Below are 57,671 nucleotides of genomic sequence, written 5' to 3' on the forward strand. Positions count from 1 at the left end.
GCCCATTTCGGACATCACGGTACGGACGTCCGCGAAGTCAACGTTCATCAGGCCAGGACGGGTGATCAGCTCTGCGATACCCTGTACCGCGCCTTTCAGCACGTCGTTCGCCGCGCCAAATGCGTCGAGCAGGGAGATACCGCGACCCAGAACTTTCAGCAACTTGTCGTTCGGGATAGTGATCAGGGAGTCCACGTGCTTGGACAGTTCAGTGATTCCCTGCTCCGCAAATGCCATACGCTTCTTGCCTTCAAAGTTGAAAGGCTTGGTCACGACAGCAACGGTCAGGATACCTAAATCTTTAGCCACTTCAGCAACCACTGGCGCTGCACCGGTACCGGTACCGCCGCCCATGCCTGCTGCAATGAACACCATGTCTGCACCGTCTAACGCAGCGCGCAGTGCTTCACGGTCTTCATCAGCCGCGTTGCGACCGACTTCTGGGTTTGCCCCAGCGCCCAGACCTTTGGTAATACCACTACCGATCTGGATAGTCTGGCCAACCGCCGTTTTACGCAGTGCCTGCGCATCGGTGTTAACAGCAAAAAACTCAACACCTTCGATGCGTTCGCGCACCATGTGTTCAACGGCATTACCGCCGCCGCCACCGACGCCGATGACTTTAATCACCGCGTCGTTGGTCAGTTCCATAGGTTCAAACATAGTTTCTCTCCGTTTTGTGCCTGTCGCCCGAGACCCTGAATTGTGCATGGGTCTCTTTAAAAATTAAAACTCTTTGCGTAACCAGCTATTCAGTCGTTTGATCCACGATCCGACCGATGCGGTGACGCGCTTTTCTACCTCTGCTTCACCACTTAAGTGGGACTCTTTCCCGTAGTGCAGCAGGCCCACCGCCGTTGAATAATACGGCTCCTGGGCATAGTCCGTCAGACCAGTAATATTCAGCGGCGCACCGATACGAACCTGCGTATGGAACACTCGCTGTGCACAAGCCGCTAACCCTTCAATTTGCGCTGCGCCACCGGTCAATACAATCCCCGCCGCGAGATGGTGTTTGACACCCTGCTGACGAAGCTGTTCCTGTAACTGTAAAATCTCTTCATTGACGAGGTTCAGCAGCTCGGTATAACGCGGCTCAATAACCTCTGCCAATGTCTGGCGCTGCAGGCTACGCGGCGGACGACCGCCCACGCTTGGCACTTCAACGCTCTCATCTTTGCCCACAATGGAGCCCAGCGCGCAGCCATGGCGCACTTTAATGGCTTCAGCATCGCTCGGTGGCGTGCCGAAGGCATAGGCGATATCGCTGGTCACCACGTTCCCTGCATAAGGGATCACTTTAGTGTGACGCAGCGCGCCGCCGGTGTAGACCGCGATATCCATTGTACCGCCGCCGATGTCCACAACGCAGACACCCAGCTCACGTTCATCTTCCGTTAAAACGGAATAGCTGGAAGCCAGGCCGGCAAAAATCAGCTGATCCACCTTCAGGCCACAACGCTCAACCGCTTTGACGATATTTTTCGCCATGTCGTTGTGACAGGTAATCAGATGTACTTTTGCCTGCATACGCACACCGGATAAGCCTACCGGGTTTTTGATCCCTTCCTGATAATCAATCGCGTATTCTTGTGGAATAACGTGCAAAACACGATGTTCATCACGTACGCGAACGGATTTCGCCGTGTGAACGACGTTCTCCACGTCTTCCAGCGTGACCTCTTCTTCTGAGATAGGCACCATACCGATCTCATTTTGACAGCTAATGTGCTTACCGGAAAGCGCCAGATATACCGAAGAGATCTGGCAATCCGCCATTAGCTCCGCCTGGTCGATAGCGCGCTGTACGCATTTCACTACCGACTCAAGGTCGTTAACCCCGCCTTTATCCATACCACGGGACGGGCAACTGCCGACCCCTATGATATTAATCACTCCGTCGGGCAGAACTTCCCCTACTAAAGCGGCTACTTTTGCAGTGCCAATCTCCAGTCCAACTACCAGTTTTCTGTCCGTCGCCTTGATCATTGTTGTTCTGCCTGTGCCTGATTCTGTTGTTGATTAGTGTCCGCCGCAGGAGCAGGTTCCCAGCCTACTGCCGCCCCCGAGTCATAACGCAAATCAACATAGCTAATCCGATTACCGTCTGTTTGCGCCTGCTGCTGTAGAACCGGATACAGTTCTAAAAAACGTTCCAGCCGCTTCATCGTATCGCCCCGTCCCAGGTTCAGCTTGATGCCATTATCAAGCGTCAGCTGCCATGAACGGCGCGCGGTCATCGCCGCAACCTTCAACGTGAACTTCCCTTTCGCGAGCATCGCCCCCATGTCGTGATAGCCCTGCAATACTTCGCTTGCGCTGCCTTCAGGGCCATAGAGCATAGGTAGAGTTTGCTTGCTGGTACGATCCGCGGGCACGCTGAAGGCATTACCTTCGGCATCCACCATGTGCTGATCATTCCAACGTGCAATGGGCACATATTCAACCAGATGAATCTTCAATTCGTCCGGCCACTGCTTTCTGACGCTTGCCTGTTTAATCCACGGCAGGCGCTCAATCTGACTCTGGACGATATTCACGTCCTGAGTCATAAAGGTTCCCGGCGATCCCAGTGCCAGAATAGACTGCCGAATATCATCGTTACGCGTGTAATGACGATCGCCAGTCACTACCAGTTTTGAGATGGGCAATCGTTGCGCATCTTCCATCCAGCCCAGCACGACCCAGCCGCTAACGAACACGGTACACAACACCGCCAGCAGGAAAACAATACCCACCAGATGCGTTCCATTATTGCGCCGTGAAGCGGCATACTCCTCTTCTTCACGGTTCCGCGTATTCAGCGCAGCCTGCGACATATCACCCCGCCAGGTCCAGAATTCGTACTACCAGCTGCGAGAAGCTCATTCCCGCCTGACGCGCCGCCATCGGCACCAGACTATGGCTAGTCATCCCCGGAGACGTGTTCGCCTCCAGCAGATAATACTGACCATCGCTGTCCTGCATCACGTCAATGCGACCCCATCCACGGCAGCCTAAAACTTTCCAGGCTTTCAGTACTAAAGACTGCATTGCCGATTCCTGGGATGAATCTTCACAGCCAGGGCAGAAATATTTCGTCTCATCAGAGAGATACTTCGCTTCATAATCATAGAAGGTTCCGGCAGGTTGGATGCGAACTGTCGGTAAAATTTCTTCACCGAGCACCGCGACCGTAAATTCCGGCCCACTGAGCCATTTTTCTACCAGAACTTCGTCATCGTGTTGAAACGCCTGCGTTAACGCTTCGGCCAGATCACCACTCTCGGTGACTTTCGACATCCCAACGCTTGAACCTTCACGACTCGGCTTAACAATAAGCGGCAAGCCGAGCGCTGCAATCTGCGCCTGAACTTCACTGGAAAGCCCGGCATTAAAGGCTTCACGTTCAACGGCAACCCACGGAGCGACCGGTAAACCCGCGCCCTGCCACAGCAATTTACTGCGCAGTTTGTCCATTGAAATGGCCGATGCCATCACGCCGCTGCCGGTATAAGGCAGCTTCAGAAGCTCTAATAATCCCTGCAACGTGCCATCTTCACCGCCGCGACCATGCAGCGCAATAAACACTTTCTGAAAGCCCATATTTTTCAGTTGGGTAACATCAGTCTCTTTTGGGTCTATCGCATACGCATCAATACCCGCTTCGCGAAGACCGGCCAGCACCGCCGTGCCGGAATTTAACGACACGTCGCGTTCGGCTGAGGTTCCACCCAAAAGAACCGCGATCTTATCAGCCATGACGCGGTTCCTCCTGAGTTTGCGGCTTCAGTTTGATTTCAGCTAAGTTACGCGCGATTTTACCAATATTTCCCGCGCCTTGAATGAGAACGAGATCATTACCCGTCAGTACTGATGCCAGCATTTCCGGGACCTGAGCGCTGTCCGAAATCAGAATCGGGTCCACTTTCCCGCGACCACGAATGGTACGGCACAGTGAACGGCTATCGGCCCCTGGAATCGGTGCTTCGCCTGCCGGGTACACGTCCAGCATCAGCAGCGCATCGACCTGGGTCAGCACGTGAGCAAAATCATCGTACAGGTCACGCGTACGGGTATAGCGGTGCGGCTGGAATACCATCACCAGCTTTTTGTCCGGCCAGCCCGCACGAGCGGCTTTGATCGTTGCATCCACTTCCGTTGGGTGGTGACCGTAATCGTCCACCAGCAGCGCGGTGCCTTCTTTACCGTTTACTTCTTCCAGCGGGAACTCGCCCAGGAAGTCGAAACGACGCCCGGTACCCTGGAAACTTTCCAGCGCACGCAGAATCGCCTCGTCTTCAATGCCTTCTTCCGTCGCCACTGCAACCGCAGCAGCAGCATTCAGTGCGTTATGACGGCCCGGTGCATTCAGCGTCACGCGCAGGTCTTCTTTGTCCTGGCGCACCAGCGTGAAATGCCCCTGCGGGCCAATCTGCTGATAGTTTTCTACACGGACGTCTGCATCGTCGCTGAAGCCGTAGGTGGTGGTCTGACGACCAACGCGCGGCAGCAGCTCGCGAATAACCGGGTCATCAACGCACATCACCGCACGGCCATAAAACGGCAGGTTGTGCAGGAAGTTGATAAACGTCTGCTTTAAATTCTCGAAGTCGCCCTGGTAGGTATCCATATGGTCGGCTTCAATGTTGGTGACAATCGCCACCATCGGTTGCAGATGCAGGAACGACGCATCGCTCTCATCGGCTTCCGCTATCAGGTAGCGGCTATGGCCCAGACGCGCATGCACGCCCGCCGCCTTCACCAGGCCACCGTTGACGAAAGTCGGGTCCAGACCCGCTTCCGCATAAATGCTTGCGACCATCGCGGTGGTTGTGGTTTTACCGTGTGTCCCGGCAATGGCGATGCCATGACGAAAACGCATCAGCTCCGCCAGCATTTCCGCGCGGCGAATTACCGGGATACGTGCCTCATGCGCGGCAACGATTTCCGGGTTATCGGCAGAGATAGCCGTAGAGACCACCACCACGCTCGCATCACGAACGTTTTCCGGGCGGTGGTTGAAATAGATGGTGGCGCCCAACTTCGTCAACTGCTGCGTCACCGGGTTCGGTGCCAGATCGGAACCGCTGATCTGATACCCTTCGTTGGCCAGTACTTCAGCAATACCGCCCATACCGGCGCCGCCGATGCCAACAAAGTGAATGTGCCGGACGCGACGCATCTCGGGCACAATAGAACGCAGTTTCGCCAGTTGTTGTGTATTCATTCTCTAAACGCCATCACTTCTGAAATTCGGGCGACGCAAATGCGCCGCGATGATTAAGCCTTTGCAGCCAGGCTTACTGCTTTTGCTACCCGCTCGGTAGCGTCCGGGATGGCCGTCGCACGAGCACGCTCAGCCATCTCTAATAATGTGTTGCGATCCCAGCTTGCCAGCGTGTCAGCGACCGCTTGCGCCGTAAACTGCGGCTGCTCGAAGATCTTCGCCGCGCCAGCTTTTTCCAGCGGCAGCGCATTCCAGTACTGCTGACGGTCCTTATGCTGGAACGGTACGAAGATGGCAGGCAAACCCGCTGCCGCAATCTCACTGACCGTCAACGCACCGGAACGACAGACAACGACATCAGCCCACGCGTACGCTTCGGCCATGTCATCAATGAACTCGGTTACTTTATGCTGCGGTTGACCGACATCGGCATAAGCCTGCTCAACGGTCTGCTGACCGCCTTTGCCGCTCTGGTGCCAGATGGTCACCGCCTCGCCCAGACGTTGCGCGACCTGCGGCAGAGTCTGGTTGAGAATACGCGCACCCTGAGAGCCGCCAACGACCAGCACGCGAATCGGGCCATCGCGGCCCACCAGGCGCTGTTCCGGCAGCGGCAGCGCCAGCACGTCAACGCGTACCGGGTTGCCAACCACGTCAGCATTCGGGAACGCCCCCGGGAAAGCCTGCATCACTTTAGTGGCAATCTTCGCCAGCCATTTATTGGTCAGCCCCGCGATGCCGTTCTGCTCATGCAGAACAACAGGGATACCCAGTGACCACGCAGCCAGACCGCCCGGCCCGGAAACATAGCCTCCCATTCCCAACACCACGTCCGGCTTAAAGCGTTTCATGATCGCACGCGCCTGACGCCAGGCGTTAAAAATACGCATCGGTGCCAGCAACTGCGCCTTCAGGCCTTTGCCGCGTAGGCCGGAAATATGGATAAAATCAATCTCGATGCCATGTTTTGGCACCAGGTCTGCTTCCATACGATCCGCGGTTCCCAGCCAGCGCACTTGCCAGCCTTGATCCATTAAATGGTGCGCAACCGCCAGCCCCGGGAACACGTGTCCGCCGGTACCGCCCGCCATCACCATTAACCGCTTTGTTTGACCGCTCATCGAGAACCTCGGGTAAACGCCTGGGCTTTCTCCAGACGCGTTTCATAATCAATACGTAATAAGAACATGATGGCCGTCGACATAATCAGAAGACTGGAGCCACCGTAGCTTATCAACGGTAGGGTCAGACCTTTGGTCGGTAACATGCCGGCCGCTGCCCCTACGTTTACCAACGCCTGGAAGCTGAACCATACGCCAATTGCGCAAGCCAGGAAGCCAGAAAAACGTTGGTTGATCTCCAGCGCTTTGCGACCAATGGACATGGCGCGGAAAGCGACGAAGAATACCATTAAAAGTGCCAGTACCACACCGATATAACCCAATTCCTCGCCGATAATGGCGAAGATGAAGTCAGTATGTGCCTCAGGCAGATACTCCAGCTTCTGCACCGAGTTGCCTAAACCCTGGCCCCACATCTCACCGCGGCCGAAGGCCATTAGCGACTGCGTCAGCTGGTAACCGCTGCCGAACGGGTCTTCCCACGGGTTCCAGAAAGAGGTCACGCGGCGAATACGGTACGGCTCGGCAAGGATCAGCAGCACCACGGCTGAAATACCCATGCCGATGATGGCGATGAACTGCCACAGCTTGGCGCCTGCCAGGAATAGCATCGCCAGGGTGGTCACAAACAGCACCACAACGGTACCGAGGTCAGGCTGCGCCAGCAGTAAAATCGCCAGCACGAAAATCACGCCCATCGGCTTTAAGAAGCCGCGCAGGTTGTTACGCACCTCGTCGGCTTTACGCACCAGATAGTTGGCGATATAGCAAAACAGCGACAGCTTGGTCAGCTCGGCAGGCTGGATACGCAGCGGGCCGAAGGCAATCCAGCGCGATGCCCCGTTAACCGAGCTACCGACCACCAGTACAATCAGCAACATACCAATAGAAGCAATCAGCATGAACGTACTGTGCTTCTGCCAGAACGACATCGGCAGACGTAACGTCACCAGCGCGAGCACAAACGCCAGCAGAATATAAAGACCGTCACGCTTGGCAAACAGGAACGGATCGTTTGCCAGACGCTGCCCCACCGGCATCGACGCCGAGGTCACCATAATAAAACCAATCGCCGCCAGGCCAAGCGTCAGCCACAGCAGCGTACGGTCATACATAATCAGGCTATCGGTATCTTTCTCCCGAGAGCCCATCACCCAGCCCTTAAGCGCGGCAAACATCCAACCAAACAGCCATGCGAAAACGCGCATGCCCGGCAGACGCGGCAGCCTCAGTCGAGGCAGTCTCAGGCGCGGGAGCGATAAACGCATCAACCTAACTCCTTCGCCAGGCGAGCAAACATGTCGCCGCGCTGTTCAAAGCTTTTAAACTGATCGAGGCTAGCGCAGGCCGGAGACAGCAGCACCATATCGCCCGCGTTGACCAGCGGGGCAATCAGGCGCATTGCCTCTTCCATGGTTTCCGTTTGGGTGGCGATTTCCGGACGCAGCGCAGCCAGTTCACCGCCGTCGCGGCCAAAGCAGTAAAGGCGAATGTTATCGCCGGTCAGGTAGCGTCGCAGCGGTTCGAAGTCGGCCGATTTACCGTCGCCGCCCAGCAGCAGATACAGCGTGCCCGCTACGTGCAGGCCGTTTAAGGCCGCTTCGGTACTGCCGACGTTGGTCGCTTTTGAGTCGTTAATCCAGCGCACGCCACGGTGGTCGAGCACAATCTGGAAACGGTGAGCCAGCCCGGTAAAGGTGGTCAGCGCTTTCAGGCTGGTCGCGCGCGGCAGGCCGACGGCATCCGCCAGCGCCAGCGCCGCCAGGGCGTTGCTGTAGTTATGCTGCCCGGTGAGCGGCATCTCTTTAACGTTCAATACCTTTTCACCCTTCACGCGCAGCCAGGTTTCCCCTTGCTGGCGATTCAGGTGGTAGTCACCGACGTCCACGCCGAAGCTCACGCAGCGATCGTCCGCACCGCGCACCGGCATGGTCAGGCCGTCGTCAGCGTTCACCACGCAGACTTTGGCGTTCTCATAGATACGCAGCTTGGCCGCACGATACTGCTGCAGCCCCAGCGGATAGCGATCCATATGATCTTCAGTGACATTCAGAATGGTCGCGGCAGCGGCATGCAGGCTGGAGGTGGTTTCCAGCTGGAAGCTGGAAAGCTCAAGCACGTACAGCTCGCGGGCCGGATCCAGCAGCATCAGCGCTGGCAGACCAATGTTTCCGCCGACGCCGACATTTACGCCCGCCGCTTTAGCCATCTCGCCAATCAGCGTGGTGACGGTGCTTTTACCGTTCGAGCCGGTAATGGCCACAATCGGCGCCTGCGCTTCGCGGCAGAACAGTTCAATGTCGCCAACGATTTCAACACCCGCATCCGCCGCACGGCTCAGCGACGGGTTGGCCAGCGCCATGCCGGGGCTGGCAACGATCAGATCGGCCGCCATCAGCCAGTCTTCATTCAGCCCGCCGACGTAGCGCTCAACCGCTTCCGGCAGCTTATCCAGACCGGGTGGCGTCGCTCGGGTATCCATCACGCGTGGCGTAACGTTCTGCGCGAGGAAAAAATCCACGCAGGAGAGCCCGGTCAGTCCAAGACCAATGATGACGACGTTTTTACCCTGGTAATCTGCCATGATTAACGTACCTTCAGCGTTGCCAGGCCAATCAGCACCAGCATCAGCGAAATAATCCAGAAGCGCACGATAACGCGCGGTTCCGGCCAGCCTTTCAGTTCATAGTGGTGGTGAATCGGCGCCATACGGAAGATGCGCTGACCGCGCAGCTTGAAGGAACCTACCTGCAGAATCACCGACAGGGTTTCCACCACGAAGACGCCGCCCATGATCACCAGCAGGAATTCCTGACGCAGCAGCACGGCAATAATGCCCAGTGCGCCGCCCAGCGCCAGCGAACCGACGTCGCCCATAAAGACCTGCGCCGGATAGGTGTTGAACCACAGGAAGCCTAAACCCGCGCCGACAATCGCCGTGCAGACGATGACCAGTTCACCGGCGTGACGCAGGTAAGGAATGTGCAGATAGCTCGCGAAATTCATGTTACCGGTCGCCCACGCCACCAGCGCAAAGCCCGCCGCCACAAAGACGGTTGGCATAATAGCCAAGCCGTCGAGGCCATCAGTCAGGTTAACGGCGTTGCCGGTACCCACGATCACGAAATAGGCCAGCAGAATGTAGAGCAGGCCCAGCTGCGGCATGATGTCCTTGAAGAACGGCACCACCAGCTCGGTGGCTGGCGTATCTTTACCGGCAAGGTACAGCGCGAAGGCGACGCCCAGCGCAATCACCGACATCCAGAAGTATTTCCAGCGCGCGATAAGCCCTTTAGTGTCTTTGCGGACCACTTTGCGATAGTCATCAACGAAACCGATAATGCCGTAGCCAATCAGTACCGTCAGCACGCACCAGACGTACGGGTTTGACGGATAAGCCCACAGCAGCACGGAGACCGTAATCGCGGTCAGGATCATGATCCCACCCATCGTTGGGGTACCGCGTTTACTGAAGTGAGATTCAGGACCATCGTTACGAACAACCTGACCAAATGACATTTTTTGCAGACGGGCGATCATGCGCGGGCCCATCCACAAAGAGATGAACAGCGCGGTCAGCAGGCTGACGATGGCGCGAAACGTCAGATAGGAAAAGACGTTAAAGCCGGAATAATATTTGACCAGATGTTCGGCCAGCCACACTAACATGTCCCGTTCTCCTGTAATGCGCGTACAACCTCTTCCATGGCGGCACTGCGTGAACCTTTCACCAGAATGGTGATAGATTTGTGTTCGTTAATCAGCGTGTTAAGACGAGCAATTGCCGATGCTTTATCAGTGAAGTGCTCCCCTGCCCCGCTGGCAATGCTAATCGCCTGGCTTAAATTGCCGACGCTCAGCACACGATCAAGACCTGCCGCTTTCGCCGCTTCGCCAACCTGAATGTGGCAAGCTTCACTCTCTGCGCCAAGTTCGGCCATATCGCCGACCACCAGTACGCGGTAACCCGGCATTTCAGACAGCACCTGTACCGCCGCCGTCATCGAACCGACGTTGGCGTTATAGGAGTCGTCCAGCACCAGTTGGCTGTCCGTCAGGTGAATCGGGAACAGACGACCCGGTACCGCTTTCAGCTGCGCGAGACCCGCTTTCACCGCGCCTAAGTCTGCACCCACGGCGGTTGCCAGCGCGGTTGCGGCCAGCGCATTAGCGATGTTATGGCGACCCGGCAGCGGCAACAGCACATCAGTGCTGCCGTTCGGCGTATGCAGCGTAAATTCCGTACCCTGCGAGGTAATGCGCACGTCAGCGGCGCTGAAATCACTCCCCGCCGCGTTTGGTGAGAAACGCCAGACGGTACGATCGCCAATCACCTGCTGCCAGTTGGCCCAGTCATTGTTATCGGCGTTCAGAATCGCAATACCACTGTCTGGCAGGCCGGTGAAGATCTCACCCTTCGCTTTCGCAACGCCCGCCAACGAGCCAAAACCTTCCAGATGCGCCGCCGCCAGGTTGTTCACCAGCGCCGCTTCCGGACGAGTCAAACTCACGGTCCAGGCGATTTCGCCCTGGTGGTTTGCCCCCAGTTCAATAACCGCAAACTGATGCTCCGGCGTCAGGCGCAGTAATGTCATCGGCACGCCAATGTCATTGTTTAGATTGCCCGCGGTATAAAGCGTGTTGCCGCACTGCCCCAGAATCGCGGCGGTCATCTCTTTCACCGAGGTTTTACCGGAAGAACCGGTCAGGGCAACTACGCGAGCAGGCACCTGCTGACGTACCCAAGCCGCCAGCTCGCCGAAGGCGAGACGGGTATCGCTCACCACCAGCTGCGGCAGGTCGATGTCCAGCTTACGGCTGACCAGCAGCGCGCCTGCGCCGCCCTCTTTTGCCGTTTGCGCAAAATCATGCGCATCAAAACGTTCGCCCTTCAGCGCCACAAACAGACAGCCCGGCGTTAATTTCCGGGTATCGGTGGTCACATCTTCAATAAGGACATCGCTGCCACGAAGCTCGCCGTTCAGAACGTTGGCAAGCTGGCCAAGCGTTACGCCAATCATGCCACCACTCCCAGCAGACGCGCTGCGGTAATACGATCGGAGTAATCGAGACGACGGTTACCCACAATCTGATAATCTTCATGACCTTTGCCGGCCACCAGCACGACGTCATCCGCTTTTGCCTGCATGATGGCGTTGGTTACCGCTTCAGCGCGGCCTTCCATCACTTTCACGTGACCGGCATCAACCATACCCGCGAGGATATCGTTAATGATGTCGCGCGGCTCTTCGGTGCGTGGGTTATCGTCGGTCACCACCACCACATCGGAGAACTCTTCGGCAATCGCCCCCATCAGCGGACGTTTGCCTTTGTCACGGTCGCCGCCGCAGCCAAAGACGCACCACAGCTTGCCGGAGCAGTGCAGGCGTGCAGCCTGCAGCGCTTTTTCCAGCGCATCCGGGGTGTGGGCGTAATCGACCACCACCGTCGGTTTGCCCGGCGCGCTAAACACTTCCATACGCCCGCAAACCGGCTGTAAACGCGCTGCGGTTTTCAGCAGGCCAGCCAACGGATAGTCCAGCGCCAGCAGCGTTGCCAGCGCCAGCAGCAGATTGCTGACGTTAAATGCGCCCATCAATCGGCTTTCAATTTCGCCTTCACCCCAGGTGGAGTCGAAGCGGATGGTCGCGCCGCTATCGTGATAGTTCACCGTCACGGCTTTCAGCCAGCGGCCGTGGCAGTCTGGATTAATGTGACCGTCCATGGAGACCGCAACGGCATCCGGCAGACGACCTAACCAGCGACGGCCCACTTCATCGTCAGCGTTGACGATGGCCTGGCCGCAGTGGTGAGTGGAGTACAGCAGCCATTTTGCCGCTTCGTAGTGTTCCATATCACCATGGTAATCAAGATGATCGCGGCTTAGGTTAGTGAACACCGAGGCGGCAAACTTGAGCGCTGCCACGCGGTGCTGCACCAGGCCGTGAGAGGAAACCTCCATCGCGGCAACCGTCGCACCCTGCTCAACCAGACCGGCCAGCACGTGCTGTACGTCGACCGCCGAGCCGGTGGTGTTTTCCGTTGGGATCACTTTATCCAGCAGGCCGTTACCGACCGTGCCCATCACCGCGCTGGTTTCACCCAGCAGTTGGCACCATTGTGCAATCAGCTGCGTGGTGGTGGTTTTACCGTTGGTCCCGGTCACGCCAATCAGGCGTAGGCTGTCGGACGGCTCGTGGTAAAAACGCCCGGCCAGTGCCGATAAGCGCTCGTTTAACTGGCTGAGGTAGATAACCGGCACGCCGTGCATCTCGCGGATTTCACCGTCGGCGGCCTCATCTTTTGCCTCGGCTATAACAGCAGCGACACCTTGCGCAATTGCCTGCGGGATATACCGACGCCCGTCCGCCTGATGACCTACTACCGCTACGAACAGATCGCCCGATGCAGCCACACGGCTGTCGAGCGTCATCTCTCGCAGTACTCGCTCCGGCGCATTTGGCACCCACGGAGCGAGAAGGTCGCGCAAATTACGATCTGCCACCTGTACCCTCGCCTTGATTCGTCACTAATTCACTTTTATCGCCGCCCGTTGCCAGCGCATCCGGCTCAATGTTCATCGTGCGCAGTACGCCGCCCATGATGGCACCAAAGACCGGCGCGGAAACGGCGCCACCGTAGTATTTACCTGCCTGCGGGTCGTTGATCACCACCACCAGCGCAAAGCGCGGCTGGCTGGCTGGCGCAACGCCCGCGGTGTAAGCAATGTATTTGTTGATATAGCGTCCGTCCGGACCGACTTTTTTCGCCGTACCGGTTTTAATCGCGATACGGTAGCCTTTAATCGCCGCCTTCACGCCGCCGCCGCCAGGCAGCGCCACGCTTTCCATCATATGAACGACGGTACGGACGATAGATTCCGGGAAGATGCGCTCACCGGGAACCGGCGGGTCAACTTTGGTTATCGACAGCGGACGGTAGATCCCGTAGCTGCCAATCGTTGCGTAGACACGCGCTAACTGTAACGGCGTTACCATTAGCCCGTAGCCGAAAGAGAAGGTGGCCCTCTCTATGTCAGACCACCGTTGTTTTTGAGGATATAAGCCACTGCGTTCTCCGACCAACCCCAAATTGGTCGCTTTTCCCAGCCCAAAACGTGAGTAAGTATCTACTAACGCTGAGGACGGCATCGCTAACGCCAGCTTGGAAACACCGACGTTACTCGACTTCTGTAAAACCCCAGTCAGGGTCAATTCGCTGTAGCGTGCCACGTCTTTGATTTCGTGGCCGTTAATACGGTAAGGAATGGTGTTCAGTACGGTGTTTTCGCGGACCACGCCGCGCTGCAGCGCGGTCATCACCACCATCGGTTTCACCGTGGAGCCCGGTTCAAATACGTCAGTGATGGCCCGGTTACGCATGGTATCTTTGGCCGTGCCGGTAAAATTGTTCGGGTTGTAGGATGGGCTGTTGGCCATCGCCAGCACTTCACCCGTGCTCACGTCGACCAGCACGGCGCTGCCGGATTCCGCTTTGTTAAACGCCACGGCGTTGTTCAGTTCTCGGTACACCAGCGCCTGCAGGCGCTCGTCAATGCTCAGCGCCAGGTTGTGCGCAGCCTGGCTGTCAGTTGAGGAGATATCTTCAATTACCCGGCCATAGCGGTCTTTACGCACGATGCGTTCGCCCGGCTGGCCGGTGAGCCACTTGTCGAAGCTCTTCTCAACCCCTTCAATACCCTGACTGTCTACGTTGGTGAAGCCGATGAGGTGAGCGGTTACTTCTCCGGATGGATAGTAACGGCGAGACTCTTCGCGCAGATAAATCCCCGGCAGCTTGAGCTTTTTGATGTAGTCGGCCATATCAGGGTTCACCTGACGCGCCAGATAGATAAAGCGCATGCGCGGATTGGTGTTAATGCGGTTCGCCAGTTGGTCCAGCGGGATGTTCAGCGCATCCGCCAACGCTTTCCAGCGGTTGTTCAGCATCACGCCGCCCGCTTCATGCAGCTCTTTTGGGTCGGCCCAAATCGCTTTTACCGGCACGCTCACCGCCAGCGGGCGGCCGGAGCGGTCGGTTATCATACCGCGAGAGGTGGAAACCTGCTGAACGCGCAGGGAACGCATGTCACCCTCACGCACCAGTTTATCCGGGGCAATAATTTGTAGCCAGGCTGCACGCCCCAACAGGAACGCGAGCGCGAGAAAAATACAGCCGCAAAGCAACGCAAAACGCCAACTGATAAAGTTGGCCTGTTCTTCCTGACGTTTTGGCTTAAGCGTTTTTGCCGCTGGTTTCATGCGTTGCAATAATCCTTATTTCTGTACAACAATGTTTTCTTTTGATGGATCAACATGTTGCATCTGCAACTTTTCGGTAGCGATACGTTCAACGCGGCTATGATCGCCAAGAGCATTCTCTTCGAGGATCAGGTTTCGCCATTCAATGTCTAACGCGTCGCGCTCCAGCACCAACTGTTCTCGTTGGGCCGTTAACAAGCGGGTATGGTGGGCGGTCGTCACCACCGTTACCGCTGTGACAATGATGCAAATGAACAGACAGAGTGGCAGCTTCCCGAACTGCAAAAGGTCGTCGCGAATAACGCCAGGCAAGGCATGGCGCTCGCCGTTTCCTAACGACCCGGTTACTTTGCTTAGGGCTTCTGTCACTCTGCCGATCATGCGTTCGTCCTTTCTGCAATACGCAGTACTGAACTACGGGCACGCGGATTCTCAGCCACTTCATCTTCACCCGGCATCAACTTGCCTAGCGCTCGTAAATGACGGCCACCCAGCTTCCTGAGTTGCTCTTCGGTCATCGGGATCCCCGCTGGAACCTGTGGACCGCGGCTCTGTTCACGCATAAAGCGCTTCACGATGCGGTCTTCCAGCGAATGGAAGCTGATAATCGACAGCCGCCCACCCGGGGCCAGCACGCCAAGCGAGCTTTTTAGCGCTTGCTCTATCTCCTCCAGCTCACTATTCACCCAAATGCGCACCGCCTGGAAGGTACGGGTTGCGGGGTGTTTGAATTTGTCTTTCACCGGCATGGCCGCCGCGATAACTTCCGCCAACTCTTTAGTGCGGGTCATCGGCTGTTCGCGGTTACGCTCGACGATGGCGCGAGCAATACGCTTACCGAAACGTTCTTCACCGAAGGTTTTAATCACCCAGGCAATATCCGCTTCTTCTGCCGTTTGCAGCCATTCTGCTGCTGACTGACCGCGGGTTGGGTCCATGCGCATGTCCAGCGGGCCATCGCGCATAAAGGAAAAACCGCGTTCAGCGTCATCAAGCTGCGGTGAAGAAACGCCAAGATCGAGAAGGATACCGTCGATCTTGCCGACAAGGTCGCGCTCAGCAACGTAATCCGCCAGCGCAGAAAAAGGGCCATGCACGATGGAAAAGCGCGGATCATCGATGGTCTTAGCCACCGCGATCGCTTCTGGATCGCGATCGATCGCAATCAAACGCCCCTGCTCGCCAAGCTGCGACAGGATAAGGCGCGAGTGACCACCGCGACCAAAGGTGCCATCAATATAGATACCGTCAGGACGAATATTCAGGCCGTTAACGGCTTCATCCAGCAGTACCGTGGTGTGTTTAAAATTTTCCATCATATTTATAAGGACAAATCCTGCAATCGCTCCGACAGCGCCCCTGAAGCAGATTGCTCAGCGTCGATATCTTCCTTGACCTGTTGATACCAGGCCGTTTCATCCCACAGTTCAAACTTATTGAACTGCCCGACCAGCATCACTTCTTTGGTCAATCCGGCGTGTTGCCGTAAAACCGGCGCAATCAACAATCGCCCGGCATTATCCATCTGGCATTCGCTGGCATGCCCTAGCAGCAATCGCTGTACGCGACGCTCAACGGGATTCATGCTCGACAAACGCGAGAGTTTTTGCTCGATAATTTCCCATTCGGGCAGAGGATAAAGCAGCAGGCAGGGGTGATGGATGTCAATGGTACAAACCATTTGACCGGTAGCGATCTCGACAAGCTGGTCCCGATATCGGACAGGGACGGCTAAGCGCCCTTTGCTGTCGAGATTGACTAACGTTGCCCCCCGGAACATGCCAGCTTTACCCCCGTTTACCACTTTGCCCCACAAATTCCCACTTTAAGGAGTTTACGGAGCAGAGGAAAAGCTTGTCAAGCCAGCATGAATGCCAACAGAGTCCAAAAAACCACTATTTACGGCCGACAATAGCCCTGATTAATAATTATCCAACAGACGAGGCAAATTAACGCCATGAATACCCGTAAGAAAAATAGAGGTTGATTCACATGCCGTTAACGCGACTTAATATCATCGAAAGAATATATAAAGTGTCAGTTTGCGACGCGAGCGGCATTTTAGGACATTCTGTTGCTCGTTAACAGTCCTTCTGGCGCGCCCTTGCGAGGAATTCGGAGTAGAGAGATTGCTCATTCTGGTAGGCAAGCTGAGAAGTGTTTGTTATTTCGGCAATCCATCGCGAGAATGTAACAAAATAATACACAAATAATTTAATTTTACTTTGCGTTCACATTATTAAGCACTATTCCGCGATCTTAGCGGGGGAATTAAATAGAGAGCTAACCAAAATGTAGAATTATCTGAATTAAGAATTGAATGACTTTTTTGTTCAATGAAGGCCACTTAGCGTAGCCTTCATTAAGAGAGCTTATCGACGGCTCAGACTACCGCGACGATAAAGATTACGACGAATGCGGCTCAAACCAGGTTTCGGCTTACGCGGTTCATCGAGGCTTGCCAGCACAATCTCCAGCACGCGTTCAGCGACATCACGGTGGCGCTGGGCAACCGCAAGAACCGGACACTGCAGGAAGTCGAGCAGCTCGTTATCGCCAAAGGTCGCAATCGCCAGATCGGTCGGCAGCTTGCCTTCACGACGCAGCGTCACATCCATCACCCCTTGCAGCAAGGCAAATGACGTGGTGAACAACGCCTGCGGCATCGGGTGCGTTTCCAGCCATTTTTCAAACAGCTGCGCCGCAGCTTCACGCTCGTAGCTATTGGCATACAGGAAGTGCACGTCGCGCGGGTCATCTTTCCAGGCGGTACGGAAGCCCTGCTCGCGCAGGAAACTTACCGACAGCTCCGGCAACGCGCCGAGATAAAGAACGGTTTCTGCCGGGAAGGTACGCAGCTCTGCGGCAAGCATTTCCGCGTCGTCCTGATCGGCGCCCACGACGCTGGTGAAGTGTTCGCGATCGAGCGCACGGTCAAGCGCGACAATCGGAAACGAATCGTTCGCCCAACGCTGGTAGAAAGGGTGCTCCGGCGGCAGCGACGTTGACACGATGATCGCATCAACCTGGCGTTGCAGCAGGTGCTCGATACAGCGCATTTCGTTATCCGGCTGATCTTCAGAACAGGCAATCAGTAACTGATAGCCGCGCTGACGGGCCTGGCGCTCAAGATAGTTTGCGATGCGCGTGTAGCTGGTGTTCTCCAGGTCGGGAATAACCAGCCCAATAGAACGAGTGCGTCCTGCACGCAGACCGGCGGCGACCGCGTTAGGGTGGTAGTTATGCTCACGCACAACGGCCATCACTTTTTCGACAGTCTTGTCGCTGACGCGGTACTGCTTGGCTTTGCCGTTAATCACATAGCTGGCGGTGGTTCGGGAAACACCGGCAAGCCGGGCGATTTCATCCAGTTTCACAATTGCCCCTTGCTTTATAAGTATAATCCGTAACATCTAAACGCAGATTGATCTCATCGGCAATAGCTTTTCTTCGCACTTATTGCTGATTTCGCAAAAAAAAGCCCGACGTCAGGCCGGGCTACGATAAAGCGATGAGAGGTGATTAGCGCATAATCTTGTCGCCGCGCGACAAACCGACCACGCCGGAGCGCGCCACTTCAACAATTCTGGCGACATCGCGCAGCGAAGCGAGGAACGCATCCAGCTTGTCACTCGTCCCCGCCAGCTGCACGGTATAAAGCGATGGCGTGACGTCGATAATCTGCCCACGGAAGATTTCCGTGTTGCGTTTGACCTCATCACGGCCATAACCGCTGGCCTGGACCTTCACCAGCATGATTTCGCGTTCAACGTGGGCACCCTGCCCCAACTCGTTCACCCGCAGTACATCCACCAGCTTGTGCAGCTGCTTTTCGATCTGCTCGATGGTCTTTTCATCGCCGACCGTCTGGATAGTCATGCGGGATAGCGTCGGATCGTCGGTAGGTGCGACGGTCAGACTTTCAATGTTGTACCCACGCTGCGAAAAGAGGCCAATCACGCGCGACAGCGCGCCGGACTCGTTTTCCAGTAATACAGATAATATCCGGCGCATAATCAGGTTCTCTCCGTTTTGCTCAGCCACATCTCGTCCATTGCCCCGCCGCGAATCTGCATCGGGTAGACGTGCTCGCTGCCGTCGACGCAGACGTCGACAAATACCAGTCGGTTATTGCGCACCTGCTCCAGCGCCTCCGCAAGCTTACTCTCAAGCTCAGCGGGCTCGGTGATACGAATACCCACATGCCCGTAGGCTTCCGCCAGGCGGACAAAATCCGGTAGCGACTGCATATAGGACTGAGAGTGACGGCCAGAATAGATCATATCCTGCCACTGCTTCACCATGCCCAGATAGCCGTTATTCAGATTCAGTACCAGTACCGGCAGCTCGTACTGCAGCGCGGTTGAGAGCTCCTGAATGTTCATCTGAATACTGCCGTCGCCCGTCACGCAGACCACGGTCTCTTCCGGCAGCGCCATCTTCACGCCAAGCGCCGCCGGCAGGCCGAAGCCCATGGTACCGAGGCCGCCGGAATTGATCCAACGACGCGGTTTATCAAACGGGTAGTACAGCGCGGCGAACATCTGGTGCTGGCCCACATCTGAGGTGACGTAGGCCTCACCGTTAGTCAGCTTCCAGATGGCTTCCACCACCGCCTGCGGCTTAATCTGCCCGCTCTGGGTGTCGTATTTCAGGCACTGGCGCGCACGCCATTGCTCGATTTGCTGCCACCAGTCGCGGATCTCATCCAGCGGCTGCGCAGCGCTTTCCTGATCCAGCAGCTCCAGCATTTGATCCAGAACTTGCCCCGCATCGCCGACGATCGGAATATCCGCCGGTACCGTTTTAGAGATCGACGTGGGATCGATATCAATATGCAGCACCGTGGCATCCGGGCAGTACTTCGCCAGATTGTTGGTGGTGCGATCGTCAAAACGCACCCCGACGGCGAAAATCACGTCGGAGTGGTGCATCACCATATTGGCTTCATAGGTGCCGTGCATGCCCAGCATCCCCAGCGACTGACGATGCGTTGCCGGGAAACCGCCGAGCCCCATCAGCGAAGAGGCCACCGGCAGATTCAGTTTTTCAATCAGCGTTCGCAGTTGCGTGTGACATTCGGCATTCACCACGCCGCCGCCCACATATACCACCGGCTTTTTCGCCGCGATAAGCGTCTGCAGCGCACGTTTGATCTGGCCTTTATGGCCGGTCGTGGTCGGGTTGTAAGAGCGCATGCTAACCGCATCGGGCCAAACATACGGCAGCTTCTTAGCCGGGTTCATAATATCTTTTGGCAGATCAACCACCACCGGGCCAGGACGGCCGCTGGCTGCTAGCCAGAAGGCTTTCTTGAGCACGCCAGGAATATCTTCGGTCTGCTTCACCAGGAAGCTGTGCTTTACCACCGGGCGCGAGATCCCGACCATGTCGCACTCCTGGAAGGCATCATAGCCAATCAGCGACGTCGCCACCTGACCGGACAGTACCACCAGCGGAATCGAGTCCATATAGGCCGTGGCAATACCGGTGATGGCGTTTGTCGCCCCAGGGCCAGAGGTGACCAGCACCACGCCCACTTCCCCGGTGGCGCGCGCCAGACCATCGGCCATATGCACCGCCGCCTGTTCATGACGCACCAGCACGTGGTCAATCCCACCTACCGTATGCAGCGCATCATAAATATCGAGGACGGCGCCTCCAGGGTAGCCAAATACCTGCTTTACGCCCTGATCGATTAACGATCGGACGACCATCTCGGCTCCAGACAACATCTCCATGGTTTGCCTCCCGGCTTCTGTGCTTAATGACCCGAGAATTCATTTCTCTACGGCCATGTGCCGACGGTACGCGATACGTCCACCGGCGCTAAATTATCGGTAACGACCTAACATAACCGCTCGCCACAAGGCAGGCAATTCACACGTCTGGCGTAGAGGCAGTACTAAAAAGTGGAAAAATAAAGGGAAAGGGGAAAATGATGGAGGATTACTTCAATGCCAGGAAAAGAAGAGCGTAGATGCTCGGGCGAATGGAGCCATTACAGCAAAACGTGCATTTTTCACTTTATTGCCCCGGTTACTTGCGGGCGATAACAGCATAATATTTTTATTTATCACAAAAAAACAAAACAAACAGAATGCAAATGCACTCTGTTTGTCTCTGGGTCAATTATTGCTGACGACAGGCATTGATCAGCAACTCTTCCATCCACTGATGGCCTTTATCGCGACCGGCCGCTTCATGCCAGGAAAGATAGCAGGTACGACTGTTTAGATTCATTGGCAACGGTAATATCTGCAGGCCGAGCTGTTCAGAAAACTCTTCTGCCAGACGACGTGGCGCCACGGCGATCAGTTGAGTCTGGGAAACGACATTCAGTACGCTAATCAGCGCCATGCCTTGATAAGCAATACGACTTTGCTTATCAATGGTGTCATACCATGGCTCGCTAAACGACGCGAAACGATCGAGAGAAACAACGGCGTGCTCTTCACTATAAACATCCGCTTCCGTTATCAGAGCTTGCGCACGAGGATGCTTGTTGCTCGCCACCAGAACCATTTCATCATTGAATAGTGGAACACAGGCGAACTCAGGACGGCGGAACTCTTCATAGCCCAGCACAAATTCAATTTCCTGATAACGCAACTGATGTTCAGTGTTTTGATTTAATGATGATTTAAAGACCATATGAATATGTGGCGCCACCTCATTCACTTTATTGAGAATGATTGAGGTCAGATAATTATCCAGCGGGCTACAAACACAAATATTAAATACACGTTCACTGCTCAATGGTTCAAAACCAGAGCCCGGTAATTCATTTTGCACCAGTTGCAGCGCCTGACGAACAGAACCAAACAGTTGGAATGCACGTGCTGTCGGCTGAATACCGCGTCCATAGCGCACAAATAATTCATCATTGAACATGACTTTCAGACGAGCGACAGCGTTACTGACCGCAGGCTGCGACATCCCCAGCGTATGGGCGGCACGCGTAATGTTTTGTTCCTGCATCACCGCGTCAAATACGGTCAGCAAATTTAAATCAACCATCCGGAGTTGAGGTTTGTTTCCTTCACTACTTGATGTACGTTTCTGCCCCGGTGCATTAATTACGCTATCAGACTCCAATGTCATACAAAACTCCTTTTGCAAAATAGCAAAAATATATTGAGGCTATATGATTTACCATGCATATAAGATCCAAAAAAGAGAATTCAATAAAAATAGGAATATATAAAGAAGCTGAGTGAGATTATGGATGAGTGAAAATCGAACTCATCTATATCACTTAGCGAATGACACGTAGTTTACTCATAGATCGTACGAATAGACAACGATCCAAAATTGGAACAATAAATTAAGTTTTATTAAAATGTTTTATTATTCGCACTTTTAAAATTAACATTTTATATCAAAAATCGCTTTTTACGATTTACAAAGCAAGCATTATTTTACTATAAATACTTACTTATCATATGGATAGAGTTATACTTAAGAAATGTCAAACCCATGAGCATTTACGATGAATCATGTTCAGATGCGACAAAATATGTAAATCATGAATTAACAAAAGAAATTATCATCTATCAAGCACGACAATCTTCAGCACAATTAGCTAATTCAGCCGTTTCGTTTTTATGAGGAATTCCCCTTCATTTCACATGTCAGGGTTGACATCACAAACCATATCCAGTACCACTAAAAGCATATCGAATTCATCTGGAGAATGATGACATGTTCCGTACCACTCGCTTCAACGGCCTACTACTACTAAACGCCTCTTCTGTGCGCGGTAGGCTGGTGTGCGACGTTCAACGTTAAGTCATCATCAGTTAAACGAAAAACCCGCGCCGCTGCGCGGGTTTTTTTATGCTCGTAGCAAGGCGCCCCAAGTTAACCAAGGACCTAAACCATGAGCCAGCAAGTCATTATTTTTGATACGACCTTACGTGATGGTGAACAGGCATTACAGGCAAGCCTGAGCGTGAAAGAGAAACTGCAGATTGCCTTTGCCCTCGAGCGTATGGGCGTTGACGTGATGGAAGTCGGGTTTCCGGTCTCTTCTCCGGGCGATTTTGAATCAGTACAAACCATCGCGCGCAACATTAAAAACAGCCGCGTTTGTGCGCTGGCTCGCTGCGTAGAGGCGGACATTGACGTTGCCGCCGAGTCATTAAAAGTGGCCGAAGCGTTCCGTATTCATACGTTTATTGCCACCTCGCCAATGCATATCGCCACCAAGCTGCGCAGTACGCTGGATGAGGTCATCGAACGTGCGATCTATATGATTAAGCGGGCACGTAACTACACCGACGACGTTGAGTTCTCCTGCGAAGATGCCGGTCGTACTCCTATCGACCAGCTGGCGCGCGTGGTTGAAGCGGCAATTAACGCCGGTGCGACCACTATCAACATTCCAGACACCGTCGGCTACACCCTGCCGTTTGAGTTCTCCAACATTATTACCGGCCTGTACGAACGCGTGCCAAACATCGATAAAGCGATTATCTCCGTTCACACCCACGACGACCTGGGTATGGCGGTCGGCAACTCACTGGCAGCAGTCCACGCCGGCGCTCGTCAGGTTGAAGGCGCGATGAACGGCATCGGCGAGCGCGCGGGTAACTGCTCGCTGGAAGAAGTGATCATGGCGATTAAAGTGCGCAAAGACATTATGAACGTGCACACTGCCATCAACCATAACGAAATCTGGCGTACCAGCCAGACCGTTAGCCAGATCTGCAACATGCCGATCCCGGCCAACAAAGCTATCGTCGGTACCGGCGCGTTTGCTCACTCCTCCGGTATCCACCAGGACGGCGTGCTGAAAAACCGCGAAAACTACGAAATCATGACCCCTGAGTCCATCGGTCTGAACCAGGTCCAGTTGAACCTGACCTCCCGTTCTGGCCGTGCTGCCGTGAAACACCGCATGGAAGAGATGGGCTACAAAGATACCGACTACAACATGGACCACCTGTACGACGCGTTCCTGAAGCTGGCGGACAAAAAAGGTCAGGTCTTCGATTACGATCTGGAAGCGCTGGCGTTCATCAACAAACAGCAGGAAGAGCCAGAGCATTTCCGTCTGGATTACTTTAGCGTGCAGTCAGGCTCCAGCGACATCGCCACTGCGTCCGTGAAGCTGGCCTGCGGTGAAGAAACCAAAGCCGAAGCCGCGAACGGCAACGGCCCTGTTGATGCAATTTATCAGGCGATTAACCGTATTACCGGCTACGACGTTGAGTTGGTGAAATATGACCTGAACGCCAAAGGCCAGGGCAAAGACGCGCTGGGTCAGGTGGATATCGTCGTTAACTATAACGGTCGTCGCTTCCACGGCGTCGGCCTGGCAACGGATATCGTTGAATCCTCGGCTAAAGCAATGGTTCACGTGCTGAACAACATCTGGCGTGCCGCCGAAGTCGAAAAAGAGTTGCAACGCAAAGTTAAGAATAACGAGAACAACAAGGAAACCGTGTAATGTCGAAGAATTACCATATTGCTGTGTTACCAGGTGACGGTATTGGCCCGGAAGTCATGACACAGGCATTGAAAGTACTGGAAGCCGTGCGTCAACGTTTTGATATGCGTATCACCACCAGCCATTACGACGTGGGCGGCATCGCCATCGATCGTCATGGCGAACCGCTGCCGCAGGCGACCGTCGACGGTTGCGACCAGGCGGACGCCATTCTGTTTGGCTCCGTGGGCGGCCCAAAATGGGAAAATCTGCCGCCGAACCAGCAGCCAGAGCGCGGCGCGCTGCTGCCGCTGCGTAAGCACTTCAAGCTGTTCAGCAACCTGCGTCCCGCCAAGCTGTACCAGGGTCTGGAAGAGTTCTGCCCGCTGCGCGCCGATATCGCCGCTAACGGCTTCGACATCCTGTGCGTCCGTGAACTGACCGGCGGTATCTACTTCGGCCAGCCGAAGGGTCGCGAAGGCAGCGGCCAGCACGAGAAAGCGTTTGATACCGAGGTGTATCACCGTTTTGAGATTGAACGTATCGCCCGTATTGCGTTTGAATCTGCACGCAAACGTCGTCACAAAGTGACCTCTATCGATAAATCCAACGTGCTGCAGTCCTCCATTCTGTGGCGCGAAATCGTCAGCGAAATCAGCAAAGAGTACGCCGACGTTGAACTGGCGCATATGTACATCGACAACGCGACGATGCAGCTGATTAAAGATCCCTCGCAGTTTGACGTGGTGCTGTGCTCTAACCTGTTCGGCGACATTCTCTCCGACGAGTGCGCGATGATCACCGGTTCCATGGGTATGCTGCCGTCTGCCAGCCTGAATGAAGAAGGGTTTGGCCTGTATGAACCGGCCGGTGGCTCCGCGCCGGATATCGCGGGCAAAAATATCGCTAACCCGATTGCGCAGATCCTCTCTCTGGCGCTGCTGCTGCGCTACAGCCTGGACGCCAACGACGCGGCCACTGCCATTGAGAACGCCATTAACCGCGCGCTGGAAGAAGGCGTACGGACCAGTGATTTAGCTCGCGGCGCCGCGGCAGTCAGTACCGATGAAATGGGCGACATCATCGCCCGCTATGTTGCCGAAGGGGTGTAATCATGGCGAAGACCTTATACGAAAAGTTGTTTGATGCTCACGTGGTTTATGAAGCGCCAAACGAAACGCCGTTGCTGTACATCGACCGCCACCTGGTGCATGAAGTGACTTCACCGCAGGCGTTTGACGGCCTGCGCGCGCACAACCGTCCGGTGCGTCAACCGGGTAAAACCTTCGCCACGATGGATCACAACGTCTCTACCCAGACCAAAGACATCAACGCCTCCGGCGAGATGGCGCGCATCCAGATGCAGGAGCTGATTAAGAACTGCAACGAGTTCGGCGTTGAGCTGTATGACCTGAATCACCCGTATCAGGGCATCGTGCACGTGATGGGGCCTGAACAGGGCGTTACCCTGCCTGGCATGACTATCGTCTGCGGTGACTCTCATACCGCGACTCACGGCGCATTCGGCGCACTGGCGTTTGGTATCGGCACCTCCGAAGTGGAACACGTGCTGGCGACTCAGACCCTGAAGCAGGGTCGTGCCAAAACCATGAAGATTGAAGTGAACGGCAAAGCGGCAACTGGCATCACTGCCAAAGACATCGTGCTGGCGATTATCGGTAAAACCGGCAGCGCAGGCGGCACCGGCCACGTGGTTGAGTTCTGCGGTCAGGCCATCCGTGACCTGAGCATGGAAGGCCGTATGACGCTGTGCAACATGGCGATCGAACTGGGCGCGAAAGCGGGCCTGGTGGCACCGGATCAGACCACCTTCAACTACGTGGAAGGCCGTCTGCATGCGCCGAAAGGCAAAGATTTCGACGAGGCGGTCGCCTACTGGCAGACCCTGAAAACCGACGATGGTGCCACCTTCGACAGCGTAGTCACCCTGCAAGCGGAAGAAATTGCGCCGCAGGTGACCTGGGGCACCAACCCAGGCCAGGTGATCTCCGTGAATGACAATATTCCGGACCCTGCCTCCTTTAACGATCCGGTAGAGCGTGCCAGCGCCGAGAAAGCGCTGGCCTATATGGGCCTGAAGCCAGGTATCCCGCTGACCGACGTGGCTATTGATAAAGTGTTTATCGGCTCCTGCACCAACTCGCGTATTGAAGATTTACGCGCGGCGGCAGAAATCGCTAAAGGCCGTAAAGTCGCCCCAGGCGTACAGGCGCTGGTCGTGCCTGGCTCCGGCCCGGTGAAAGCGCAGGCGGAAGCGGAAGGTCTGGATAAGATCTTTATCGAAGCGGGCTTTGAATGGCGTCTGCCGGGCTGCTCTATGTGTCTGGCCATGAACAACGATCGTCTGAACCCAGGCGAACGCTGCGCCTCTACCAGCAACCGTAACTTTGAAGGCCGTCAGGGCCGTGGCGGTCGTACTCATCTGGTCAGCCCGGCGATGGCCGCAGCGGCCGCGGTAACCGGCCATTTCGCCGACATTCGTAGCTTGAAATAAGGAAACACCATCATGGCTGAGAAATTTACCCAACATACGGGACTGGTGGTGCCGCTGGATGCCGCGAACGTCGATACCGATGCCATCATTCCAAAGCAGTTTTTGCAGAAAGTGACCCGTACCGGCTTTGGCGCGCACCTGTTTAACGACTGGCGCTTCCTGGACGATAAAGGCGAGCAGCCAAACCCGGAGTTCGTGCTGAACTTCCCGGAGTTCAAGGGAGCCTCTATTCTGCTGGCGCGCGAAAACTTCGGCTGCGGTTCGTCTCGCGAACACGCACCGTGGGCGCTGACCGACTACGGTTTTAAAGTGGTGATTGCCCCAAGCTTCGCCGATATCTTTTACGGCAACAGCTTTAACAACCAGTTGCTGCCGGTCACCCTGAGCGATGCGCAGGTCGACGAAATGTTTGAATTGGTGAAAGCCAACCCGGGCATAACGTTTGAAGTGGATCTGGAAGCACAGGTGGTGAAGGCGGGGGAGAAATCCTACAGCTTTAAAATTGACGACTTCCGTCGCCACTGCATGTTGAACGGGCTGGATAGCATTGGCCTGACGCTGCAGCATGAAGATGCGATTTCTGCTTACGAAAACAAGCAGCCGGCGTTTATGCAGTAATCCGTAACATTGCTGCCTCCCCGGAGGCGGCGCGTTCGCGCCTTGTCCGGGCTACCGCTGTTAGTAGCCCGGCCGAGCGCAGCGACGCCGGGGCTGCACAAAACTAAACGTCCTTCACCCGCCCGGTCATCACCAGCGTCACCAGCGAAATCCCGGCTATCACCCAGTACACCGAGTAGTGACCAAAGCTCTGCGCCAGCGCCCCCTGAATAATCCCCGCCAGAATCACCCCGGTTGAAATGCTGTTGGTAAACAGCGTAGTCGCCGCTCCCGCACGACCCGGCATCAGGTCCTGGAACCACAGCATACCAATCCCGGCGACAATGCCGATAAACACCGCGTTAAACAGCTGGAGCACCAGCAACGACGTATGGCTATGGAAGAAGATCAGCCCGACGTAGAACAGCACCCCGGCGGCCACCGCCGTTACCATCATCCGCCGCTTACCGAAGCGCTTCACGTAGTATCCCGCGAGGATCATCGCTGGAATTTCCAGCCCTGCCGCCGTGCCCATCAGGATCCCCGCCAGGCTATCCGGCAGACCAAGATCGCTGCTGATCCACAGCGGCATATCGATGATATACATGGTGTTACAGGTCCACATCAGCGTCGAGGCGATAAACAGCATCCGCACGTTGCTGTCTTTCCAGCCGCTAATCTGGTTCTGCACCGCATCGGCAGGCTGTTCGACTCTGGCGACCGACGGTAACGTCAGGGCAATCAGCGTCAGGCTGATGGCAAAAATTCCCGCAGCAATGGAAAACATGGCGGTAAAGCCATAGTTAAGTGCCAGCATGAAAGCCAGCGGCGGGCCAATCACCCACGCCAGCGACAGCTGCGCACGCATTACCGAACTGAACATCACCACTTCACGCGCCGAGCTATCGGCATATTCACGCGCCAGCGCGAACAGTTGCGGCATCGCGGCGTTGGCGATCGAGGCCAGCAGCACGCCGCAGGTAATCAGCGTCAGATAGTGGCGGTTGAAGGCGAAAAGTAGCGCGTTGCCCACCGCCATCAGGCAGCAGAACATGATCAGCTTGCGCCGATCGCCCCGGTTATCAGATCGTTTTGCCAGCCCAAGGCTGACGACGATCCCGGCGATGGCGTTGACGGTATAGAACAACCCCACCCAGAACGGCTGCACACCGACTTCTCGGCTGAGATACAAACTCAGCGTCGGCGCCTGCAATGCCCCCGCTATGCCCATCATAAAGGCCACCAGCATAAAGGCGGCATACACACCGTTGAGACGTCGTCCCATCGTCATTAACCAGAGCATCAGAAATCCTTTCGCGAAAGAATAAAAAAAAGCCAGCAGATGATACCTGCTGGCAAATACTCAGTCACACATGATTAGGCGAATTAATACTCAGAGGTCGGGTTCGTAACTTCCCACTGCATCAGATAGTTCAGCACTTCAAGCCGCTGTGCGGTCGCCTGACGGGCCAGCCAGGAAACATTTTTGGTAGCAGAGAAATAACGCTGGTAGAACTGATACATGGTGACCTCCTCATTTCCCCTTCGCTTCATCGAAATCAATTATTGGCTTAATATAGGGATTAATAAATTGCTGAGTTTTTATCAGGAGTTCCCCTTTTATGCCTTCAGGTCGATTACAGCAGCAGTTCATCCGCTTATGGCAATGCTGCGAAGGAAAATCGCAGGAGACCACGCTCAACTCACTGGCCGAGCTGCTCAACTGCTCTCGCCGCCATATGCGTACGCTTTTGAACACCATGGAGGCGCGGGGATGGCTGACCTGGGAAGCGGAAGCCGGGCGCGGTAAGCGCTCTAAGCTGACTTTCCTCTATACCGGGTTAGCTCTTCAACAACAGCGCGCGGAAGATTTGCTCGAGCAGGATAGGATCGATCAACTGGTACAACTGGTCGGCGACAAGGCTGCGGTGCGACAGATGCTGGTATCGCATCTGGGCCGCAGCTTCCGTCAGGGGCGACATATTCTGCGAGTGCTTTACTACCGTCCGATGCGCAATTTACTGCCGGGAACGGCGCTTCGGCGCTCGGAAACCCATATTGCGCGGCAAATCTTCAGTGCGCTGACCCGGGTAAATGAGGTAAATGGGGAACTGGAAGCGGATATTGCGCACCATTGGCAGGCCATATCCCCATTACACTGGCGTTTTTATTTGCGTCCCGGCATCCATTTTCATCACGGTCGTGAACTGGAGATGGAGGATGTCATCAGTTCGCTGCATCGCAGCATGACGCTGTCGCTCTTTTCCAACATCACGCGCATTCATTCCCCAACCGCCTGGACGCTCGATGTCCATCTGAGCGAACCCGACCGCTGGCTGCCGTGGCTGCTGGGCCAGGTATCGGCGATGATCCTGCCCCGCGAATGGCAATCGCTCAGCGACTTCCCGCGCATGCCGGTAGGTACCGGACCGTATGCCGTCGCCCGTAACAACCAGAACCAACTGAAGATCCACGCGTTTGATGACTATTTCGGTTTCCGGGCGCTGATTGACGAGGTGAACGTCTGGGTGCTACCGGAAATCAGCGATGAGCCGAACGGTGGCCTGACGCTCCAGGGCACTACCCAGAGCGAAAAAGCGGTAGAAAGCCGCCTCGAAGAGGGCTGCTACTATCTGCTGTTTGATGCGCGCAGTTCGCGCGGCAACAACCCGGCGGTGCGCCAGTGGCTGAGCCACATTTTCCACCCGAACAACCTGCTATATCACGCAGGCGAGCAGCACCAGAGCCACTGGTTCCCGGCCTACGGCCTGCTGCCGCGCTGGCACCATGCCCGTAGCCACGCCTGTGAAAAACCGGCAGGTCTTGAGTCGGTCACCCTCACCTACTACCGCGATCACGTAGAACACCGGACGATCGGTCAGATCATGGAGGCGCTGCTGGCGGCGCACCAGGTCAAACTGGTTATTCAGGAAGTGGACTACGACGAATGGCACCGTGGCGAAGTGGTCAGCGATATCTGGCTGAATAGCGCCAACTTTACGTTGCCGCTCGACTTCTCGATTTTTGCCTACCTTTATGAAGTGCCGCTGATCCGCCACTGTATTCCCATCGACTGGGAGGAGGACGCACAGCGCTGGCGCGAAGGAGAACTTTCACTGCCCGACTGGTGCCAAAGTCTGCTGGCAAATCAGTCCATTGTACCGCTGATCCACCACTGGCTGATGCTGCAAGGTCAGCGCAGTATGCGCGGCGTTCGCATGAACACCCTGGGCTGGTTCGACTTTAAATCCGCCTGGTTTGCACCGCCGGATCCTTAAGGCTTTTGATTTATTCACGTAATCATTACAATGTGCCGTTCTCAACGGGGTGCTGCGCCGAGTGCGCGGGCTGAGAGATACCCGTCGAACCTGATCCGGATAATCCCGGCGAAGGGATTTGAGGCTAACTCAAAATCCTTTGCCACCATTTTATAAAGGTGCAAAGTGCTCAAAAAATTACTCCCCCTGCTGGTGCTGGTTGCCGCTCCGGCCCTCGCCAAGCCTGTACTGACCGTCTATACCTACGACTCCTTTGCTGCCGATTGGGGCCCGGGCCCGGCGGTGAAAAAAGCGTTTGAAGCCGACTGCAACTGCGAGCTGAAGTACGTGGCGCTGGAAGACGGCGTTTCGTTGCTCAACCGCCTACGCATGGAAGGCAAAAATAGCAAAGCCGACGTGGTGCTGGGGCTGGATAACAACCTGCTGCAGGCGGCAACCGACACCAAACTGTTTGCCAAAAGCAACGTTTCTACCACCGCCGTTACCGTACCGGGCGGCTGGAACAACGACACCTTCGTGCCGTTCGACTACGGCTACTTCGCCTTCGTCTATGATAAAAACAAGCTGAAAAATCCGCCGAAAAGCCTGAAGGAACTGGTTGAGAGCGACCAGAAATGGCGCGTGATTTATGAAGACCCGCGCACCAGCACGCCGGGCCTTGGCCTGCTGCTGTGGATGCAAAAAGTCTACGGCGACAAAGCGCCGGAAGCCTGGCAGAAGCTGGCGGCGAAAACGGTCACCGTCACCAAAGGCTGGAGCGAAGCCTACGGCCTGTTCCTGAAAGGGGAAAGCGATCTGGTGCTGAGCTACACCACCTCTCCGGCGTACCACATCATTGACGAGAAGAAAGATAACTACGCGGCGGCAAACTTTAGCGAAGGCCACTATCTGCAGGTGGAAGTGGCGGCGAAAACCGCGGCCAGCAAACAGCAGAAGCTGGCAGATGAGTTCCTGAAGTTTATGGTCTCTCCGGCCTTCCAGAACACCATCCCAACCGGCAACTGGATGTACCCGGTGACCAACGTCACCCTGCCAGAAGGCTTTAATGGTCTGGTGAAACCGCAAACCGCGCTGGAGTTTACCCCGCAGCAGGTGGCTTCCGAACGTCAAAACTGGATTAACGCATGGCTTCGCGCAGCCAGCCGCTAATCCCTCGCTGGCTGTATCCAGGGCTGACGGCAACCACGCTGATGGTTGCCGTCGCGCTGGCGGCGTTTCTGGCGCTGTGGCTGAACGCACCGGAAACGTCCTGGTCAACGCTGCTCGGCGATAGCTACCTGTGGCACGTGGTGCGCTTCTCCTTCTGGCAGGCGTTCCTCTCAGCGCTGCTGTCGGTCGTGCCGGCCATTTTCCTCGCCCGCGCGCTCTACCGCCGACGTTTTCCCGGCCGCACGCTGCTGCTGCGGCTGTGCGCCATGACGTTGATTCTTCCGGTACTGGTTGCCGTCTTCGGTATTCTGAGCGTTTACGGGCGTCAGGGCTGGCTGGCCCAGCTTTTTGCCTGGCTTGGCTGGCAGTGGCGCTTCTCGCCCTACGGCCTACAGGGTATTCTGCTGGCGCATGTTTTCTTTAATATGCCAATGGCGACTCGCCTGCTATTACAGGCGCTGGAGCAGATCCCCGGCGAGCAGCGTCAGCTTGCAGCCCAACTGGGAATGCGCGGCTACCCGTTCTTCCGTCTGGTGGAATGGCCGTGGATGCGCCGACAAATTCTGCCCATCGCCACGCTGATTTTCATGCTCTGCTTCGCCAGCTTTGCCACCGTGCTATCGCTCGGCGGCGGGCCGTCCGCGACGACCATCGAGCTGGCTATCTACCAGTCGCTGAATTTTGATTACGACCCGGCGCGCGCTGCCATGCTGGCACTGATTCAGATGGGCTGCTGTCTGATGCTGGTATTACTGAGCCAACGGCTTAGTCGGGCTATCGCCGTGGGCAACAGCCACATTCACGGATGGCGTGACCCGGACGACCGCTGGCACAGCCGGATAGTCGACACCCTGCTGATTCTTCTCACGTTACTGCTGCTGCTCCCCCCGCTGCTGGCAGTGGTGATTGACGGGGTCAATCCGTCGATGTTGCAGGTCTTTACCCAGCCGGTACTCTGGAAGGCGCTCGGTACCTCGTTGCGCATCGCCATTGCCGCCGGGGTAATCTGCGTAGTGCTGACCATGATGCTGTTGTGGAGCAGCCGCGAGCTGCGCGCCCGCAACCAGCCACTGGCCGGGCAGGCGATGGAGCTGAGCGGCATGCTGATCCTCGCCATGCCGGGTATCGTACTGGCGACCGGCTTCTTCCTGCTACTCAACAATACCGTTGGCCTGCCCGACTCCGCCGACGGCATTGTGATTTTCACCAACGCCCTGATGGCGGTGCCTTATGCCCTCAAGGTACTGGAAACGCCAATGCGCGATATTACCGCCCGCTACAGCATCCTGTGCGAATCGCTGGGGCTTTCTGGCTTTAATCGCCTGAAGGTGGTTGAACTGCGCGCCCTGAAACGCCCGTTGGCGCAGGCGCTGGCCTTTGCCTGTGTGCTGTCGATTGGTGATTTCGGGGTGGTCGCGCTGTTCGGCAATGAGAATTTCCGTACGCTGCCGTTTTATCTCTATCAGCAAATCGGCGCCTACCGCAGCCAGGACGGCGCGGTCACCGCGCTGATTTTGCTGCTGCTCTGCTTCCTGTTGTTCACCGTTATTGAAAAGTTACCCGGACGCCATGCTAAAACTGAATGATGTCACCTGGCTTTACCAGCACCTGCCGATGCGCTTTAGCACATCGATTGCCCAAGGCGAAAAAGTGGCTATCCTCGGCCCCAGCGGCGCGGGGAAATCGACGCTGCTCAACCTGATAGCCGGCTTTCTGACGCCCGCCAGCGGTACGTTAATGCTCGAAGGCCGGGTGCATACCCATACGCCACCGTCACAGCGTCCAGTGTCGATGCTGTTCCAGGAAAACAATCTTTTCAGCCACCTGACCGTGCGCCAGAACATTGGGCTGGGCATGAGTCCACGTCTCTCACTCACCGCGGAGCAGCAGCGAAAATTACAGGTGATTGCCGGGCAGATGGGCATTGAATCGATGCTGGACAGGCTGCCCGGAGAGCTCTCCGGCGGGCAACGTCAACGTGCCGCGCTGGCGCGCTGCCTGGTGCGTGAACAGCCGATCTTACTGCTGGACGAACCGTTTTCGGCACTCGACCCAGCGCTGCGTCAGGAGATGCTACAGCTGGTTGATGAGGTGTGTCAGCGGCAGAACTTAACGCTGCTGATGGTTTCGCACAGCGTGGAAGACGCGGCCAGGATTGCACCGCGCGCGATGGTGGTCGCGGAAGGGCGTATCGCCTGGGATGGCGATACGCAGGCGTTATTAAGCGGGAAAGCTAGCGCGTCCGCGCTGCTCGGCATTCGTGCGTGATGCTTTGCCGGATGGCGGCTGCGCCTTATCCGGCACACTACAGCCCCACTACCTTACGCAAAATCTCGATATACACCGGCATCAGCGGGTGACGAATCACGCTCACCAGCGCCACCACGCCGACGCCCAGCACCAGCGGTGCCAGCAACAGCAGGCGCTGGCGCGTTAACAGCGCGCTCAGGCGATCGTGATTCTCTTTTGCGCTGCGCCATAAACGCCAGCACAGCCACGCCGCCAGCCATAACAACAGCGCCGCCGCCAGCAGCAGCCATTTAAAGCTCGCGCTGTGCTCATCTGCAGGAATGTCGATTGCCGCCCCGGCCAGAATGCCCGGCAGGAAGTAGAGCGGCGGCCAGAGCAGGCAGCCAATAATATTGGGGGTGATAAATTTTGCTACCGGCAGGTCAAGCATACCGGCCACCATCGGCACCAGCGGCCGCGTCGGGCCGACAAAACGCCCCACCAGAATGGTGAACATGCTGTGCTGATGCAGCGCATGCTCGGTTTTATCCAGCAGCGCCTTGTTTTTCTTCATAAATGACCAGCGATGCAGCGGCTTTTTAAAGCGCCAGCCAAGCCAGAAAGAGATCCAATCGCCCAACAGGCACCCGATAATCCCCGCCAACCATGCTTGCCAGAAATTCACCTCGCCGCTGCCGATAAGCGCGCCCAAACCGGCCATCATCACGGTCCCCGGCAATATCAGCCCTACCAGCGCCAGAGATTCCAGAAACGCGACCAGCGCCACCGCAATCAGCGAATAGGTCGTGGACTGAGTAATAAAGTGTTCCAGCAGTGCTTGCATAGTGTGCCCGGTTTGAAAACGAAGCAGGGATTCTCCAGAGCGTCTCCCCCATCGTCAAGCCTTCAATTGTCTTTAGAGTTTACTGGCAAAGACAAAAACCAACACACCGCATTTCCTTTTCTTTACTTTTTATTCACACCCTGCACGGAATTCGCTGGGGCTCGCGCCGGTGCATTTTTTAAATACACGGGAGAAATAGAGCTGATCCTCAAAACCGACGTTGCGCCCTACCGTGGCGATAGGCATGCGCGTGGTGCTCAGCAGCAGCTTCGCCTGGCTGATGCGCTGATCCTCGCGCCAGCTCAGTACGCTCACGCCAAGCTGCTGGCGGAACAGGTGCGATAGGCGCGACGGCGACAGGCATACATGCTGCGCCACGCTGGCGATATCAAAATGGCTGTCGGCAAGGTGGTCACTGATGTACTGGCAGGCATCGCGCACGCGGTTGTCCATCGGCGGATGCAGCGATTCATTGATGGCTTCCATGCGGCGCAGCAGCAGTTGCTCCAGCAGGTTAATCGCCAGATGCTCAGAATAGCGCCCGATGCCCTGCCCGGCGTCGATAATCTTGCCAAACAGCTCAGAGATTTCCACCTGATGCGCTTCATCCGGGCGATAAAAACCGGTCTGCGCGACGATGGCCGGCCAGTTGAGCCACTCGTGCCAGTAGGCGCGCGGACGGAAGTAGACCCATTGGTGATACCACTCAGTGGCATCAGGGTGGCGGCCATAGTGGTGAATCTCACCCGGCGGGAACAGCAGCATATCACCCTGGCGACAGACAAACTGCTTGCCCTGGTTTTCAATCACCCCCTCACCGCGCACCGTCAGGTTGAGGATAAACCCCTTCATGCCCAGCGGACGGTCAATAAAGAAATCCAGATAGCCACCGGCTTCAATCGGCGTTAAGCCCGCGACCAGATGGGCGTTAAATGAATAGCCCGGTAGCAGGGGATCGTTTTGCATTTCAGCCATATCTGCTCGCTCTCGCTTATCTCGGAAGAAACCAATTATCCATATTCGGCTTTTTAGCGTTATCCCCTGCATGCTTTAGGCACAATGTAGACCTTGCTTCAGGCGCCCCTTGATGAACAAGGCATTCAGAGAGCAAACCCGCGAACCAGCCCCCTTCAGGGTAACAACTAAAGTGTCTATAAAGACGGCAGAAAAGTCCACATTGAATATTTGCACGGCGTCACACTTTGACTGCTCATAGCAAGATAATCCATAAGATTAGCGGTTCCAGCCTGACGGTTTTTAGCGGGGATATCTACTGTTTCACTATCACGTATTCTTTGAGATGGAGTAACACGATGGCAATCGCAATTGGCCTCGATTTTGGTAGTGACTCAGTCCGCGCCCTGGCGGTAGATTGCGCAACGGGTGAAGAGATCGCGACCAGCGTCGAATGGTATCCACGCTGGCAGGAAGGGCGTTTCTGCGACGCGCCAAATAACCGTTTTCGCCACCACCCGCGCGACTATATTGAATCGATGGAAGCGGCGCTGAAAGGCGTGCTGGCCGAACTCTCTAGCACACAACGTGCCGATGTGGTCGGTATTGGCGTCGACAGCACCGGCTCAACCCCTGCACCTATTGATGCCGACGGCAACGTGTTGGCCCTCAAAGAGGAGTTTGCCAACAACCCGAACGCCATGTTCGTGCTGTGGAAAGACCACACGGCGGTGGAAGAAGCGGAAGCCATCACCCGCCTGTGCCACCAGCCTGGTAAAGAAGACTACTCCCGCTATATTGGCGGCATCTATTCCAGCGAATGGTTCTGGGCCAAAATCCTGCACGTCACCCGCGAAGATAGTGCCGTTGCGCAGGCCGCCGCCTCGTGGATTGAGCTGTGCGACTGGGTTCCAGCGCTGCTCTCCGGCACCACTCGCCCGCAGGATATTCGCCGCGGTCGCTGCAGCGCCGGGCATAAATCGCTGTGGCATGAAAGCTGGGGCGGCCTGCCGCCGGCAGCATTCTTCGATGAGCTCGACCCGATTCTGAATCAGCACCTGCCGTGCCCAATGTTTAGCGAAACCTGGACGGCTGATGTTCCGGTCGGCAACCTGACCGCTGACTGGGCCGAACGTCTGGGGCTTTCCACCAAAGTGGCTATCTCCGGCGGCGCGTTCGATTGCCATATGGGTGCCGTTGGCGCAGGGGCACAGCCCAATGCACTGGTGAAAGTTATCGGCACCTCAACCTGCGACATCTTAATTGCCGACAAAAACAGCGTCGGCAGCCGTACGGTAAAAGGCATCTGCGGCCAGGTAGACGGCAGCGTGGTACCAAACTTTATCGGCATGGAAGCAGGCCAGTCCGCCTTCGGCGATATCTACGCCTGGTTTGGCCGCGTGCTCGGCTGGCCGCTGGAACAGCTTGCTGCGCAGCACCCCGAACTGAAAGCGCAGATCAAAGCCAGCCAGAAACAGCTACTGCCTGCCCTGACCGAAGCCTGGGCTAACAACCCGTCGCTCGACCATCTCCCCGTCGTTCTCGACTGGTTTAATGGCCGCCGTACCCCGAACGCCAACCAGCGTTTGAAAGGGGTGATCACCGACTTGAACCTCGCCACCGACGCCCCGGCGCTGTTCGGTGGGCTGATTGCCGCCACCGCTTTTGGTGCACGCGCCATTATGGAGTGCTTCACCGAGCAGGGTATTCCGGTCAACAACGTGATGGCATTAGGCGGCATCGCCCGTAAAAACCGCGTCATCATGCAGGCCTGCTGCGACGTTCTGAACCGTCCGCTGCAAATTGTGGCCTCTGACCAATGCTGTGCGCTGGGCGCGGCCATTTTTGCCGCCGTTGCCGCACGCGTACATACCGATATTCCGGCGGCTCAGCAACAAATGGCAAGCCGTGTCGAACACACCTTACAGCCGCGACCACAGCAGGCTCAGCGCTTTGAAGAGCTTTATCAGCGCTATCTGCAGTGGGCCGTGAGCGCCGAACAACACTATCTCCCTGCTGCATCCTCGGAAAAATCCGCGGCCTCTCAGGCAGCCCTGACTCATTAAAGGATACGACTATGACCGTTTTTGATAATTATGAAGTGTGGTTTGTCATTGGTAGCCAACACCTGTACGGGGCGGAAACGCTGCGCCAGGTGACGCAAAACGCGGAGCAGGTCGTCAAAGCCTTAAACACCGAAGCTAAGCTGCCGTGCAAACTGGTGCTGAAACCGCTGGGTACGCGCCCGGATGAGATCACCGCGATCTGCCGCGATGCAAACTACGATGAGAAGTGCGCGGGGATGATCGTCTGGCTGCACACCTTCTCTCCGGCGAAGATGTGGATCAACGGCCTGACCATCCTCAACAAACCGCTGCTGCAGTTCCATACCCAGTTCAACGCATCTTTGCCGTGGGACAGCATTGATATGGACTTTATGAACCTGAACCAGACCGCGCACGGCGGCCGCGAGTTCGGCTTCATTGGCGCACGCATGCGTCAGCAGCACAGCGTGGTGACCGGCCACTGGCAGGATAAACGTGCCCACGAGCGTATCGGCTCCTGGATGCGCCAGGCGGTATCTAAACAGGATACCCGTCAGCTGAAAGTGTGCCGCTTTGGCGACAACATGCGTGAAGTGGCGGTAACCGACGGCGATAAAGTGGCGGCGCAGATTAAGTTCGGTTTCTCCGTCAATACCTGGGCGGTGGGCGACCTGGTGCAGGTGGTTAACGCCGTGACCGACGGTGAAATCAGCGCGCTTGTCGACGAATACGAAAGCAGCTACCGCTTCACCGCAGCCACCCAAGTCCACGGCGACAAACGCCAGAACGTGCTGGACGCCGCGCGTATCGAACTGGGGATGAAACGCTTCCTGGAAGAAGGCGGTTTCCACGCCTTCACCACCACCTTTGAAGATTTGCACGGCCTGAAGCAACTCCCTGGTCTCGCCGTGCAGCGCCTGATGCAGCAAGGTTACGGCTTTGCGGGCGAGGGCGACTGGAAAACTGCCGCCCTGCTTCGCATTATGAAAGTGATGTCGACCGGTCTACAGGGCGGCACCTCATTTATGGAAGACTACACCTACCACTTCAACGGCGGTAACGACCTGGTGCTCGGTTCGCACATGCTGGAAGTATGCCCGTCCATCGCCGTGGCGGAAAAACCGCTGCTTGATGTACAGCATCTGGGCATCGGCGGTAAAGCGGACCCTGCGCGTCTTATCTTCAACACCCAGACCGGCCCGGCCGTTGTCGCCAGCCTGATTGACCTCGGCGACCGCTATCGCCTGCTGGTTAACACCATCGAAACGGTGAAAACCCCGCACGACCTGCCGAAACTGCCGGTGGCCAACGCGCTGTGGAAAGCCCATCCGAATCTGGAAACCGCCTCAGAAGCGTGGATCCTGGCGGGTGGCGCGCACCACACCGTGTTCAGCCACGCGCTGACGCTGGACGATATGCGCCAGTTCGCTGAACTGCACGATATCGAAATTGCCGTCATCGACAACGATACCCACCTGCCAGCGTTCAAAGACGCGCTGCGCTGGAACGAAGTGTATTACGGGTTCAAACGTTAAGCCGATTTTCCCCTCACCCTCTCCCCAAGGGGAGAGGGCCGGGGTGAGGGAAATTCAGACTCGGAGCAAAGCATGCTAGAAGATCTCAAACGCCAGGTGCTGGAAGCCAACCTGGCGCTGCCAAAACACAATCTGGTCACCCTGACCTGGGGCAACGTCAGCGCCGTCGACCGCGAGCGCGGCGTACTGGTTATCAAACCCTCCGGCGTCGATTACAGCGTGATGACCGCCGAGGATATGGTGGTAGTGAGCCTGGCAACCGGTGAAGTGGTGGAAGGCAATAAAAAACCGTCCTCGGACACCCCGACTCATCGCCTGCTGTATCAGGCATTCCCCACGCTCGGCGGCATTGTCCATACCCACTCCCGTCACGCGACCATCTGGGCGCAGGCCGGGCAGCCAATCCCGGCAACCGGCACCACCCACGCGGACTATTTCTACGGCTCGGTGCCCTGCACGCGCCTGATGACCGATGCGGAGATCAACGGCGACTACGAATGGGAAACTGGCGCGGTGATCGTTGAAACCTTCCGCGAGAATGACATCGACCCGGCGCAAATGCCCGGCGTGCTGGTGCACTCCCACGGCCCGTTTGCCTGGGGAAAAAATGCCGAAGACGCGGTACATAACGCCATCGTGCTAGAAGAGATTGCCTATATGGGCATCTTCTGTCGTCAGCTCGCACCGCAGTTGCCGGATATGCAGCAAACGCTGCTGGATAAACACTATCTGCGCAAACATGGGGCAAAAGCCTATTACGGCCAGTAGCCCGGACGAGGCGCAGCCGACTCCGGGATCTCACCGGCAACCCCTGTATAAACCACCAGCACTCCCCCTTAAACCAGGCTATAATCAAGCCTGGTTTTTTTATGGATGAGTTCACGCGTGACCCAGCCCCAAGCAGGTTTTCTTCTTACCCGTCACTGGCGGGATACCCCGCAGGGTACCGAACTGGCTTTCTGGCTGGCGACCGATAACGGCCCGCTGCAGGTCACGCTACCGCCGCAGGAGTCAGTGGCCTTTATCCCCGAAGCCCAGCGCGCACAGGTGGAACGCCTGCTGCAGGGTGAAAACGGCCTGCGTCTGGCCCCGCTTACGCTCAAAGACTTTCACCGTCAGCCAGTATTCGGCCTCTACTGCCGCGCCCATCGCCAGTTGATGCGGCTGGAAAAACTGCTGCGAGAAAACGGCATTACCGTCTACGAAGCCGATATTCGCCCGCCAGAGCGTTATCTGATGGAGCGTTTTATTACCGCGCCGGTATGGGTGGAAGGCACGCCGCGCGGTGCGGCACTGACCCAGGCGCGCATGAAGCCCAACCCGGAGTACCGGCCGCCGTTGAAGTGGGTGTCGCTGGATATCGAAACCAGCCGCCACGGCGAGCTCTACTGCATTGGCCTGGAGGGCTGCGGGCAACGCACCGTCTATATGCTTGGAGCAGAGCCCGAGCAGCAGCCGCAGGTGGATTTTCATCTTGAATATGTCGCCAGCCGCCCGCTGCTGCTGGAAAAACTCAACACCTGGTTTGCTGAGCACGACCCGGACGTACTGATTGGCTGGAACGTGGTGCAGTTCGACCTGCGCGTGCTGCAAAAGAGCGCCGAACGCTACCGGGTGCCCCTGCTGCTTGGGCGCGGCAACAGCGAGCTGGAGTGGCGCGAGCACGGCTTTAAGAACGGCGTGTTCTTCGCACAAGCTGCCGGTCGCCTGATAATCGACGGCATCGACGCGCTGAAATCTGCTTTCTGGAGCTTTACCTCGTTTTCACTGGAGAACGTCGCCCGGGAACTGCTGGGCGAAGGCAAAGCCATCGATAACCCGTGGGACAGAATGGACGAAATTGACCGCCGTTTCGCCGAAGATAAGCCTGCGTTAGCGACCTATAACCTCAAAGACTGCGAGCTGGTCACGCGCATCTTCCACAAAACCGAGATCATGCCGTTTTTACTGGAACGTGCGACGGTCAACGGGCTGGCGGTTGACCGGCACGGCGGCTCGGTGGCAGCCTTCAGCCACCTCTATTTCCCCCGCATGCACCGCCTCGGCTACGTCGCGCCCAATCTCGGCGAAGTGCCGCCGCAGGCGAGCCCCGGCGGCTACGTGATGGACTCGCGCCCTGGCCTGTACGACTCCGTGCTGGTGCTGGACTACAAAAGCCTGTACCCGTCAATTATCCGCTCGTTTCTAATTGATCCGGTTGGGCTGATTGAAGGCATGGCACACCCGGATACGCAGCACAGCACCGAAGGTTTCCTCGATGCCTGGTTCTCCCGCGACAAGCACTGTCTGCCGGGGATCGTCAGCCAGATCTGGCACGCCCGCGATGAAGCCAAACTGCATAAGAACAAACCCCTGTCGCAGGCGCTGAAGATCATTATGAATGCCTTCTATGGCGTACTGGGCACCAGCGCCTGCCGCTTTTTCGATCCGCGGCTGGCGTCGTCGATCACCATGCGCGGCCACGCGATCATGCGCCAGACCAAAGCGTTAATTGAATCTCAGGGCTACGACGTGATTTACGGCGACACCGACTCCACCTTCGTCTGGCTAAAACGCGCACACGGTGAAGAAGAAGCTGGGGCCATTGGCCGATCGCTGGTCGATTTTGTTAACCAGTGGTGGGCCGACGAACTGCAGAAAAAAGGGCTGACCAGCGCGCTGGAGCTGGAGTTTGAAACCCACTTCTGCCGCTTCCTGATGCCGACCATCCGCGGCGCCGATACCGGCAGTAAAAAGCGCTATGCGGGGATGATTCAGGAAGGCAGCGAGCAGCGGATGCTGTACAAAGGGCTGGAAACGGTACGTACCGACTGGACGCCGCTGGCGCAGCAGTTCCAGCAGGCGCTTTACCTACGCATTTTCCGCAATGAGCCGTACCGGGACTTTATCCTTGAAACCATCGATAAGCTGATGGCGGGCGAGCTCGATGAACAGCTGGTCTACCGCAAGCAGCTGCGCCGCCCACTGGCGGAATATCAGAAAAATATTCCACCACACGTACGCGCCGCCCGCCTTGCCGATGAGCACAACGTGCGGTTAGGCCGCCCGCAGCAGTATCAACAGCGCGGCAGCATACGTTACGTCTGGACCATCAACGGCCCGGAACCCGTGGCCTACCAGCAATCGCCGCTTGATTACGACCACTACCTGACGAAACAATTAGCGCCGGTTGCCGAAGGAATTCTCCCCTTTGTCGACGATGATTTTGCTACAATAGTGACAGGGCAACTGGGTCTATTTTGACAGGTGACTAACGTCTCGCCATCCAGTACCATAGCGCCCTTTCCATTCCTGGACCAAATTCACTCGCCGCCTGCTTTCAAAGGTGGTGGATGAATATTGCCTGCAATTTATTAAAGATAGAGCCGAACGCATATGCCTTTTACACTTGGTCAACGCTGGATCAGCGATACAGAAAGCGAACTGGGACTTGGTACCGTTGTTGCAATGGATGCACGCACCGTCACCCTACTCTTTCCGGCAACCGGAGAGAATCGTCTGTATGCCCGTAGCGACTCCCCCGTGACCCGCGTAATGTTTAATCCCGGCGACACGATAACAAGCCATGAAGGCTGGCAGTTGCTCGTTGACGAAGTTATCGAAGAAAATGGCCTGCTGGCCTACATTGGCACCCGCCAGGACACCGAAGAGACCGGCGTCATGATGCGCGAAGTGCTGCTCGACAGCAAACTGGTGTTCAGCAAACCGCAGGACCGTCTCTTTGCCGGGCAGATCGACCGTATGGACCGCTTTGCTCTGCGCTACCGCGCGCGTAAATACCAGAGTGAACAGTACCGCATGCCGTGGAGCGGCCTGCGCGGCCAGCGCACCAGCCTGATCCCGCACCAGCTCAATATCGCCCATGACGTGGGCCGTCGCCATGCGCCGCGCGTCCTGCTGGCGGACGAAGTGGGTTTAGGTAAAACCATCGAAGCCGGGATGATCCTGCACCAACAGCTGCTGTCCGGTGCCGCCCAGCGCGTACTGATCATCGTCCCGGAAACCCTGCAGCATCAGTGGCTGGTTGAAATGCTCCGTCGCTTCAACCTGCGCTTTGCGCTGTTCGACGACGAACGCTATGCCGAAGCCCAGCACGATGCCTACAACCCGTTTGAAACCGAACAGCTGGTTATCTGCTCGCTGGATTTCGTGCGCCGCAACAAGCAGCGCCTGGAGAACCTGTGCGAAGCCGAGTGGGATATCATGGTGGTCGACGAAGCGCACCACCTGGTGTGGAGCGAAGAGGCGCCAAGCCGCGAATATCAAGCCATTGAACAGCTCGCCGAACGCGTGCCTGGTGTACTGCTGCTGACGGCGACCCCGGAACAGCTGGGGATGGAAAGCCACTTTGCGCGTCTGCGTCTGCTGGATCCAAACCGCTTCCACGATTTCGAGCAGTTTGTTGAAGAGCAGAAAAACTACCGCCCGGTAGCCGATGCCGTTGCCCTGCTGCTGGCGGGCAACAAGCTCAGCAACGATGAACTGAACATGCTGGGTGAGCTGATTGGCGAGCAGGATATCGAAGCCCTGCTGCAGACCGCTAACAGCGATCGCGACGGCGCAGAAGCCGCTCGTCAGGAACTGATCAGCATGCTGATGGACCGCCACGGCACCAGCCGCGTGCTGTTCCGTAACACCCGTAACGGCGTGAAAGGCTTCCCGAAACGCGAACTGCACACCATCAAGCTGCCGTTGCCGATGCAGTATCAGACGGCAATTAAAGTCTCCGGCATTATGGGCGCCCGTAAGAGTGCAGAAGAACGCGCCCGCGACATGCTCTACCCGGAGCAGATTTATCAGGAATTTGAAGGCGACACCGGCACCTGGTGGAACTTCGACCCGCGCGTGGAATGGCTGATGGGCTACCTGACCAGCCACCGCGCACAGAAAGTGCTGGTGATCTGCGCCAAGGCCGCCACCGCGCTGCAACTGGAGCAGGTTCTGCGCGAGCGTGAAGGCATCCGTGCCGCCGTATTCCACGAAGGCATGTCGATTATCGAACGTGACCGTGCCGCCGCCTGGTTCGGCGAAGAAGACAGCGGCGCACAGGTGCTGCTGTGCTCGGAAATCGGCTCTGAAGGCCGTAACTTCCAGTTCGCCAGCAACCTGGTGATGTTCGACCTGCCGTTCAACCCGGATCTGCTGGAGCAGCGTATCGGCCGTCTGGACCGTATCGGTCAGGCGCACGATATTCAGATTCACGTGCCGTACCTGGAAAAAACCGCCCAGTCGGTGCTGGTTCGCTGGTTCCACGAAGGTCTGGATGCCTTTGAACACACCTGCCCGACCGGCCGTACCATTTACGACAGCGTGCATGACCAACTGATCAACTACCTTGCGGCGCCGGAAAATAGCGACGGCTTCGACGATCTCATTAAGAGCTGCCGTGAACAGCACGAAGCGCTGAAAACGCAGCTGGAACAGGGCCGTGACCGTCTGCTGGAGATCCACTCCAACGGCGGTGAAAAAGCGCAGGCGCTGGCGGAAAGCATCGAAGAGCAGGATGACGACACCAACCTGATCGCCTTTGCGATGAACCTGTTTGATATCGTCGGTATTAACCAGGACGACCGCGGCGAACACCTGATCGTGCTGACTCCGTCCGACCATATGCTGGTGCCGGACTTCCCGGGCCTGCCGGAAGATGGTTGTACCGTCACCTTCGAGCGTGACGTGGCGCTGTCCCGCGAAGACGCGCAGTTCCTGACCTGGGAGCACCCGCTGATTCACAACGGCCTGGATCTGATCCTCTCCGGTGATACCGGCAGCAGCACTATTTCCCTATTGAAGAACAAAGCGCTGCCGGTGGGTACGCTGCTGGTCGAGCTGATTTACGTGGTTGAAGCGCAAGCGCCAAAACAGCTGCAGCTCAACCGCTTCCTGCCGCCAACGCCGGTGCGTATGCTGCTGGATAAGAACGGCACCAACCTCGCCGCCCAGGTTGAGTTTGAGACCTTCAACCGTCAGCTCAGCGCGGTGAATCGTCATACCGGCAGCAAGCTGGTGAATGCGGTACAGCAGGACGTACATACCATTCTGCAAAAAGGCGAAGCGCAGATTGAGCAAGCCGCTCAGGCGCTGATTACCGCCGCGCGCGAAGAGGCGGACGAGAAGCTCAGCGCGGAACTGTCGCGTCTGGAAGCGTTGAAAGCGGTGAACCCAAACATCCGCGACGACGAACTGTCCGCGATTGAAAGCAACCGCCAGCAGGTGATGGAAAGCCTGTCGCAGGCGGGATGGCGTCTGGACGCGCTGCGTCTTATCGTCGTCACTCACCAGTAATCGGAGCCGCTATGGGCATGGAAAACTACCATCCGCCACGGGATCCGTGGCTGGTGATCCTCTACCAGGACGAGCACATTATGGTGGTCAACAAGCCCAGCGGCCTGTTGTCCGTCCCGGGCCGCCAGGAAGAGCATAAAGACAGCGTCATGACCCGCGTACAGCGCGACTATCCGCAGGCGGAGTCCGTACACCGCCTCGATATGGCGACCAGCGGCGTGATCGTCGTCGCCCTGACCAAAGCGGCAGAAAGAGAACTGAAACGCCAATTCCGCGAGCGCGAGCCGAAAAAGCAGTACGTCGCGCGCGTGTGGGGTCACCCGCAGCCGCAGGAAGGTCTGGTGGATTTACCGCTGATTTGCGACTGGCCGAACCGGCCGAAGCAGAAGGTGTGTTATGAAACCGGCAAGGCCGCGCAGACGGAGTATGAAGTGCTGGAGTATGCGCCAGATAACACCGCACGGGTGAAGCTCAAGCCCATTACCGGGCGTTCACACCAGCTGCGCGTGCATATGCTGGCACTGGGTCACCCGATTCTGGGCGACCGCTTTTATGCGCACGACGAGGCGTTAGCGATGGCGCCGCGTTTGCAACTGCATGCGGAGACGTTAACCATTACCCATCCGCAGTTTGGCAACAGCATGACGTTTAAGGCACCGGTCGATTTTTAGATTGTGCCAGTGTTTTCCCGGGGTCGCTTGCGCTCACCCGGGCTACAAATGTGCACGAATGTAGCCCGGGCGAGCGCAAGCGACCCCGGGTTCATGCACCTTACTTAAATCCCTTCTGTTCTTTTATTAGCTCGTACGCTTTCTGAATTTCCTGCGCCTTCTGCTTGGCCATCTCCATCATCTCCGGCGGTAACCCTTTGGCCACCAGCTTATCCGGGTGATGTTCGCTCATCAGCTTACGATAGGCGCGTTTGATGGTGGTGGCATCGTCGCTCGGCTTCACGCCCAGCACGTTACACGCATCTTCAAGCGTTGGGCCGCGCTGCGCCTGCTGCCAGCCGCCGCCCTGACCGCCCTGAGACTGCTGATGGTAGCCGCCGCCAAACTGTGCGCCGCCCTGCATCATGCGCAGGAACTGGTCAAACTGAGCGTGGGAGATCCCCAACTCTTCGGCAATGACGTACAGCACGTCGCGTTCGTTCGGGTGCAGAGAACCGTCGGCAAAGGCCGCCTGGATCTGAATCTCCAGGAACATACGAATAAGATCAAAACGACCGAAGCAGACGCTACGGAACTGACGCATTTTTTCGCGCAGCGGATAGTTGTCGGCTTTACCAACGCGAAACGCCTGCTGCGCTGCGGTACGAGATTCACCGTGCAGATTCATCCGGTCCATAAACAGGCTGGCGACATGAATATCTGCTTCGGTGACGCGACCTTTCGATTTGGTCAGGTGGCCCATCACTTCAAAGGTGGTGGCAAAAAACAGCGACTGACGCTGCTGCTGATTGGCAAACCAGTTCATGCGACGGCTGCGCGCCTTATCAAACATGTGGCCCACGAGCAGCCCGAGGACAACGCCCCAGAACCCTCCGCCCATCATCAGAGCGACGGCCACACCAATCACTTTTCCCCAATACTGCATATACTCCCCAAATCGTCATGCCAGCGGCTAAAATATGCATTATCATACCTGTCATTCAATGCCGTGCATAACACCTCTGGCAAGAACGGGCAGGATAAACAAAACTAGCGTCATCACGATGAGTACGTTAGTCTCTGACCGTTTGCAAGCCGCAATGCTATAGATGACGGAACAACAAATACAACGTATGAAAAAACGTATTCCCACTCTCCTCGCGACTATGATCGCCAGCGCCTTGTACAGCCAGCAGGGAATGGCTGCAGATCTCGCATCTCAATGTATGCTTGGCGTACCCAGTTACGATCGCCCGTTAGTGAGTGGTAAACCTAACGACCAGCCGGTGACCATCACCGCCGATCACGCGAACGGTAACTACCCAGATAACGCCGTCTTTACCGGCAACGTCGATATAAATCAGGGAAATAGCCGTTTGCAGGCCGATGAAGTTCAGCTTCATCAAAAGCAGCCTGATGGGCAGCCTACACCGGTTCGTACCGTCGATGCACTCGGCAACGTTCACTACGATGATAATCAGGTTATTCTTAAAGGGCCGAAAGCCTGGTCAAACCTGAATACCAAAGATACTAACGTCTGGAAAGGTGACTACCAGATGGTCGGCCGTCAGGGCCGTGGTACCGCAGATGTCATGAAACAGCGCGGCGAAAACCGCTATACCATTCTGGAAAACGGTACCTTTACCTCCTGTCTCCCTGGTTCAAACACCTGGAGCGTGGTGGGTAGCGAAGTGATCCACGACCGCGAAGAGCAGGTTGCGGAAATCTGGAACGCCCGCTTCAAGCTTGGCCCGGTTCCGGTCTTCTATAGCCCGTATCTGCAGCTTCCTGTTGGTGACAAACGTCGCTCCGGCTTCCTGATACCGAACGCTAAATACGGCAGTACGAACCACTTTGAGTTCTCGTTACCGTATTACTGGAACATCGCGCCAAACATGGACGCCACGATTACGCCGCACTATATGGACAAGCGTAGTGGTGTCATGTGGGAAAACGAATTCCGCTATCTGACCAAGGCCGGTCAGGGCCTGTTTGAGCTCGACTACCTGCCTTCAGACAGCGTCTACTCCAGTGAGCATCCTAACGATGATAATAGCCGCCGCTGGCTATTCTACTGGCGTCATGCCGGAGTGATGGATCAGGTATGGCGATTCAACGTCGACTATACCAAAGTCAGCGATCCGGACTACTTCAACGACTTTGACTCGAAATACGGTTCGAGTACCGACGGCTACGCCACGCAAAAGCTGAGCGTAGGCTATGCGGTACAAAACTTCGATGCCACCGTGTCAACGAAACAGTTCCAGGTCTTCGATCGCAGCAACAGCAACTCCTATTCGGCTGAGCCGCAGTTGGATATCAACGCCTACCAGAACGACGTAGGTCCATTTGATACCCACCTCTATGCGCAGGCGGTGAAGTTCACCAACACCAACAGCAGCATGCCAGAAGCGACGCGTGTTCACCTGGAGCCAACCATCAGCCTGCCGCTGGGCAACCGTTGGGGTAGTCTCAATACCGAAGCGAAGCTGCTGGCGACGCACTACAACCAGAGCAATATCGACAACTACAACGACAACTCGAGCAACGTTAACAAGCTGGCCAGCTCGGTCAGCCGTACCATGCCGCAGCTGAAAGTTGACGGTAAGATGGTGTTTGAGCGCGATGTGACGTTGAGTCCTGGCTATACCCAGACGCTGGAACCGCGCATGCAGTATCTGTACGTGCCATACCGCGATCAGAGTAAAATCAATAACTACGACTCCACGTTCCTGCAGTCCGACTACTCGGGCCTGTTCCGCGACCGTAGCTACAGCGGCCTTGACCGCATCGCCTCCGCAAACCAGTTAACGACCGGCGTCACATCCCGTATTTATGATGACGCTGCCGTTGAACGTTTTAACGTTTCTGTTGGTCAAATCTACTATTTCACCGAATCTCGTACCGGTGATGACAACATTAACTGGGAGAAAGATGACAAAACGGGGTCGCTGGTTTGGGCAGGTGATACCTATTGGCGCATCAGCGACCAGTGGGGCTTACGCGGCGGTATTCAGTACGATACGCGTCTGAACAACATCTCCACCAGCAGTTCAGCCATTGAATGGCGTCGGGACGAAGAGCGTTTAGTTCAGTTGACTTATCGTTACGCCAGCCCGGAATATATTCAGGCAACGCTGCCTAGCTACTCCACGGCAGAACAGTATAAAAACGGGATTTCACAGGTTGGCGCAACGGCAAGCTGGCCAATCGTTGACCGTTGGTCCGTTGTGGGTGCTTATTACTTCGACACCAACACCCATAGCGCTGCCGACCAGATGCTTGGCGTGCAGTATAACTCCTGCTGCTACGCTATCCGCGTAGGCTACGAGCGTAAGCTCAACGGCTGGGACTACAACAGCACGACTGGCGGGCAGTCCAAATATGACAACTCCATCGGCTTCAGCATTGAGCTGCGTGGTCTGAGCTCTAACTACGGTCTGGGTACCCAGCAGATGCTGCGTTCCAACATCATGCCGTACCAGAGCTCACTGTAATGTCACTGGTTAGACACATCATCCGCATTGCGGTTAATTGAAATGGAAAAAGTATGAAGAACTGGAAAACGCTGCTTCTCGGTATCGCCTTAGTGGCGAATACCAGCTTCGCTGCTCCGCAGGTTGTCGATAAAGTAGCAGCCGTCGTGAACAACGGCGTCGTCCTTGAAAGTGATGTTGATGGTCTGATGCAGTCCGTCAAGATGAACTCCGGCCAGGCGGGTCAACAGCTGCCGGACGATGCGACCCTTCGCCACCAGATCCTGGAACGTCTGATCATGGATCAGATTATCCTGCAGATGGGGCAGAAAATGGGCGTGAAGATCTCTGACGAGCAGCTCGATCAGGCGATCGCCAACATCGCGAAGCAGAACAACATGACGATGGATCAGATGCGCAGCCGTCTGGCCTACGATGGGATGAACTACAACACCTACCGTAACCAGATCCGCAAAGAGATGCTGATCTCCGAAGTGCGTAACAACGAAGTGCGTCGCCGCATCACCGTGCTGCCGCAGGAAGTGGACGCGCTGGCAAGCCAGATTGGTAACCAGAACGATGCCAGCACCGAGCTGAACCTCAGCCACATCCTGGTTCCGCTGCCGGAAAACCCAACCTCCGATCAGGTCAACGAAGCGCAGAGTCAGGCGGAATCTATCGTTGAGCAAGCTCGCAACGGTGCCGATTTCGGCAAACTGGCGATCACCTACTCAGCAGACCAACAGGCACTGAAAGGCGGCCAGATGGGCTGGGGTCGTATACAGGAGCTGCCGGCTATCTTCGCGCAGGCACTGAGCACGGCGAAAAAAGGCGACGTCGTCGGTCCCATTCGTTCCGGTGTGGGCTTCCACATTCTGAAAATCAACGATATGCGCGGCCAGACGCAGAATATTTCTGTCACCGAAACCCATGCTCGCCACATCCTGCTGAAGCCGTCGCCAATTATGACCGACGACCAGGCTCGTGCGAAGCTGGAGCAGGTTGCCGCGGATATCCGCAGCGGCAAAACCACCTTTGAGAAAGCCGCTAAAGAGCTGTCTCAGGATCCAGGCTCTGCTAACCAGGGCGGTGATTTAGGTTGGGCAACGCCGGATATCTACGATCCATCATTCCGCGATGCGCTGATGAAGCTGAACAAAGGCCAGATGAGCGGCCCGGTTCACTCTTCCTTCGGCTGGCACCTGATTCAGTTACTCGATACGCGTAACGTTGACCGTACCGACGCGGCGCAGAAAGATCGTGCTTACCGCATGCTGATGAACCGTAAGTTCTCTGAAGAAGCAGCGACCTGGATGCAGGAACAGCGCGCCAGCGCCTACGTTAAAATTCTGAGCAACTAATGACGCAACACGCTCGTGTCGTTATCACTCCCGGCGAACCCGCCGGGATTGGTCCGGATCTCGTTATCCAACTGGCCCAGCGCGACTGGCCGCTTGAACTGGTCGTTTGCGCTGATGGCCGCCTGCTCACCGAGCGGGCAACGCTGCTCGGCCTCCCCCTCACGCTTTTGCCCTATTCTCCCGAAAAACCCGCTGCGCCGCAGCGCGCCGGCACGCTCACGCTGCTGCCTGTCGCACTGCATGCCGAGGTGATTCCGGGAACGCTGAACGTAGAGAACGGGGGTTACGTCGTTGAGACGCTGGCACGCGCCTGCGACGGTTGCCTGAGCGGTGAGTTTGCCGCGCTGGTCACCGGGCCGGTGCATAAAGGCATTATTAACGATGCTGGCGTCGCCTTTACCGGGCACACCGAGTTCTTCGAAGCGCGCGCTGGCGCACCGAAAGTGGTGATGATGCTGGCAACCGAGGAGCTGCGCGTGGCGCTGGCAACGACCCACCTGCCGCTGAAAGCGGTGAGCGATGCCATCACGCCGGACCTGCTGCGGGAGGTTATCACCATCCTGCACGACGACCTGCAGAACAAGTTTGGTCTTGCCGAACCGCACGTGCTGGTCTGCGGCCTGAACCCACACGCGGGCGAAGGTGGGCATATGGGTACGGAAGAGATAGACACCATTATTCCGGTGCTGGAAGAGATGCGGGCAAAGGGGATGAATCTAAGTGGGCCGCTGCCTGCCGATACCCTTTTCCAACCAAAGTATCTGGACCATGCCGATGCCGTGCTCGCAATGTACCACGATCAGGGCCTACCCGTGCTAAAATACCAGGGATTTGGTCGCGGCGTGAACATTACGCTCGGTCTACCCTTTATTCGCACCTCCGTTGACCATGGTACCGCCCTTGAACTGGCAGGCCAGGGGAAAGCGGATGTCGGCAGTTTTATTACGGCGCTTAACCTCGCCATCAAAATGATTGTTAACTCTAATGAATAATCGAGTCCATCAGGGCCACTTAGCCCGTAAACGCTTCGGGCAAAACTTTCTCAACGATCAATTCGTGATCGACAGTATTGTTGCGGCCATTAACCCGCAAAAAGGCCAGGCCATGGTTGAAATCGGCCCGGGTCTTGCCGCGCTGACCGAGCCGGTTGGCGAACGTCTTGACGAAATGACCGTTATCGAACTGGACCGCGACTTAGCCGCGCGTCTGCAAACGCACCCGTTCCTGGGGCCGAAGCTGACCATTTATCAGCAGGATGCCATGACCATGAACTTTGGCGAGCTGTCTGAGAAGCTCGGTCAGCCGCTGCGCGTGTTCGGTAACCTGCCGTACAACATCTCCACGCCGCTGATGTTCCACCTGTTTAGCTATACTAACGCTATTGCAGACATGCACTTCATGCTGCAAAAAGAGGTGGTTAACCGTCTGGTTGCTGGTCCAAATAGTAAAGCCTATGGTCGTCTGACCGTCATGGCGCAATACTACTGTAACGTGATCCCGGTACTTGAAGTGCCGCCAACCGCGTTCACTCCACCGCCAAAAGTGGATTCCGCCGTCGTTCGTCTGGTGCCGCATAGCACTAAACCATACCCGGTAAAAGATGTCCGCGTTCTGAGCCGTATTACGACCGAAGCCTTTAATCAGCGTCGTAAAACTATCCGCAACAGCCTGGGCAATCTGTTCAGCGTTGAGCTGTTGACGGAACTGGGTGTAGACCCGGCCATGCGCGCGGAAAATATCTCTGTTGCGCAGTACTGCCGGATGGCCAACTATCTGTCAGAGAATGCGCCCTCGAAGGAGAGCTAAACCATGATCGATTCGCCGCGAGTTTGCGTCCAGGTACAGAGCGTCTACATTGAGACGCACTCCCAGCCGGAAGAAGAGCGTTACGTTTTTGCTTATACGGTGACCATTCGCAACCTCGGGCGAAGCGCGGTGCAGCTTCTCGGCCGTTACTGGCTGATTACTAACGGCCACGGCCGTGAAACTGAAGTTCAGGGCGAAGGTGTTGTCGGCGTACAGCCGCACATCGAGCCCGGTGAAGAATATCAATATACCAGCGGCGCCGTGCTGGAAACTCCGCTCGGCACCATGCAGGGTCACTACGATATGGTCGATGTAGACGGCGTGCCGTTCTCCATCGACATTCCCGTTTTCCGTCTCTTTGTTCCCACGCTGATTCATTAAAACATGGCTACATACCTTATTGGCGACGTTCACGGTTGCTTTGACGAGTTAATTGCTCTGCTCGAGCAGGTGGCGTTCACCCCGGACGTCGATACCCTGTGGCTGACGGGCGACCTGGTTGCCCGTGGCCCCGGTTCGCTGGAAGTGCTGCGCTACGTAAAATCGCTGGGCGACTGCGTAAAAGTCGTGCTCGGTAATCATGATCTGCACTTGCTGGCCGTGTTTGCTGGCATCAGTCGCAACAAGCCGAAGGATCGCCTGAACCCGCTGCTGGAAGCGCCGGATGCCGACGAGCTGCTGAACTGGCTGCGTCGTCAGCCGTTGATGCAGGTCGATGAAGAGAAAAAGCTGGTGATGGCGCACGCGGGTATTACACCGCAGTGGGATATGGAAACCGCTAAACAGTGCGCGCGCGACGTTGAAGCCGTGCTCTCAAGCGACTCCTATCCGTTCTTCCTCGATGCCATGTACGGCGATATGCCCAACAACTGGTCGCTGGATCTTTCCGGTCTGGCGCGCCTGCGCTTTATCACCAATGCCTTTACCCGCATGCGCTACTGCTTCCCGAACGGCCAGCTGGATATGTACAGCAAAGAGTCGCCGGAGAACGTGCCTGCGCCGCTGAAGCCGTGGTTTATGCTGCCAGGGCCGATTACCGATGAGTACAGCGTAGCCTTTGGTCACTGGGCATCGCTGGAAGGTAAAGGTACACCGGAAGGGATTTACGCGCTGGATACCGGCTGCTGCTGGGGCGGAGATTTAACCTGCCTGCGCTGGGAAGATAAAAAGTACTTTGTGCAGCCATCGAACCGTAAACTGGCGCCTGGCGAGAGCGAGGCGGTGGCGTCGTAGATTGGTGCATCTCCATCGAAAAAATAAAAACGCCGGGTTCTCACCCGGCGTTTTTTTGCTTTGGTAGCCCGGCCAAGCGAAGCGCCGCCGGGAACGGCTCGGTCTTAACGACGCTCAAGCACCTCAAAGCAGTAGCTATGAGAGTTCTGCTCATCCGCATCATGGAACTCGCTGAACACCGACTCCCACTGGTCTGGGTCATAATCCGGGAAATGGGTGTCGCCTTCCACTTCGGCATCAATATGCGTCAGATAAAGCTTCTGCGCTTTCGGCAGGAACTGCTCGTATACGCGACCACCGCCAATCACCATAATCTCTTCCACGTCGCCGCAGGCAGCGATCGCTTCATCGACCGATTTCACCCACTGTACGCGGTCATCAGTGCCCGGCTGGCTGCTGATGACGATATTCTTACGGCCCGGCAACGGGCGGCCAATGGACTCCCAGGTCAGGCGGCCCATCACCACCGGTTTGTTCAAGGTGTTACGTTTAAACCAGGCCAGATCGGCTGGCAGGTCCCAGGGCATGGCGTTTTCCATACCGATAACGCGATCTACCGCTAGCGCAGCAATCAGACTGATCATTGAGTGTGTCCCAGATACGAAAAAAAATTGTCGCCACTATACGGAAAGCTTAATCTTTCGTCGACTGGCAGCCAGGTAAAGAAGAAGAAAATTTTTCGTTTTGCTGGCAAGTCCACGGTAGGTTAAGTGGACAGCCAGCATTACACCTAATACGGCATCAGAGCACCGGCTTTACTTCCGGCTCGTCTTCTGGGTTACCGCTATGTTTTCCCTCTTCCGTTCCCTGCCAGCCGTGGCGCTGAATCACCGACAAATGGTTGCGATCTTCGTTGATAATCTCGGTCAACATGGCGCTGGTGCGTTTAAATGCCGCTGCCCGTGAAGTGTCATCGTTTTCCGCCATCTCGACCATCTCTTCCATCAACTGAATGTTAAAGCGACGGAACAGGTCGGCACGTTCGCGCGCCTCATAGGCCCCAAGCCCCAATGACTCCAGCGCCTGACGGCCCGACTTCAGCGCCCCTTCGAAGGTTTCACGCTCCGGTGCGTCTACCCCGGCCTGACGCAGCTTGATGTAGTGCTCAACGTCGCGGGCGCGTGCAATAATCGTCAGATTCGGGAAATGCTCTTTTGCCACCTCGGTTAGCTCAAGGCTCGCCTGCGGATCGTCGATGGCGTTAATCAGCACCTCGGCCTTCGCCGCGCCGGCGGACTCCAGCAGATCGGCTCGGGTGGCATCACCGTAGAACACTTTCATATCGAACTTACGCAGCGTATCGACGTGATCCGGGTCGTGGTCAAGCACCACCATTTTCACCCCGCTCGACAGCAGTAAGCGACCGGTAATCTGACCGAAACGCCCAAAGCCTGCGATAATCACCCGCGGCTGCTCTTCATCGATTTCATCCGCTTCGCGCGCATCGCCCGCGCTGTTGCGTTTCTCCAGACGGGTTAGCAGCACCAGCAGAATCGGCGTCGCCGCCATCGACAGGGCCACCGCCAGCGTCAGCGCCTTCGCCCACTCAGGATCCAGCACGTTGGCCATCTGCGCGGCACCAAACACCACGAAGGCAAACTCACTCCCCTGCCCCAGCAGCGCCGCGAACCACAGGCGCTGCGAGCGCGGCACCTGAAGCGGTTTGGCAATCAGCCACAGCAGAACGGACTTAATCACCAGGAAGCCGACCAGCAGCGTAATAATGCGCAGCGGGTTATGAATCAGCGTACCAAAGTCGATGGACATCCCGACGCCGATAAAGAACAGCCCCAACAGCAGCCCTTTAAACGGCTCGATATCGCTCTCCAGCGCGTGACGGTATTCCGAGCTTGCCAGCAGCACCCCAGCAAGGAACGCGCCCATCGCCATCGACAGCCCGACCTCTTCCAGCAGTAAGCCAAAGCCAAAGGCCAGGAACAGGGCCACGGCGCTGAATACTTCACGCAGACCGGAGCGCGCCACGAAGCGTAACAGCGGTCGCGTAACATAGCGCCCCAGCATCACCACCAGCGCCAGCGCCCCGGCCACCTTCAGCGCCGAGAACGCAAAGGCGCCGAGCGTGGTGGAACCGCCGCTGCTCGCCAGCAGTGGGATCATCGCCACCAGCGGAATGGCTGCAATATCCTGGAACAGCAGCACCGCAAAGGCGCTACGCCCCACCTGCGTCACCGCCAGGTTGCGTTCATTCATCGCCTGCATGGCAATCGCGGTAGACGACAGCGCCAGCGTCATGCCGATAAGCTCCGCCACCTGCCAGCGAAGACCAAGGAAGATACAGAAGACGCCGATTAACGCGCCGCATAGCACCATCTGCAACAGCCCGCCGCCAAACACCGAGGCGCGAAGTTTCCAGAGACGCTGCGGATCCAGTTCAAGGCCAATCACGAACAGCATCAGCACCACGCCGATTTCGGCGAAGTGCAGAATAGACTCGGCGTCGGTCACCAGCCGCAGCCCCCAGGGGCCGATAATACAGCCCGCAATCAGGTAGCCGAGCACCGAACCCAGCCCCAGACGGACGGCGATGGGCACAATCAGCGCCGCCGAACCGAGATAAATCAGCGCCTGTATTAGCGTATGACTATCCATTATTGTGCTCCTCCTGCCAGGCCAGTAACCGTTGTTTGTAGTGTCGCGCCTGCGCCTGCAGCGTCTCTTCGTCGCAGATAAACGTGCAGTGGACGGCAAACGGCGGCAGCCATTTCATGCTACAGTACACCGCGGTGGCCTCCAGCGGCTGTCCCAGCACGTCAAAGCCTGGATGTGATCCAATATCGAAGTGGCTTTCGCCGCCGCCGGTGGTGACCGCCCACATCACGCTTTTGCCGTGCAGCGCCGTGCCGCCGTGGCCGTAGGCCCAACCGTGCGCCAGCACTTTGTCCAACCACAGCTTCAGCAGCGGCGGCGTGCTGTACCACTGCATCGGGTGCTGCAGAATGACCAGATCGGCGCGGGAGAGCGCCTCCTGTTCGGCGGCGACGTCGATATTAAAATCGGGATAGAGGTGATAGAGAGAACGGATTTCAACGCCGTCGAGCGTCCTTACCTGCTCAAGCATCCGCTTATTCGCATGCGAGTGATGCGGATAAGGATGCGCATAAATAATAAGAATCATAATTCGCCTGTCTTACTTCATTATTTTATTCCTGAGTTTAGACAGTTAATGATGACACTTACAGGATCAGTTCACACAACAGCAGGAATTGGGGGGCGTGTGAACCACGCCCCGGCAGGGTCAGGAAGGTTGGTTGGCCGGTTTATCCGCCACCGGTGGTTCGTCAGATGATGCGGTTAGGTCGCACCGTTTTGGCAGGAAGAAGGTGATGCTCCCGGCGATAATCAACGAGCCCGCCAGCGCGCACACCGCCACGTTCTGGCCATAGAAGTAGATCATCACCCCGACCAGATACGGCCCGCAGAAGCCACCCAGGTTACCCAGGCCGTTGATTACGCCACGCGCGCTGCCCGCCACTTCCGGCATGGCAATACGCCCGGGGATTGACCAGAACGGGCTGGTCGCCGCTTTCAGGAAGAAGCCACACACCACCAGCGCGATATAAGCCGCCACCACATGGTCGCGCAGCACCACCGAAGCCAGCAGCGCGGCGGCAAAACCGTAGAGCGAGAAGCGAACCCACAAACGCCGCTTCCCGCTGCGGTCGCTGAACAGGG

General features: G+C 56.6%; 49 protein-coding genes and 1 riboswitch (2 of these 50 cut by a window edge). Of the genes, 21 read left to right on the top strand and 28 right to left on the bottom strand.

Features of this window, described 5'->3' with window-relative positions; all coding sequences use genetic code 11:
- The 19 genes from ftsZ to leuO all read right to left on the bottom strand — a co-directional run.
- Nucleotides 1-663, bottom strand: partial view of a cell division protein FtsZ gene (gene ftsZ, locus V6944_RS12100; protein ID WP_035893043.1) — the 5' portion only. Its footprint begins 489 nt before the window's first position; the window shows 663 of its 1,152 coding nt (coding positions 1-663); the start codon lies at nt 661-663; the stop codon falls past the left edge of the window.
- A 63-nt stretch (nt 664-726) separates the two neighbouring features.
- On the bottom strand, nt 727-1,989 hold the full coding sequence (gene ftsA, locus V6944_RS12105) for a cell division protein FtsA (RefSeq protein ID WP_035893041.1): 1,263 nt from the start codon (nt 1,987-1,989) through the stop codon (nt 727-729).
- Nucleotides 1,986-2,819 (bottom strand): cell division protein FtsQ, encoded by an 834-nt coding sequence (gene ftsQ, locus V6944_RS12110; protein ID WP_333499127.1) that lies wholly within the window; start codon nt 2,817-2,819, stop codon nt 1,986-1,988. Before ftsQ ends, ftsA begins: the two co-directional genes overlap by 4 nt.
- A 1-nt stretch (nt 2,820) precedes the next feature.
- Nucleotides 2,821-3,741 (bottom strand): D-alanine--D-alanine ligase, encoded by a 921-nt coding sequence (locus tag V6944_RS12115; protein ID WP_333499128.1) that lies wholly within the window; start codon nt 3,739-3,741, stop codon nt 2,821-2,823.
- Nucleotides 3,734-5,209 carry a UDP-N-acetylmuramate--L-alanine ligase gene (murC, locus tag V6944_RS12120; protein WP_333499129.1) on the bottom strand — a complete coding sequence of 492 codons (1,476 nt, stop codon included), beginning with the start codon at nt 5,207-5,209 and terminating at the stop codon, nt 3,734-3,736. The genes V6944_RS12115 and murC overlap by 8 nt, the downstream gene beginning before the upstream one ends.
- 53 nt (nt 5,210-5,262) lie before the next feature.
- A complete protein-coding gene (murG, locus tag V6944_RS12125) occupies nt 5,263-6,330 on the bottom strand; it encodes an undecaprenyldiphospho-muramoylpentapeptide beta-N-acetylglucosaminyltransferase (RefSeq protein WP_333499130.1) in 1,068 nt (355 codons plus the stop codon).
- Nucleotides 6,327-7,598 carry a cell division protein FtsW gene (gene ftsW, locus V6944_RS12130; protein ID WP_333495988.1) on the bottom strand — a complete coding sequence of 424 codons (1,272 nt, stop codon included), beginning with the start codon at nt 7,596-7,598 and terminating at the stop codon, nt 6,327-6,329. Before ftsW ends, murG begins: the two co-directional genes overlap by 4 nt.
- The gene (gene murD, locus V6944_RS12135) at nt 7,598-8,914 is read right to left on the bottom strand and encodes a UDP-N-acetylmuramoyl-L-alanine--D-glutamate ligase (RefSeq protein ID WP_333499131.1); all 1,317 of its coding nucleotides are present in this window, start codon (nt 8,912-8,914) and stop codon (nt 7,598-7,600) included. The genes ftsW and murD overlap by 1 nt, the downstream gene beginning before the upstream one ends.
- A gap of 2 nt (nt 8,915-8,916) precedes the next feature.
- Nucleotides 8,917-9,999: a phospho-N-acetylmuramoyl-pentapeptide-transferase gene (gene mraY, locus V6944_RS12140; protein ID WP_035893027.1), complete on the bottom strand. Its 1,083-nt coding sequence runs from the start codon at nt 9,997-9,999 to the stop codon at nt 8,917-8,919.
- On the bottom strand, nt 9,993-11,351 hold the full coding sequence (gene murF / locus V6944_RS12145) for a UDP-N-acetylmuramoyl-tripeptide--D-alanyl-D-alanine ligase (protein WP_333499132.1): 1,359 nt from the start codon (nt 11,349-11,351) through the stop codon (nt 9,993-9,995). Before murF ends, mraY begins: the two co-directional genes overlap by 7 nt.
- Nucleotides 11,348-12,835 (bottom strand): UDP-N-acetylmuramoyl-L-alanyl-D-glutamate--2,6-diaminopimelate ligase, encoded by a 1,488-nt coding sequence (murE, locus tag V6944_RS12150; RefSeq protein ID WP_333499133.1) that lies wholly within the window; start codon nt 12,833-12,835, stop codon nt 11,348-11,350. The genes murF and murE overlap by 4 nt, the downstream gene beginning before the upstream one ends.
- Nucleotides 12,822-14,591 carry a peptidoglycan glycosyltransferase FtsI gene (locus V6944_RS12155; RefSeq protein WP_333499134.1) on the bottom strand — a complete coding sequence of 590 codons (1,770 nt, stop codon included), beginning with the start codon at nt 14,589-14,591 and terminating at the stop codon, nt 12,822-12,824. Before V6944_RS12155 ends, murE begins: the two co-directional genes overlap by 14 nt.
- Nucleotides 14,592-14,606: 15 nt before the next feature.
- Nucleotides 14,607-14,972 (bottom strand): cell division protein FtsL, encoded by a 366-nt coding sequence (gene ftsL, locus V6944_RS12160; protein WP_035893020.1) that lies wholly within the window; start codon nt 14,970-14,972, stop codon nt 14,607-14,609.
- Complete coding sequence (gene rsmH, locus V6944_RS12165; RefSeq protein WP_185668559.1) at nt 14,969-15,910, bottom strand: 16S rRNA (cytosine(1402)-N(4))-methyltransferase RsmH; 942 nt, start codon at nt 15,908-15,910, stop codon at nt 14,969-14,971. Before rsmH ends, ftsL begins: the two co-directional genes overlap by 4 nt.
- A 2-nt stretch (nt 15,911-15,912) precedes the next feature.
- Nucleotides 15,913-16,371 carry a division/cell wall cluster transcriptional repressor MraZ gene (mraZ, locus tag V6944_RS12170; RefSeq protein WP_333499236.1) on the bottom strand — a complete coding sequence of 153 codons (459 nt, stop codon included), beginning with the start codon at nt 16,369-16,371 and terminating at the stop codon, nt 15,913-15,915.
- Between the two features lie 592 nt (nt 16,372-16,963).
- Nucleotides 16,964-17,968: a catabolite repressor/activator gene (cra, locus tag V6944_RS12175; protein WP_185668563.1), complete on the bottom strand. Its 1,005-nt coding sequence runs from the start codon at nt 17,966-17,968 to the stop codon at nt 16,964-16,966.
- Nucleotides 17,969-18,113: 145 nt separating this feature from the next.
- The gene (ilvN, locus tag V6944_RS12180; RefSeq protein ID WP_035893016.1) at nt 18,114-18,605 is read right to left on the bottom strand and encodes an acetolactate synthase small subunit; all 492 of its coding nucleotides are present in this window, start codon (nt 18,603-18,605) and stop codon (nt 18,114-18,116) included.
- A gap of 2 nt (nt 18,606-18,607) precedes the next feature.
- Nucleotides 18,608-20,332 (bottom strand): acetolactate synthase 3 large subunit, encoded by a 1,725-nt coding sequence (gene ilvI, locus V6944_RS12185; protein ID WP_333499135.1) that lies wholly within the window; start codon nt 20,330-20,332, stop codon nt 18,608-18,610.
- Nucleotides 20,333-20,723: 391 nt separating this feature from the next.
- Nucleotides 20,724-21,695: a transcriptional regulator LeuO gene (leuO, locus tag V6944_RS12190; RefSeq protein ID WP_333499136.1), complete on the bottom strand. Its 972-nt coding sequence runs from the start codon at nt 21,693-21,695 to the stop codon at nt 20,724-20,726.
- Between the two features lie 600 nt (nt 21,696-22,295).
- Here leuO and leuL point away from each other — a divergent pair.
- From leuL to leuD, 5 genes are all read left to right on the top strand, one after another.
- Complete coding sequence (gene leuL / locus V6944_RS23335; RefSeq protein ID WP_100249930.1) at nt 22,296-22,382, top strand: leu operon leader peptide; 87 nt, start codon at nt 22,296-22,298, stop codon at nt 22,380-22,382.
- Nucleotides 22,383-22,473: 91 nt separating this feature from the next.
- On the top strand, nt 22,474-24,045 hold the full coding sequence (gene leuA / locus V6944_RS12195) for a 2-isopropylmalate synthase (protein WP_333499137.1): 1,572 nt from the start codon (nt 22,474-22,476) through the stop codon (nt 24,043-24,045).
- Complete coding sequence (leuB, locus tag V6944_RS12200; protein WP_333499138.1) at nt 24,045-25,136, top strand: 3-isopropylmalate dehydrogenase; 1,092 nt, start codon at nt 24,045-24,047, stop codon at nt 25,134-25,136. The genes leuA and leuB overlap by 1 nt, the downstream gene beginning before the upstream one ends.
- Before the next feature lie 2 nt (nt 25,137-25,138).
- Nucleotides 25,139-26,539, top strand: coding sequence for a 3-isopropylmalate dehydratase large subunit (gene leuC, locus V6944_RS12205; protein ID WP_333499139.1), 1,401 nt, complete (start codon nt 25,139-25,141; stop codon nt 26,537-26,539).
- Nucleotides 26,540-26,551: 12 nt separating this feature from the next.
- The gene (gene leuD, locus V6944_RS12210; protein ID WP_185668575.1) at nt 26,552-27,157 is read left to right on the top strand and encodes a 3-isopropylmalate dehydratase small subunit; all 606 of its coding nucleotides are present in this window, start codon (nt 26,552-26,554) and stop codon (nt 27,155-27,157) included.
- A gap of 103 nt (nt 27,158-27,260) precedes the next feature.
- Here leuD and V6944_RS12215 read toward each other — a convergent pair whose 3' ends face one another.
- Complete coding sequence (locus V6944_RS12215; RefSeq protein WP_333499140.1) at nt 27,261-28,439, bottom strand: sugar efflux transporter; 1,179 nt, start codon at nt 28,437-28,439, stop codon at nt 27,261-27,263.
- Between the two features lie 83 nt (nt 28,440-28,522).
- Entirely contained in the window at nt 28,523-28,660 is a 138-nt protein-coding gene (gene sgrT / locus V6944_RS12220) for a glucose uptake inhibitor SgrT (RefSeq protein WP_333499141.1), read from the bottom strand.
- 98 nt (nt 28,661-28,758) lie between these two features.
- Here sgrT and sgrR point away from each other — a divergent pair, with 98 nt between their 5' ends.
- The 4 genes from sgrR (at nt 28,759) to thiQ (ending at nt 33,831) form a co-directional block, all read left to right on the top strand.
- Nucleotides 28,759-30,414 (top strand): HTH-type transcriptional regulator SgrR, encoded by a 1,656-nt coding sequence (sgrR, locus tag V6944_RS12225; protein WP_333499142.1) that lies wholly within the window; start codon nt 28,759-28,761, stop codon nt 30,412-30,414.
- A 35-nt stretch (nt 30,415-30,449) separates the two neighbouring features.
- Nucleotides 30,450-30,549: riboswitch (TPP riboswitch) on the top strand.
- A gap of 30 nt (nt 30,550-30,579) precedes the next feature.
- Nucleotides 30,580-31,563 carry a thiamine ABC transporter substrate binding subunit gene (gene thiB / locus V6944_RS12230; RefSeq protein ID WP_333499143.1) on the top strand — a complete coding sequence of 328 codons (984 nt, stop codon included), beginning with the start codon at nt 30,580-30,582 and terminating at the stop codon, nt 31,561-31,563.
- The gene (gene thiP / locus V6944_RS12235) at nt 31,539-33,149 is read left to right on the top strand and encodes a thiamine/thiamine pyrophosphate ABC transporter permease ThiP (RefSeq protein WP_333499144.1); all 1,611 of its coding nucleotides are present in this window, start codon (nt 31,539-31,541) and stop codon (nt 33,147-33,149) included. Before thiB ends, thiP begins: the two co-directional genes overlap by 25 nt.
- Nucleotides 33,133-33,831, top strand: a complete 699-nt coding sequence (gene thiQ / locus V6944_RS12240; protein WP_333499145.1) for a thiamine ABC transporter ATP-binding protein ThiQ — start codon at nt 33,133-33,135, stop codon at nt 33,829-33,831. The genes thiP and thiQ overlap by 17 nt, the downstream gene beginning before the upstream one ends.
- Nucleotides 33,832-33,868: 37 nt before the next feature.
- Here thiQ and V6944_RS12245 read toward each other — a convergent pair whose 3' ends face one another.
- Nucleotides 33,869-34,636, bottom strand: a complete 768-nt coding sequence (locus V6944_RS12245; protein ID WP_333499146.1) for a DedA family protein — start codon at nt 34,634-34,636, stop codon at nt 33,869-33,871.
- Nucleotides 34,637-34,765: 129 nt separating this feature from the next.
- On the bottom strand, nt 34,766-35,611 hold the full coding sequence (gene araC, locus V6944_RS12250; RefSeq protein WP_333499147.1) for an arabinose operon transcriptional regulator AraC: 846 nt from the start codon (nt 35,609-35,611) through the stop codon (nt 34,766-34,768).
- Nucleotides 35,612-35,949: 338 nt separating this feature from the next.
- Between araC and araB the strand changes: the two genes are divergently transcribed.
- From araB to rluA, 6 genes are all read left to right on the top strand, one after another.
- Entirely contained in the window at nt 35,950-37,656 is a 1,707-nt protein-coding gene (gene araB, locus V6944_RS12255) for a ribulokinase (protein WP_333499148.1), read from the top strand.
- Nucleotides 37,657-37,667: 11 nt separating this feature from the next.
- Entirely contained in the window at nt 37,668-39,170 is a 1,503-nt protein-coding gene (gene araA, locus V6944_RS12260) for an L-arabinose isomerase (RefSeq protein WP_333499149.1), read from the top strand.
- Nucleotides 39,171-39,242: 72 nt separating this feature from the next.
- Entirely contained in the window at nt 39,243-39,938 is a 696-nt protein-coding gene (gene araD, locus V6944_RS12265; RefSeq protein ID WP_185668586.1) for an L-ribulose-5-phosphate 4-epimerase, read from the top strand.
- A 105-nt stretch (nt 39,939-40,043) separates the two neighbouring features.
- On the top strand, nt 40,044-42,413 hold the full coding sequence (polB, locus tag V6944_RS12270) for a DNA polymerase II (RefSeq protein WP_333499150.1): 2,370 nt from the start codon (nt 40,044-40,046) through the stop codon (nt 42,411-42,413).
- Nucleotides 42,414-42,545: 132 nt separating this feature from the next.
- Entirely contained in the window at nt 42,546-45,452 is a 2,907-nt protein-coding gene (gene rapA, locus V6944_RS12275; protein ID WP_333499151.1) for an RNA polymerase-associated protein RapA, read from the top strand.
- 11 nt (nt 45,453-45,463) lie between these two features.
- Nucleotides 45,464-46,123, top strand: a complete 660-nt coding sequence (gene rluA, locus V6944_RS12280; RefSeq protein WP_185668589.1) for a bifunctional tRNA pseudouridine(32) synthase/23S rRNA pseudouridine(746) synthase RluA — start codon at nt 45,464-45,466, stop codon at nt 46,121-46,123.
- 100 nt (nt 46,124-46,223) lie between these two features.
- Here the strand turns inward: rluA and djlA are convergent, their stop codons facing one another.
- Nucleotides 46,224-47,048, bottom strand: coding sequence for a co-chaperone DjlA (gene djlA / locus V6944_RS12285; RefSeq protein WP_185668590.1), 825 nt, complete (start codon nt 47,046-47,048; stop codon nt 46,224-46,226).
- Nucleotides 47,049-47,235: 187 nt separating this feature from the next.
- Here djlA and lptD point away from each other — a divergent pair, with 187 nt between their 5' ends.
- Genes lptD through apaH form a run of 6 tightly spaced genes read left to right on the top strand, consistent with a single transcriptional unit; the run spans nt 47,236 to nt 53,978 of the window.
- Nucleotides 47,236-49,599, top strand: coding sequence for an LPS assembly protein LptD (gene lptD / locus V6944_RS12290; RefSeq protein WP_333499152.1), 2,364 nt, complete (start codon nt 47,236-47,238; stop codon nt 49,597-49,599).
- Nucleotides 49,600-49,652: 53 nt separating this feature from the next.
- Nucleotides 49,653-50,939, top strand: a complete 1,287-nt coding sequence (gene surA, locus V6944_RS12295; RefSeq protein WP_333499153.1) for a peptidylprolyl isomerase SurA — start codon at nt 49,653-49,655, stop codon at nt 50,937-50,939.
- Nucleotides 50,939-51,931 (top strand): 4-hydroxythreonine-4-phosphate dehydrogenase PdxA, encoded by a 993-nt coding sequence (gene pdxA / locus V6944_RS12300; RefSeq protein ID WP_333499154.1) that lies wholly within the window; start codon nt 50,939-50,941, stop codon nt 51,929-51,931. Before surA ends, pdxA begins: the two co-directional genes overlap by 1 nt.
- Nucleotides 51,924-52,745, top strand: coding sequence for a 16S rRNA (adenine(1518)-N(6)/adenine(1519)-N(6))-dimethyltransferase RsmA (rsmA, locus tag V6944_RS12305; protein WP_035895418.1), 822 nt, complete (start codon nt 51,924-51,926; stop codon nt 52,743-52,745). The genes pdxA and rsmA overlap by 8 nt, the downstream gene beginning before the upstream one ends.
- A 3-nt stretch (nt 52,746-52,748) precedes the next feature.
- Nucleotides 52,749-53,126, top strand: coding sequence for a Co2+/Mg2+ efflux protein ApaG (gene apaG, locus V6944_RS12310; protein ID WP_123650718.1), 378 nt, complete (start codon nt 52,749-52,751; stop codon nt 53,124-53,126).
- Between the two features lie 3 nt (nt 53,127-53,129).
- Nucleotides 53,130-53,978 carry a bis(5'-nucleosyl)-tetraphosphatase (symmetrical) ApaH gene (apaH, locus tag V6944_RS12315; RefSeq protein ID WP_333496012.1) on the top strand — a complete coding sequence of 283 codons (849 nt, stop codon included), beginning with the start codon at nt 53,130-53,132 and terminating at the stop codon, nt 53,976-53,978.
- Nucleotides 53,979-54,082: 104 nt separating this feature from the next.
- On the opposite strand, the gene folA is transcribed toward apaH, so the two are convergent.
- From folA to V6944_RS12335, 4 genes are all read right to left on the bottom strand, one after another.
- Nucleotides 54,083-54,562, bottom strand: coding sequence for a type 3 dihydrofolate reductase (gene folA, locus V6944_RS12320; protein ID WP_035896030.1), 480 nt, complete (start codon nt 54,560-54,562; stop codon nt 54,083-54,085).
- Between the two features lie 157 nt (nt 54,563-54,719).
- Nucleotides 54,720-56,588 carry a glutathione-regulated potassium-efflux system protein KefC gene (gene kefC, locus V6944_RS12325; protein ID WP_333499155.1) on the bottom strand — a complete coding sequence of 623 codons (1,869 nt, stop codon included), beginning with the start codon at nt 56,586-56,588 and terminating at the stop codon, nt 54,720-54,722.
- Nucleotides 56,581-57,114 (bottom strand): glutathione-regulated potassium-efflux system oxidoreductase KefF, encoded by a 534-nt coding sequence (kefF, locus tag V6944_RS12330; protein ID WP_333499156.1) that lies wholly within the window; start codon nt 57,112-57,114, stop codon nt 56,581-56,583. Before kefF ends, kefC begins: the two co-directional genes overlap by 8 nt.
- Before the next feature lie 120 nt (nt 57,115-57,234).
- Nucleotides 57,235-57,671, bottom strand: partial view of an MFS transporter gene (locus V6944_RS12335; RefSeq protein WP_333499237.1) — the end only. Its footprint extends 874 nt past the window's final position; the window shows 437 of its 1,311 coding nt (coding positions 875-1,311); the start codon falls outside the window, past its right edge — the gene reads right to left on this strand; its stop codon occupies nt 57,235-57,237.

Source organism: Kluyvera sp. CHPC 1.2972 (assembly GCF_036759925.1).
Lineage (GTDB): Bacteria > Pseudomonadota > Gammaproteobacteria > Enterobacterales > Enterobacteriaceae > Kluyvera.

Excerpts from the sequence above, each read along its gene's own strand:
- ftsA (WP_035893041.1), bottom strand. The coding sequence starts at position 1,989 with ATGATCAAGGCGACGGACAGAAAACTGGTAGTTGGACTGGAGATTGGC.
- ftsQ (WP_333499127.1), bottom strand. The coding sequence starts at position 2,819 with ATGTCGCAGGCTGCGCTGAATACGCGGAACCGTGAAGAAGAGGAGTAT.
- V6944_RS12115 (WP_333499128.1), bottom strand. The coding sequence starts at position 3,741 with ATGGCTGATAAGATCGCGGTTCTTTTGGGTGGAACCTCAGCCGAACGC.
- murC (WP_333499129.1), bottom strand. The coding sequence starts at position 5,209 with ATGAATACACAACAACTGGCGAAACTGCGTTCTATTGTGCCCGAGATG.
- murG (WP_333499130.1), bottom strand. The coding sequence starts at position 6,330 with ATGAGCGGTCAAACAAAGCGGTTAATGGTGATGGCGGGCGGTACCGGC.
- ftsW (WP_333495988.1), bottom strand. The coding sequence starts at position 7,598 with ATGCGTTTATCGCTCCCGCGCCTGAGACTGCCTCGACTGAGGCTGCCG.
- murD (WP_333499131.1), bottom strand. The coding sequence starts at position 8,914 with ATGGCAGATTACCAGGGTAAAAACGTCGTCATCATTGGTCTTGGACTG.
- mraY (WP_035893027.1), bottom strand. The coding sequence starts at position 9,999 with ATGTTAGTGTGGCTGGCCGAACATCTGGTCAAATATTATTCCGGCTTT.
- murF (WP_333499132.1), bottom strand. The coding sequence starts at position 11,351 with ATGATTGGCGTAACGCTTGGCCAGCTTGCCAACGTTCTGAACGGCGAG.
- V6944_RS12155 (WP_333499134.1), bottom strand. The coding sequence starts at position 14,591 with ATGAAACCAGCGGCAAAAACGCTTAAGCCAAAACGTCAGGAAGAACAG.
- ftsL (WP_035893020.1), bottom strand. The coding sequence starts at position 14,972 with ATGATCGGCAGAGTGACAGAAGCCCTAAGCAAAGTAACCGGGTCGTTA.
- rsmH (WP_185668559.1), bottom strand. The coding sequence starts at position 15,910 with ATGATGGAAAATTTTAAACACACCACGGTACTGCTGGATGAAGCCGTT.
- mraZ (WP_333499236.1), bottom strand. The coding sequence starts at position 16,371 with ATGTTCCGGGGGGCAACGTTAGTCAATCTCGACAGCAAAGGGCGCTTA.
- ilvN (WP_035893016.1), bottom strand. The coding sequence starts at position 18,605 with ATGCGCCGGATATTATCTGTATTACTGGAAAACGAGTCCGGCGCGCTG.
- ilvI (WP_333499135.1), bottom strand. The coding sequence starts at position 20,332 with ATGGAGATGTTGTCTGGAGCCGAGATGGTCGTCCGATCGTTAATCGAT.
- leuO (WP_333499136.1), bottom strand. The coding sequence starts at position 21,695 with ATGACATTGGAGTCTGATAGCGTAATTAATGCACCGGGGCAGAAACGT.
- leuL (WP_100249930.1), top strand. The coding sequence starts at position 22,296 with ATGTTCCGTACCACTCGCTTCAACGGCCTACTACTACTAAACGCCTCT.
- leuA (WP_333499137.1), top strand. The coding sequence starts at position 22,474 with ATGAGCCAGCAAGTCATTATTTTTGATACGACCTTACGTGATGGTGAA.
- leuB (WP_333499138.1), top strand. The coding sequence starts at position 24,045 with ATGTCGAAGAATTACCATATTGCTGTGTTACCAGGTGACGGTATTGGC.
- leuC (WP_333499139.1), top strand. The coding sequence starts at position 25,139 with ATGGCGAAGACCTTATACGAAAAGTTGTTTGATGCTCACGTGGTTTAT.
- leuD (WP_185668575.1), top strand. The coding sequence starts at position 26,552 with ATGGCTGAGAAATTTACCCAACATACGGGACTGGTGGTGCCGCTGGAT.
- V6944_RS12215 (WP_333499140.1), bottom strand. The coding sequence starts at position 28,439 with ATGCTCTGGTTAATGACGATGGGACGACGTCTCAACGGTGTGTATGCC.
- sgrT (WP_333499141.1), bottom strand. The coding sequence starts at position 28,660 with ATGTATCAGTTCTACCAGCGTTATTTCTCTGCTACCAAAAATGTTTCC.
- sgrR (WP_333499142.1), top strand. The coding sequence starts at position 28,759 with ATGCCTTCAGGTCGATTACAGCAGCAGTTCATCCGCTTATGGCAATGC.
- thiP (WP_333499144.1), top strand. The coding sequence starts at position 31,539 with ATGGCTTCGCGCAGCCAGCCGCTAATCCCTCGCTGGCTGTATCCAGGG.
- thiQ (WP_333499145.1), top strand. The coding sequence starts at position 33,133 with ATGCTAAAACTGAATGATGTCACCTGGCTTTACCAGCACCTGCCGATG.
- V6944_RS12245 (WP_333499146.1), bottom strand. The coding sequence starts at position 34,636 with ATGCAAGCACTGCTGGAACACTTTATTACTCAGTCCACGACCTATTCG.
- araC (WP_333499147.1), bottom strand. The coding sequence starts at position 35,611 with ATGGCTGAAATGCAAAACGATCCCCTGCTACCGGGCTATTCATTTAAC.
- araB (WP_333499148.1), top strand. The coding sequence starts at position 35,950 with ATGGCAATCGCAATTGGCCTCGATTTTGGTAGTGACTCAGTCCGCGCC.
- araA (WP_333499149.1), top strand. The coding sequence starts at position 37,668 with ATGACCGTTTTTGATAATTATGAAGTGTGGTTTGTCATTGGTAGCCAA.
- araD (WP_185668586.1), top strand. The coding sequence starts at position 39,243 with ATGCTAGAAGATCTCAAACGCCAGGTGCTGGAAGCCAACCTGGCGCTG.
- polB (WP_333499150.1), top strand. The coding sequence starts at position 40,044 with ATGAGTTCACGCGTGACCCAGCCCCAAGCAGGTTTTCTTCTTACCCGT.
- rapA (WP_333499151.1), top strand. The coding sequence starts at position 42,546 with ATGCCTTTTACACTTGGTCAACGCTGGATCAGCGATACAGAAAGCGAA.
- rluA (WP_185668589.1), top strand. The coding sequence starts at position 45,464 with ATGGGCATGGAAAACTACCATCCGCCACGGGATCCGTGGCTGGTGATC.
- djlA (WP_185668590.1), bottom strand. The coding sequence starts at position 47,048 with ATGCAGTATTGGGGAAAAGTGATTGGTGTGGCCGTCGCTCTGATGATG.
- lptD (WP_333499152.1), top strand. The coding sequence starts at position 47,236 with ATGAAAAAACGTATTCCCACTCTCCTCGCGACTATGATCGCCAGCGCC.
- surA (WP_333499153.1), top strand. The coding sequence starts at position 49,653 with ATGAAGAACTGGAAAACGCTGCTTCTCGGTATCGCCTTAGTGGCGAAT.
- pdxA (WP_333499154.1), top strand. The coding sequence starts at position 50,939 with ATGACGCAACACGCTCGTGTCGTTATCACTCCCGGCGAACCCGCCGGG.
- rsmA (WP_035895418.1), top strand. The coding sequence starts at position 51,924 with ATGAATAATCGAGTCCATCAGGGCCACTTAGCCCGTAAACGCTTCGGG.
- apaG (WP_123650718.1), top strand. The coding sequence starts at position 52,749 with ATGATCGATTCGCCGCGAGTTTGCGTCCAGGTACAGAGCGTCTACATT.
- apaH (WP_333496012.1), top strand. The coding sequence starts at position 53,130 with ATGGCTACATACCTTATTGGCGACGTTCACGGTTGCTTTGACGAGTTA.
- folA (WP_035896030.1), bottom strand. The coding sequence starts at position 54,562 with ATGATCAGTCTGATTGCTGCGCTAGCGGTAGATCGCGTTATCGGTATG.
- kefC (WP_333499155.1), bottom strand. The coding sequence starts at position 56,588 with ATGGATAGTCATACGCTAATACAGGCGCTGATTTATCTCGGTTCGGCG.
- kefF (WP_333499156.1), bottom strand. The coding sequence starts at position 57,114 with ATGATTCTTATTATTTATGCGCATCCTTATCCGCATCACTCGCATGCG.